Raw genomic sequence first — 57,470 nt, 5'->3', positions numbered from 1 at the left:
GCAGCACCAGGGCCTCGACGGCGGGAACCTCGGCCGACAGCGTGGCAACGACCGGCGGCCGGCCCGTCGTGCAGCCCCCCGCCAGCAGCAGGCAGCCCATGGCGAAGGCACCGTGACGCAAGCTTTTGGCGCTGGAATGTCCGAGCCGCGCAGCCGCGCGGCCTGCACTGTCGCCGGTCGTTTCCTGGGGCGGGCGGGACATGGCGGGCCTGTCAATCTCGCAAAACGAATCACGCATCCAAGCAATCTAGCGCCCCAGCGCCGCGGCAGAAACGGTCAAAGATCGAACAAGATGTTAGCAGATGTGAGCGCGCGCCCATGACTTGTGTTCCCGGGCGACTTGCGATCAGAGCACGTACCACGTAAGAGCCGCCGTAAGGGCGACTGCGGAGACCGGCCGGAAATTATGAATAGAAAATGGTTTACGGGTATCTGGGTAATATTGATCGCCCTAGTCGCATTTATAGTGACCTTGCCGGTTAACTTGCAGGCGCAGCTGGTTACCGGCTGTATAGTGATTCTGCTAATTGTATTTTTGAGAATGTTTGCGCCAGAAGGTGTGCCTCGCATGGTTGCACTCGCTCTGGGTGTCGCGATGGTATCAAGGTACGTGTATTGGCGGACAACGTCAACACTACCTCCGGTAGAAGAACTGGCAAATTTCATTCCCGCCGTACTGCTCTACATCGCTGAAATGTATAGCGTCGCGCTCATGGCGCTCAGTCTTTTCGTGGTGTCGGCGCCCCAGCCGTCGCGCGTCGCGCCGGCGATCGCGCCGGGCAGCGAGCCGACCGTCGATATCTTCGTTCCGAGCTATAATGAGGATGCGGGACTGCTGGCGACGACGCTGGCGGCCGCGATGTCGATGGACTACCCCCGCGGCCGCTTCACCGTGTGGCTGCTCGACGATGGCGGAACCGATCAGAAGTGCGAACAGCACGATCTGGCGGCCGCGCGCGAGGCGCAGGAGCGGCGGGCGACGCTGACACAGCTCTGCGAGGAACTCGGGGTGAACTACCTCACCCGTCCGCGCAACGAGTTCGCCAAGGCCGGCAATCTCAACCATGGCCTCGCCCATTCGAACGGGGAACTCGTCGTCGTCTTCGATGCGGATCATGCGCCGGCGCGCTCGTTCCTGCGCGAGACGGTGGGCTACTTCCAACAGGACCCGCGCCTGTTCCTGGTCCAGACGCCGCATTTCTTCATCAATCCCGATCCGGTGGAGCGCAGCCTCGGCACATGGCGCCGCATGCCGTCGGAAAACGAGATGTTCTATGGCGTCATCCAGCGCGGCCTCGACCGTTGGGGCGGCGCTTTCTTCTGCGGGTCGGCGGCGGTGCTCCGGCGCGAAGCGCTTCTGGAGACGGACGGCTTCGCCCATTCCTCCATCACCGAGGATTGCGAGACGGCGCTGTCGCTCCACGCGCGCGGCTGGCATAGCGTGTATGTCGACACGCCGCTCATCGCCGGGCTGCAGCCGGAGACGTTTGCCAATTTCATCGGCCAGCGTTCCCGCTGGGCGCAGGGAATGTACCAGATCCTTCGTTTCCACTTTCCGCTGTTCCGCTCGGGTCTGACGGTGGCGCAGCGTATCTGCTACATGTCCAGCATCCTGTTCTGGTTCTTCCCCATTTCGCGCGCGATCTTCCTGATCTCGCCTTTCTGCTACCTGTTCTTCTCGCTGGAGATCTTCAATGGTTCCGGCGCGGAGTTCATAGCCTATACGGCTCTGTATCTTCTCACCAATCTCTTCATCCAGAGTTATCTCTTCGGGAAATACCGCTGGCCGTGGTTTTCCGAGCTCTATGAATATATTCAGACGGTTTATCTTCTTCCGGCGCTTCTTTCCGTCATGATCGACCCGAAGAAGCCAACCTTCCGGGTGACCTCGAAGGGCGAAACCATTGACGAGAACCGCATCTCGGAAATCGGGACCCCGTTCTTCGTCATCTTCGTCGTCCAGATCGTCGCCGTGTTCGTGACGTTCTGGCGGATCGCGACCGAGCCTTACTCCGCCGACATCACCCTCGTCGTCGGCATGTGGAACCTCTTGAATCTCATCATCTCCGGCTGCGCCCTCGGCGTGGTGTCGGAGAAGGCGGTCAAGCGGCATAGCCAGCGCATGGCGATCAGCCGGCGATGCAACCTTCTGATCGCCGGTGTCGAGGTGCCGGCCGTCATCGACGACGTGTCCATGGGCGGCTTGCGTGTGCGCACGGAGCTTCCTGCCGACGCGCAGCCGCGGCTCGGCATGCACGCCGTGGTGCGGCTGACGCCCCCGGACGAATGCATCAGCGACACGCTTCCCGTGCTGGTGCGCAACATCGCCCATGATGATGGCGTGATCGTTCTGGGGACCCAGTTCAACGCCAAGTGCGCCGCTCACTATCAGCTCATCGCCGATCTGATCTTCGCCGATGCCGACGAATGGAAGAAGTTCCAGGAGGGGAGGCGGCGCAATCCCGGTGTGCTCAGAGGCACCGTGATGTTCGTGCTGATCGCGGGCTACCAGACCCTGCGTGGGCTCGCTTATGTCACATTGCTGGAAAGACTGACGCGCCGCCTTGCGCCCGGCCTGTTCGCGGGAGCGACGGGACGATGAAAGCGCTTCGTATCGGCCTGACCGGCGGTGTCCTCTTCACCGCCCTCTTTCTCGCGGTTGTCGGCGCGGCGGCAAAGCCACCGTCCGACACGCCGGCGAACGCGGCTGTTCCGAGCCTCGTTCCGTCTGCACCCGCCTATGACATGCCGGCCTTCGACATTCAGGACGGTGACGACACCGAGGCGGTGCCGCTCGTGCTTCCTACCCTCATGGGGCCGACCGGCGCTCCCTTCGGCATGAGGCCGCCCGCGGCCGACGCGGCGCCACAGGCCGCCCCTGCTCCGGGCGCGCCAGGCTATGTGGCCCCGTTCCAGATGGTGCCGGGTCAGCCCGTGGCCGCAACTCCGGCAAAGATCCAAGCGCCGGGTCCAAAGACCCCCGATCGCTTCATCGTCCCGGTGCCCCGTCTGAGGCTGGAGGGGGAGTCGGTTTCGCGCGGCTGGGTGACCTGGTTCACGCAGCAGGAGGTGGAGCGCCCGGCCACGCTGCTTATCGGCTATCTCAACGCCATCTACGTGATGCCGGAACGCTCGCGGCTGAGGGTCACCATCAACGGCCAGCTTGTGGCGGAGATTCCCATCGCCTCGCCACAGGGGCCGTCTCAGGTAACGGCCGCCATTCCCGCCGGTGTGCTCCGTGCGGGCGGCAATCTCATCCGTATCGACATGCTGGCGGTGCACCGCACCGACTGCTCCATCGACTCCACCTATGATCTCTGGGTGGAGCTCGACAATGCGCTGACCGGCGTGGCGTTCGCAGGCGGTCCCGTGACGCCGCCCGTCATGGTCGATGATCTGCCCGCCGTGGGGGTCGATGAGAGGGGATCGACCCATATTCGCTTCATCCATAATGGGCCGATCGAGCCCCACCAGAGCGCGCATTTCCTCGCGGCTGCCCAGGCCCTGACCCAGCGCGGGCGCTACGCCCACCCGCTCGTGTCGATCGTGGGACCGGATGTCGGCCCGGCGGGTCCGGGGACCTTGAACGTGATCGTGGGCATGGCCGAAGACCTGCGCGCCGCGATGGCCAGTCCGCCGGCGCTTATGGGCGGCCAGCCGCTGGTGCGCTTCTTCAACGATAGCCGTGCGGGCGGCAACGTTCTCGTGCTGGCCGGCGAGACCGCGCGGAGCATAGATGCCGCGATCGAGCGCCTTGCGTCGAGCAGCGCCCAGTCCGCACCAAACAGGCTGCCGATTTCCAGCCGCTACGCGCCGGACGCGCCCTATTTCACCGGCGCGGGCAGCGTCCGTTTCTCCGAATTGGGGGTGATGACGCAGGAGTTTTCCGGTCGCCGGCTGCAGCTTCGCTTTCCCATCGGCCTTCCCGCCGATTTCTACGGGTCCGCCAATGGGCAGGCGCGCATTCTGCTCGACGCGGCCTATGCGCCGAGCGTGCGGCCCGGAAGCCGGCTGTCCGTCTATGTGAATGGTTCGCTGGCGTCGTCCTACATGCTCACCGATCGGCATGGCGGGTTGATGGAGCGGAAGGTCATCAAGGTTCCGCTGACGCATTTCCGGGCCGGGATTAACCGGGTCTGGATCGAGGTGATGCTGGACGTCGATAGCGACCAGATCTGCGGCCCCGGCGCCACGCTGGCGCATGACAAGCGCTTTGTCGTGTTCGATTCCAGCGAGTTCGTCATGGACGATTTCGCCAGGATCGGCACGAGCCCCAATCTGGCGGCGTTTTTCGGCGGCGGCTTCCCCTATTTCAATTCCGCGCAGCCTGTTGCGGTGGTGATGCGCCAGGATACGCCGACGGTCGCAGCCGCCCCGACGATCATGGCGCGGCTGTCTTTCGCTCAGCAACACATCGCCCCTGTCGACACGGCGCCGCCGCCGGCATCGCTCGCCAGTCGGCCGGTCCTGTTCATTGGGGAGATCAATCAGATCGCACCCGAAGTGCTGCGTCAGGTGGGTGTGGTGGACGCCAGCAAGATCCGCTGGCGCAACGATCGGGAAGGCGAAAAGGGCGTATCAAGCCCGGCGCCGCTCTTCTGGGGTGTGGGCGATACAGCCCCGCCGGAGCCGATGTCGATGCTGGAGCAGGGCGTCCGTGTCCGCTCCGGCTCGGGCAACGACGCCATCTTTGACCGCTGGCGGGATCAGGTCGCGGCAGGGAGCAACATCAGCGCCGAGTTGCTCCACTTTCAGAAATGGCTCACCGGCACGTTCGGCTTTTCCCTGGGCCTGCCCGGTGGCGGCGATGTCGAGCCGTTCAATCCCCCGCACAACACCTCGGTCCTGGTGGCGCAGGGGTTCGCCCCGACCAGTGACGCGGTCTGGACGCTCATTGCCGGGCATACGGCGGAGAGCCTCGATGCCGGCATCAATGAGTTCACCCTGCCGGAGTACTGGGCGAAGAGCTATGGTCAGGCGTTGGCGTTCGACGCCGCGAATGGCCGGATGGACATTCGCATGCCGAGCAGCGTGCGGTTCATCGTGACCCAGCCGCTGGGCCCGTCCAACCTCCGGCTCATCGCGGCCAATTGGCTGTCGCTCAATATTGTCACTTACGCCCTGGTTCTCGTTCTATGCTGTATCGCCTTCGCCTTCGTCACCAGCCTGCTGCTGCGCCGCTCGGGGCGGCGCGCCTGAGGGCGCGCCCGATGGTGCGTCTGCGCCGGGGGGCCGGCGTCGTTGCCGTGATGCTGATGGCGGCGGCGTTTCTCGTCGCGCCGGGCGCCTTCGCAAAGGAGCCGCCCGGCATGATCTCCCGCGACGATTGGGCCGCCTATTCCGCACGCTTCGTCGATCCCAGCGGCCGGGTCATCGACGACGCGAACGGCCGGATCAGCCATTCCGAAGGGCAGGGCTATGGCATGCTGCTCGCCTATCTCGCCGGCGACAAGGCGGGGTTCGAGCGGATATGGACCTTTACCCGTACCGAACTGCTGATCCGCGACGACGGCCTCGCGGCCTGGCGCTGGGACCCGGATGCGGACCCGCACGTCACCGATATCAATGCCGCCAGCGACGGCGACATTCTCATCGCCTATGCGCTTGCCCTCGCGGGGGAGGCGTGGAGCGTTCCGGACTATGTGAGCAGCGCGACCCGCATCGCGCGGGCGCTCGGGCAGCAGGTGGTGCGGCGTGAGGCGGGCCGGCTCGTGCTGCTGCCGGGCGTCACCGGCTTTTCGGTCGGCGAGCGGCCGGACGGGCCGGTGCTGAACCTGTCCTATTGGATCTTCGAGGCCTTTCCGGTCTTTGCCCGGCTCGCGCCTGACGTCGACTGGGCGGGCCTTGCCGCCTCCGGCCGGGAACTGCTGTCCCTCGCCCGCCTCGGCCCGGCCAAGCTGCCGCCCGACTGGATTTCCGCGCCGGCCGGTCGCCCGCTGGCGCCGGCGGAGGGCTTCGAACCAGTCTTTGGTTACAATTCGTTAAGGATAGTTCTTTACCTTCTGCGCGCCGGTATCCCCGACTCCGACGTTCAAAAAGCCATTCTCAACAATTGGATGGTGCAGAACGGGGGAATGCCGGCGATCGTGAATATCCCGACCGGCAAGGCCCTGGCCCGGCTGTCGGAGCCCGGCTACCGGATGCTGGCGGCGACGCTGGCCTGTGCGATCGACGGCACGGCGATTCCGGCCGATCTCAGGCGCCTGCAACCGAGCCAGTACTACCCGTCGACCCTTTATCTTCTTAGCCTGTCGCTGGTGAGTGAGAAATATCCGACATGTCTTCGCTGAGGGTGCTTTTGCTGATCCTGGTCGGGGCGGCCGCCGTCCCGGCCATCGGCCAGCAACTCGCCTCGCCCTCTGACAGTGGCGCCGCTCCTGCCGGAGCCGCCGCGACGCCGAAAGTCGATGAATCGGCGCTGCGCTTTTTCGCCGCCCAAGGCGACAAGCAGCGATTGGACGCCGAAATCGCACGGCTGCGGGCGCTTTATCCGAACTGGCAGCCGCCCAAGGACCTGTTCTCCCCGACGCCGGACCAGGACCCCGACATTCCGCGCTTGTGGGCGCTGTTCGCCGAAGGGAAGTTCTCCGACATCCGGGCCGCCATCGCCCAGCGTCAGGCGTCGGAGCCGGGCTGGCAGCCGCCGGCCGATCTGATGGCGCGGCTCGCCGAGGGCGAGGCCGCCCGCCGGCTGGTCAATGCCTCGGAGGCCAAGCAATGGGCTTCCGTCCTGCGCATCGCCACCGACACGCCCGGCATGCTCGTCTGCGCCAATATGGACGTGCTCTGGCGCGTGGCGGAAGCCTTCGTGCGGACCGGGGCGCCCCAGCGCGCCAAGGATCTGTTCATCTACATCCTGACCTCCTGCCCCAATCCGCAGGAGCGCGTCGCCACGGCGCAAAAGGCGCTGCAACTGCTCGACGGTCCCGATCTCGACGCGGTGCTCGCCCGCGCCAATCCGGACAATACGCCCGAATTCGCCGGCCTGCGCGAAGACCTCCTGCGCATGCGTGTCGGCCGCGCCGCGCAGGATACGTCGGTTTCGGTCTCGTCTGACGACATCGCGGCGCTGGAGCAACTGGCCCGCAATGGAACGGTCGCCGACGATGCGCTGGTGCTCGGCTGGTACGCCTTCCGCCGCGGCGACGCGGCGCGGGCGGTCGACTGGTTCAAGCTGGCGCTGGACCGGCAGGGCGGGGCCTCGGCGGCCGAGGGCTATGTGCTGGCGCTCGCCGCCACCGGCCGCGCCCAGGAGGCGGAGCCGATCGCCTATCAGTGGCGCGATGCCGGGGCGAGCAACCGCAAGGCCTATATCGACCTCATGGCGGGCCTGCTGGCCACGGCACCGCCGCCGCGCCTCGACCAGTCGGTCGTCGCCCGGTTCGCCCCGGTCGTGCAGGAGGCGAAATCCGCCACCGGGGCGCAGGCGCTCGGCTGGTACGCCTACAATACCGGGCAGATCCGCACCGCCGCCTCCTGGTTCCGTACCGCCGTGCAATGGGCGCCGGCGGATGAAGTGTCCGCCTATGGGCTGGCGCTTGCCAGCCAGCGGCTGAAGGACACCGCGACCCTTGACGCGATCGCCGCTAACTGGGCGGGGAAGTCCGAGCGCATTCTGGCGCTGGTGTCGCCGGCCGCCCGCCGCCGGCTGGCGAGCCGTGCGCCGACGGTTGCCTCGCAGCCGGCCGCGGCCTCGCCGTCAACGCCCTTGCCCGTCAGCCGGCCAACGGCCGCAGTCGCCGCGCCCCTGCCGCTTAATGGAGCCCTGCCGGAAAGGCTGGCTGGATATGACGACGGCCCGGCCCCCGGTGCTTCCGCCCCGCGCAACGCTCCGTGTTCCAGCGCCGGCGATGCGGCGTTTCGTGCCGGCCGCGTGTCACCCGAAGAGGGCCTTGCGCGCGGCTGGTGCCTGCTTGAGCTTAACCGTCCCCGTGAGGCGATCAACGCCTTCGACGTCGCCGTCCGCGGCGGTGCCGGCCGGACGGCGGAAGATGCGGCCTATGGCAAGTCTCTGGCCTATATGCGGCTCGGCCTGACCAACGAGGCCCAGGTCGCCGCCCTCGAGACGCCCCAGCCCCCGGCACGGGCGGTGACGCTGAGCGCGGACCTGCTCGCCCAGCGGGCGATCGCCGCCTATCGCGATGCCCGCTATGTCGAGGCCATCCTGGCGCTCGACGAGCGCAGCCACCTCGCCCCGGAGCAGCAGGACCTGATGTCGATCCGAGCCTGGTCCTACTACCATCTCCGCGACTTCGTCTCCGCCCGGCGCCTTTTCACCGCGCTGCGCGACGCCGGCTATCCCGAAGCCGGTGCCGGCATCGATGCCATCCTGGCGGTGACCCGCCAGGTCCGCAGCTGACCCGCGCCGTCACAGCGCGGGATAGCGGGGGATATAGGCCAGTTCGTTGATGTGGGCCTCGATATCGGCGGGGCGCGGCACGCGGGCGAGGCCCTTGTCGAAGATGAGTTCGGCAATGCGCGCCGCCACATGCAGCGAGGCTTTGCGGATGTCGCGCTGCGGCGGATAGATCAGCCCGAGCGCGAGGTCTTCTGGCGTCACCTGTTCCGCCACCGCCTTGGCGGCGACGATGAACATGTCCTCGGTCACGCGGCTGGCCTGGGTGGCGAGCACCGCCATTCCCATGGCCGGGAAGATGTAGACATTGTTGCCCTGGCCCGGGACGAAACGCTTGCCGCCGAACTCCAGCGGCGGAAACGGGCTGCCGCTGGCGAAGATGGCCTGGCCGTTCGACCATTTATAGGCCTCTTCCGCCGTGCATTCCGAGCGTGAGGTCGGGTTGGAGTAGGGGAAGATGATCGGCCGGGCATTGATCCGCGCCATCGCCTCGATCACCGCCTGGTTGAACAGCTTCGGCACGGTGCTGACGCCGATGATCCCCGTCGGCCGGATCGCCTCGATGGCCTCGACGAAATTCGAGATCGGCGCGTGGTCATGGGCGAAGGGCTTCTGAAAGCCGGCGATGTCGCTGCGCGAATTCACCATCAGCCCGTTCACGTCGAACAGCCAGTTGCGGGCGCGGGCTTCCTCGATGGTCGCGCCTTCCAGCACCATGGCTTCGCTGATCAGCTCGGCGATGCCGGTGGCCGCCGAGCCGCCGCCGAGGAACAGGAAGGTCTGGTCGGTGAGCTTCTGGCCCGAGAGCTTGAGCGCGCCGTAAATGCCCGCCACGGCGACGGCGGCCGTGCCCTGGATGTCGTCATTATAGGTGCAGATCTGGTCGCGGTAGCGCTCAAGGATCGGCACGGCGTTGATGTTGGCGAAGTCTTCCCATTGCAGGCAGCACAGCGGGAACAGCTCGGTCACCGCCTCGACGAACTCGGCGATGAAGGCGTCGTACTCCGCGCCGCGCACCCGGTTCTGGCGCAGGCCGAGATAGAGCGGATCGTCGAGCAGCGTGCCGTTATTGGTGCCGACATCGAGGGTGATCGGCAGCGTCATTTCCGGCGGCACGCCGGCGCAGACGGAATAGAGCGCGAGCTTGCCGACCGGAATGCCCATGCCGTTCACGCCGAGATCGCCGAGCCCGAGAATCCGCTCGCCATCGGTGACGACGATGAAGCGCACATCCTTCTGCGGCCAGTGCGACAGAACCTCCTTCAGCCGACCCTTGAACGTGATCGGCAGATACAGGCCGCGCGTGGCACGCAGCACATGGTCGTATTTCTGGCAGGCTTCGCCCACGGTGGGCGTATAGACCAGCGGCATGAACACCGCCGGATCGGACATCAGCACCGCGTAGTACAGCGTCTCGTTGCGCGCCTGCAGGTCGCTCAGCAGCAGATATTTCTGCAGGTCATTGTCGAGCGCCGAGAGCTGCAGGTGAATGCGCGCCACCTGCGTCTCCAGCGTATCGGCCACCGGCGGCAGGAAGCCCTCAAGCCCGAGCCGCGCCCGATCCTCGGCCGAGAAGGCGCTGCCGCGGTTGAAGACAGGATCATGCAGCAGCGAAGGGCCGAAGAGGCTCGGCTGGGTGGCGGACGGCGACATGGCGTTTACTCCCGGTGAATGCGTCTTTGTCCCGATGTTAGCACCCGCCATGGCCTTGGCGAGAATCGGATCGGGGAGAGACATCATCCATAGGGATAGGTAGGCCCGTGGGGTGAAACGCCGATGTCGAAGGATTTGAGCGAGGCTCCGCTTTCGGATTCGATGGCGGCGGCCAGACGCCGTAAGGCGTCGCGCGCATTGCGAGGCGCGATGGTTTCCAGCCCCTTCGTGCTGGCGAGCAGCTGGCGCACCACGTCGGCATCGTTCATCCCATAGCGGGCGATGGCCGCCAGCGCGGGACAGGCGAATTCCTCGAACGTGTTGACCGGGACGAGCACCCGCGGCCGCCCCGCTTCGTCCGCCCGCACCGGAGACGGCATGTCGCGCTCGGCCAGCAGGCATAGGGCCTGTTCGAGCCTGTCGATGCAGTACAGCGCCGTGGTTGGGTCGTTGATGCCGGGGGAGAGGGCGCGCTGCGCGATCTCGACAAACCGGTGAAGAGAGAACTGCAGGTCCTGCATGGGCGTGCGATCCGCGCCAAGGACGAAAGCCTGGCGCAGGCGATCCTCCACCGCCTCCGACACACGCGCCCGGGGGGCGGCGCGGAGCAGCGGGATCCGCTCGGTGACGAACCGGCCCGGAGGCGAATCCACGCCGATGACCAGATCATGTTCGGTGGCGATGCGCATCAAGGCCGCCTCGTCGAGGCGCTGCACATAGCCGCTGCCGTCAACGAACACCGCGCGTGAATCCCCCTCCAGCATGTGGAGCAGGCTGGCAGGGGTGTGGCCGTCGCGCCGTTCCGGCTCCTGGCCCATCTGGGCCGGAAAGAGACGCTCGATGGTGCCTCGTGTCTCCTGAGAGAGATCGGCAAGCACCGTTTCGATGCGGATCGAATTGGCGACGTGATGGATGAAGTAGATCAGTACGGCGAGGCTCAGCGCGGCCAGCACGACGCCGAAGGTAACGGACAGATGCGGAACGAAGTTTGCGTCCTCGGTGCCGCGCACGGTGCGCAGCACCAGCAGGCAGTAGAGGAATGTGCTGGTGAAGGTTCCCAGCACCAGCTGGTTGCCGCGGTCGCTCATGAAGCTGCTCAGCAGTCGCGGGCCGAATTGCTGCGAGGCCAGTTGCAGCGTCAGCATGGTCATTGAAAAGGTGAGGCCGGCGACGGTGATCATCGAGCCGGCGACGGCGGACAACACCGCGCGTGCACCCTCCGGCCCGAAGCCGTAGAGCCAGCCCAGTCGCTCGATCGACTCCTGGCCCAGCCATGTGTCGAGCCAGACGAGGGCAAAGGAAAGTGCGGTGGCACCGGCGGCCATCGCCGAGGGCAAGAACCAGAAACTTGACCGCAGGCGGTCCCATACGCCAAGCAGCCATGCCGGCAATGACCAGTGCTCCATCCCCACCTCCGGCGATTAAGCGGCGGGGCGGCGGCTTGGTTCCCTCGGCTGGCGTGCGCGGGGCCGTGCGTCGCTCTTGGCGGAGAAGCGCCCGAAAAAATGTGGGGCCCCAGCCCCGTGCGGGAGTTTTCGCCAGTCTCGGCGCCCGCTAGAACGGCGCTTCTGCGAATGGAACATGCGATGCCCGATACGCCGACGATCCTCCTTCTCGGACATGAGACCACCCTTCACCAATCCTATTCGCCGATCCGGCTGCGCGCCGTCGTTGGCGAGGCGGCCTATCGCGGCGTGCGGGTGCTGCTGGCCCGCAGCGCCGACTGCGACATGGAAGCGGAGCGGATCAGGGCGCATGAGTATGTCGACGGGGCCTGGAGGGCGGTCGATGTCCCGGTGCCGCGGCTCGTGGTGGCGGCCGCGCCGCCGACCCGGCCCGCGCATCGCGTCGTTGATGCCTGGCTGCGGGCGCGCACCAAGGTTCTCGCCTTCGATGGCTATGACAAGCACCAGATGGCCGCGATGCTGGCCGCCTATCCGCATCTGAAGCCGCATATCATTCCTGAAGAGGTGCTCGTCGCCGAACGGGTCGAGGCGCAGATCGCCGAATGGCTGGCCGGCGGCCCCATCGTGGTCAAGCGCGCCGATGGCTCGCTGGGCACCGGAATCTTCTTCCTCATTCCCCAGGGCGACGAGGTTGCCGTTCACAAGGACGAGCACTCCTGGCGGGGCACGCGCGCGGACGCGATTGCGCGCGTCATGGGCGCCATCCGCGTGCGCATGGGCTACCGCACCTATCTGGTGCAGCGCTTCATCGACACCCACGACCTGGCCGGGCAGCCGGCGACGGTGCGTGCCGACATGGTGCGTCGGCCGGACGATGGCTGGGACTTCTTCCGCCTGACCGGCCGCGTCTCGCTTGGGTCCAAGCTGATATCGAACCGGGCCAAGGGCAGCGCGCTGATCGACGCGGAATCCTATTTCATCGCGCGTGGGGCGGCCGATCCCGAGGGCAAGGTCCGCGAGGCCCAGGCGCTGTGTCGGCAAATCGCCAGCACGCTGTGCCAGCAGCCGGGCCTTGGCGCCTGCTATGAGTTCGGCATCGACCTGGCCGTCGACCAGGATCTGCAGTTCTGGTTCCTCGAAGCCAACAAGCGCCCCCTCGCCAATGGGGCCGAGATCGAACGGATGATGCCCGCGATGACCTATTGGCTGTCGCAGCTCGACGGCTGATCGCCGCCCCTCCAGCCGCCGGGGCCGCAGGCGCGGACGAAATTGTCCAGCAGCGGTCCGAACGTATTATTGGCGACGGTGACCTGGATCGTCCCATGGTCGCTGACCCCCGGCAGGGGATGCTCGACGACCATGGGCAGTTCCGCGAGATAGCGCGCGGAGGCCACGTCCGCCTTATTCTCGGTGCCGTAGACGATCTCGATATGCGGCGCCCTCGGGGCCGCGGCAATCTGCTCGCGCAGCTGCGTGTCGGCATCGGTGAGCGGGCGTCCGATCCGGTTGCCGATGCGCTCGCGCACCTTGCCCCGCGTCACCGGCAGGAGGATGGGGCTGAAGGTCATGACGCCATCGGCGCCGAGCTTCGCGCCGTAATGGAGCGCGCCAAAGCCGCCGGCGGACTGGCCGAGGCAGAGCACACGGCGCGACTTCAGCTCCGCGCAGAGGCCGCGCAGGCGCTCGACCGTCGCGTCGACGCTGCCGCCCAGCCCCGACACGCCGCCGAAATAGAAGTTGTTCGACCAGTCGAAGAGATAGATCAGGTTGGCATTCAGCCGACCGAGCAGGCTGTGCATGAAATAGATGGACAGGCCCAGCAACTGCGCCTTGCCGGCAAAGGCGATCAGCGTCATGTCCGAATCGGCCGGCACCACCCAGTAACCGCGGTCCTTCGACCCCGCATCGGCGTTGCCCCCCACGGGAGCGAACACGTGCTCCTCGCTGCGCGCCCGGCGCAGCGCGCGCAGCTCCCCCATGATCTCCGTCACGCTGCCCCGCAGATCGCGCACATCCATGAGAGTGGCGAGCATGGCGACCGTCTCGCCGATCATGCCGCAGCGAACGAACTGCCGGCACACCTCGAGGCGCAGCGCCGGGTCGGAATTCCCGTGCGCGATGGACTTGGCATAGGCGAGATAGGACGCGTCGAGACGCGAGGCCGCGTGGATGCGCGGCGAGGGCCGCAGCGCCTCGGGATCAATCGGCGTGCGCGGCGGCATTGGCGATGATCAGCTCGGCAAGCCCCCGCACCGTCGCGTTCGCGGCGAGGAAGAACTCCGCTCCGATCTGACGATCGAACGTCGTCTCGAACTGGAGCGCCATTTCGACGGCGTCCACGGAATCGAGGTCGAAATGCGAAAGCGGCATGTCCGGGTCGATCGTATCGCTGTCCTCACCGGAAATGACAGCGAGATAAACGACGATCCAGCGGAGAACGCGGTCGCTGTCGAATGATGCCTGCATGGGTAACGCCAAGTTGATGACCTTTGGTTTCAAGGCGATACCATGTGCGTTGAAGCGAATCCAGACTCGCCCGGAAGCTGGAAAAATGGCGGCGTGTCGACGCGCCCTCGTGTTTCAGGCATGTTTCCCGCTGCCGGCAAAATGCGCCACAATTGTTGCCCAACGTTGCGCTTGGCGGCCCGGCAACGCTGGTTCGCAAAATTTTCCGGCGGAGGCCGCATCGGGCGCGTATAGCGGCGGCATGAACGACATGCGCGGTTCGGAAGCGGGCAGCGGCCCGCACATACTCGTGGTCGACGACGACCAGCAGATTCGCAAGCTGCTCGGGCGCTATCTCGCCGAGCAGAATTTCCGCGTGTCGCTGGCGGCCGATGGCAAGGAGGCCGAGCGCCGCCTCGCCGAGGGGCGCATCGATCTCATCGTGCTCGATCTCATGCTGCCGGATGTGTCCGGGCTCGACCTGTGCCGGACGATCCGCACTCGCTCCTCCGTTCCCATCATCCTCCTCACCGCACTGAAGGAGGATGTGGATCGCATCATCGGGTTGGAGATCGGCGCCGACGATTATCTCGGCAAGCCGTTCAATCCGCGCGAGCTGGTGGCGCGCATCCGCGCCGTTCTCCGCCGTCTCTCGCCGCGCGACACCACGCCGGCGCCGGCGCTGCGCCTGCGTTTCGGCGGCTTCCTCGCCGATTCCACCAGCCGCCAGCTGTGGGATTCGCAAGGGCGGGAAATCGTGCTCACCGGCGCCGAGTTCGACCTGCTCCTCGCCTTTCTCGAACGCCCGGGACGCATGCTGTCGCGCGAGCAGCTGCTGGACCTCACCCACGGGCGGGTCCCTTCCGGCTTCGACCGGTCCATCGATGTCCTCATCAGCCGGCTGCGTCGAAAGATGGGCGATGCCGGCAGTTTCCAGATCATCAAGACATTGCGCAACGGGGGGTATCAGCTCGCCGCGCGCGTGGAACCTGCGGCCGATGAGGGCGAGGTTTCGCGATGATGTCCATGCGCGCCAAGTTCACGGCGCTGCTGGTCGGTTCCGTTCTTGGCGTGCTTCTGCTGGCGACGGGCCTCTCGATGCTCTTCCTGAAGCAGCCCAATTTCGCGCGGGTTGACGAGGCGGCGGCGACACAGATCAGCATGCTGGCCGATCTGGCCGCGCGCAGCCAGGGCTCGCTGGAAGAGGGGCCTTATGGTCGCATCGCCGACGCGCCGGCTGGCGGGCCCCAGATCCGGCCGATGACCGACGCCATCAATAGCGTCCTGATGCGCCGCGGACATAAGCTGCATGTCGTCGTTTCCAACCCGGCGGATTTCGACTGGCCCGTGGTCTCAGCCTCGCTGGCGGATGGGCGCTGGATGATCATGCCCCTGGGGATTCCGATGCCGGGCCCGCAAAGAGGCTGGGCTCTGGTGGGCTGGATCCTGCTGGTGGCCGTGGGCGTAACGCTGGTCATGGTGCTCGCGGTCCGCCGCTTCACCGAACCGCTGGCGCTGCTGCAGCGCACGGCGGATGCCATCACGCCCTGCAGTGGCCTCCATCCTGTCGCGGAGAAAGGCCCCGCCGAAGTGCGGGCGGCGGCGCGCGCCATCAACCAGCTTGCGGCGCGGCTGCATCAGGTGATGGAAAGCCGCATGCGGCTGGTCGCCGCCGCCGGTCACGATCTTCGCACCCCGATGACGCGCATGCGCCTGCGGGCCGAGTTCCTGGCGGAGGAGGAGCGCGCGGCCTTCATCGACGACCTCGACGAACTCGACGGGATCGCCGACAGCGCCATTCGGCTGGTGCGCGAGGAGGTGGAGGATGGTCGGGGCGAGACACTGTCTCTGGACGCCATGGTGGCCGACACGGTCGCGGAACTGCGGGCGATCGGATATGCGGTGTCCCTGGAGCGCGCCTCTCCGGTGATCATCCAGGCCCGGCCGGAGGCGTTGCGGCGCGCGCTGCGCAACCTGTTCATCAATGCCGCCACCCACGGACGGCAGGCGCGTGTGCGGGTGGAGGCGGTCGAAGGCCTCGGCCGGGTGGTGATCGAGGATGTCGGCCCGGGGATTCCCGAGGAATTGCTGCCCCACGTCTTCGAGCCCTTCTTTCGCGTCGATCCGGCGCGCGGTGCGCCGGGGGCGGGGCTGGGCCTTGCCATCGCCGAGCAGATTGTCACCCGCAGCGGGGGCAGCCTGATCCTCGAAAACATGGCCGTTGGGTTGCGCCAGCGCGTCGACTTTCCCGCGGTCGGCAGCAGTGCCGACCTATCCGAGGTAGGATAAGCCGAAGGCGCTATTGCGCTGGCGCGACTTTCCGGGCTGAGATGGCGCATCCCCCTCTGCCGGAGCCAGTCATGGCCAACTACGTGAAGATCAGCGGCTTTCTGGGCGCCTGCATCACCGGCGTCGTCCATTTCCTCACGGATCTGCGCAAGGCACCCGCCCTTGCCGAGGAAGCCGGCTATGGCGACCTGCCCAAGCTGCCGAAGCCCAAGCCGACCCTCATCCCCATCATGAAGATCGCCCCGGCCGTCGGCTGGGGGCCCGGCCAGAAGCCCAAGCCCGCTCCGGGTTTCAAGGTGAGCTTCTTCGCCGAGGGCCTCGACCATCCGCGCTGGGTCTATGAACTGCCCAATGGCGACATTCTCGTCGCCGAGACCGCCGGCCCGCCCTGGCCGGCCGGCATCTTCAGCCTGCGCTGGTGGGCGATGGGCTTCGTGATGGTGCGCGCCGGCGCCGGCGTGAAGAGCGCCAACCGCATCACCCTGCTGCGCGACGCCGATGGCGACGGGGTCGCCGAGATCAAGCTGCCCTTCATCGAGAACCTCTACTCGCCCTTCGGCATGGCGCTGGTGGGTGACCAGCTCTATGTGGCGAACGCGGATTCGCTGGTGCGTTTCCCCTATGTGCCCGGCGCCACCCGCATCGACGCGCCCCCGGTGAAGATCTGCGACCTGCCGTCCGGCCGCAACCACCACTGGACCAAGAGCCTCGTCGCCAACAAGGAGGGCACCAAGCTCTATGTCGGCGTCGGCTCCAACTCCAACGTCGCCGAGTTCGGCATGGAGGAGGAGGTGGACCGCGCCGCCATTCTGGAAGTCGACATCGCGACGGGAAAATACCGCGTCTTCGCCGGCGGCCTGCGCAACCCGGTGGGCATGGACTGGAACCCGGTGACCGGCGAATTGTGGACCAGCGTCAACGAGCGCGACGAGATCGGCGACGATCTGGTGCCGGACTACATGACCTCGGTGAAGGACGGCGCCTTCTATGGCTGGCCCTATTGCTACTACGACAAGATCGTCGACGAGCGGGTGAAGCCGCAGCGGCCGGATCTGGTCGCGGCCTCGCTCAAGCCGGATTATGCGCTCGGCTCCCACACCGCCTCGCTCGGCCTCACCTTCGTCGATGACGACCGTTTCGGCGCGCGCTTCCGCAACGGTGTCTTCATCGGCCAGCACGGCTCCTGGAACCGCAACCCGCCCTCCGGCTACCGGGTGATCTTCGTGCCCTTCGAGCACGGCAAGCCGGCTGGCCCGCCGGAGGAAATCCTCGGCGGCTTCCGCGTCGACGGCAAGGCGCTGGGGCGCCCGGTGGGGGTGATCGTCGACAAGCGCGGCGGGCTTCTGTGCGTCGACGATGTCGGCGACTGCATCTGGCGCGTCTCGCCGGTCTGATCGCTGCACCGCAGCAGGGTGGAAGGCGCCGGCCCTTCCTCCGGAGCCGGGAATGGCTTAAACGCGCGGGAGCTTCTCTCTAGGACCTCCCGCGCGCATGATCCGGCTCGATTCCATCGGCAAGCAGAACGGCAAGCAACTCGTCTTCATCGAGGCGTCGGCGACGCTGCTGAAGGGCGAGAAGGTGGGGCTCGTCGGCCCCAACGGCGCCGGCAAGACCACGCTGTTCCGCCTCATCACCGGCGAAGAGGCCCCGGATGAGGGGCAGGTCTCGGTCGATCGCGGCATCACCATCGGCTATTTCAGCCAGGATGTCGGCGACATGGCCGGCAAGTCGGTGCTGGCGGAGGTGATGGACGGCGCCGGCCCGGTGAGCAGCATTGCCGCCGAACTGCGCGAGCTCGAAGCGGCCATGGTCGACCCCGACCGTGCCGACGAGATGGATGCCGTCATCGAGCGCTATGGAGAGGTGCAGGCGCGCTTCGAGGAGCTGGACGGCTATTCGCTGGAAGGCCGGGCGAGCGAGGTGCTGGCCGGCCTCGGTTTCTCGCAGGAAATGATGGAGGGCGATGTCGGCCGCCTCTCCGGCGGCTGGAAGATGCGCGTCGCGCTCGGCCGCATCCTGCTCATGCGCCCCGACGTGATGCTGCTCGACGAGCCTTCCAACCATCTCGACATTGAGAGCCTGATCTGGCTGGAGGCGTTCCTGAAGAATTTCGACGGCGCGCTGATGATGACCTCGCATGACCGCGCCTTCATGAACCGCATCGTCAACAAGATCGTCGAGATCGACGCCGGCGCGCTCACCTCCTATTCCGGCGACTATGAGTTTTATGCCCAGCAGCGGGCGCTCGCCGAAAAGCAGCAGCAGGCGCAGTTCGAGCGCCAGCAGGCGATGCTGGCCAAGGAAATCGCCTTCATCGAACGCTTCAAGGCCCGCGCATCCCACGCCGCGCAGGTGCAGAGCCGGGTGAAGAAGCTCGACAAGATCGAGCGTGTCGAGCCGCCGCGCCGGCGCCAGACGGTGGCGTTCGAGTTCCAGCCGCCGCCGCGCTCCGGCGAGGATGTGGTCAGCCTGAAGAATGTGCATAAGAGCTACGGCGCCCGGCGCATCTATGAGGGGCTGGATTTCCATGTGCGCCGGCGCGAGCGCTGGTGCGTGATGGGCGTCAACGGTGCCGGAAAGTCGACCCTGCTCAAGCTGGTGACGGGCGAGACCGCGCCAGACGATGGCAGCGTCGCGGTGGGCGGCAGCGTGAAGATGGCCTATTTCGCCCAGCACGCCATGGAGGTGCTGGAAGGCGAGCGCACCGTGTTCGAGACGCTGGAAGACGCCTTTCCGCAGGCGGGGCAGGGGTCGCTGCGTTCCCTGCTCGGCTGCTTCGGCTTCTCCGGCGACGATGTGGAGAAGAAGTGCCGGGTGCTCTCAGGCGGCGAGAAGGCGCGTCTCGCCATGGCCCGGATGCTCTACGACCCGCCGAACTTCCTGGTGCTCGACGAGCCGACCAACCATCTCGACATCGCCACCAAGGAAATGCTCATCGCCGCGCTGGCGGACTATGAGGGCACGATGTTGTTCGTCAGCCATGACCGGCACTTCCTCGCCGCGCTGTCGAACCGCGTGCTGGAACTGACGCCGGACGGCATCCACCAATATGGCGGCGGCTATGTCGAATATGTCGCGCGCACCGGGCAGGAAGCGCCGGGGCTGCGGAACTGAGCGGCGCCTTCAGAACGTTGCGGTGATCGCGCGCAAGCCCTCCTCTTCGAGGGTGAGGGTGTCGTCATGCGCTTCCGGCACGAAGCCGAGCCGCGCATAAAAGGCCTGGGCGCCGGCATTGGCCTTGTCGACATGCAGCTTGATGAAGCTGCAGCCCTTTGGCGCCTCGCGGGCGATGACGGCGGCCAGCAGGGCGCGCCCGAGGCCGCTGCCGCGCTCCGTCTCCGCGACATAGAGGTCCTCGATGAACACCCCGGGCCGGCCGCGCCAGCCGGAAAAGGCGTAGGTGTAGAGGCAGAGCCCCACTGCGGCGCTGTCCCGCCGGGCGATGACCGCCTCGAACAGGCCCAGCCCGGTCGGGCCATAGCGCTCCAGGCTCGCGGCATCGGCGCCCGGTCGAAAGCCGGGCCGGACGTGATGCGCCAGCCGTGCGATCATGTCGGCGGCGGCGGTGAGGTCGGCCCGCTCCATCGGCCGGATCGTCGGCGCCGGGCGCGTGCCTGCCGACGTCACCGGCCGGCCTCCGTCACCACGCGATGGCTGGAACGGAAACCGTCGAGGAAGGCGACGAGATTGTCGCCCAGGGCATCGCAGACATAGCCGCCTTCCTGCACCACCACGGTGGGCAGGCCGAGTTCGCCGATCTTGGCCCCGATGCGGCCGAAGCCGGGGGTGGAAACGCTGAGGCCGGCGAAGGGATCGCCCTCATAGGCGTCGAGCCCGAGGGCGATGACGAGCGCCCCCGGACAGAAGGCGGCGATGCGCGACAAGGCGTGATCCAGCGCGGTGAGGAAGCCCTCGTCGCCGGTCTTGCGCGGTAGCGGAAGGTTCAGATTGTAGCCGAGGCCCGCGCCGTCGCCGCGCTCCGCCGCATGGCCCCAGAAGAAGGGGTAGAAGCGGGCCGGGTCGGCGTGGAGGGAGACGGTGAGCACGTCGGCCCGGTCGTAGAACACACCCTGCGTGCCATTGCCGTGGTGCACGTCGATGTCGAGTATGGCGACGCGGGCGGTGCTTGCGCGAAGCCTCTGCGCGGCGATGGCGGAATTGTTGAGGTAGCAGAAGCCGCCGGCCATATCCGCGAAGGCGTGATGGCCGGGCGGGCGGCAGAGCGCATAGGCCGCCGCGGCACCCTTCTGCACAAGCTGCGCCGCATGGGCGGCGGCGTGGGCGCTACGCAGGGCGGCTTGATAGGTTTCCGCCCCGATGGGGCAGGAGGTGTCGGCCATGTGGTAGCCGGCCTGGCCGACGGCGGAGAGCGGGTAGGAGCCCCCGCGTCCATTGGGATGGATGTTCGGGATCACCTCCTCCGACGCCCCTTCGATGCGCTGCCAGCGCGCGAAGATGCCTTTGAGGAAGGCGAGATATTCCGGCGTGTGGATGGCGGCGGCCGGCGCAAGGCCGAGATCGGGCGGCTCCTCCGGCGTGAGGCCGGCGGCGCGGGCAGCGGCGAACAGAATGTCGGCGCGGGCGGGCACTTCCGGGTTCGGGGCGCGCGCCCCGCTGGTCAGAAAGAAGCCGGGATAGTGCTTCTTCTGCGCGGCATCGAAGATCACTTTCATGGGGCGGGGCTCCCGGTTGCGATGGAAGGGGCACCCTTGAGGCCAAGCCGGGCGCGCACCTCGTCCGGGGTGGCGAGGCGATGGCCGAGTTCCTCGATGATCCGCCGCATCTTGCGCACCTGCGCGGCGTTTGAGGTGGCGAGCTCGCCACGTGCGATGGCGAGGTTGTCCTCCAGCCCTACCCGCACATTGCCGCCGAGAATGACGCCCATGGTGCCGAGCGGCACTTGCTGGCGGCCGGCGGCGAGCACGGAGAACTGATAGTCGCTGCCGAGCAGCCGGTCGGCGCTGGCCTTCATGTGCATCAGCTGCTCGGGCGCCGCATCGATGCCGCCCAGCACCCCGAGCACGAATTGCAGGAACACCGGCGGCTTCAGCAGCCCCTGCTTGATGTAGAAGGCGACGGTCTGGAGATGGCCGACATCGTAGCATTCCAGCTCGAACCGCGCCCCGCGCCCCGCGCCGAGATCGGTGAGAATGGTCTCGATATCCTCGAAACTGTTGCGGAAGATGACCGAGCGGGTGGCTTCCAGAAAGCCACGCTCCCACTCGTGCTTCCAGTCATAGCGATCGGCGAGAGGGAACAGGCCGAAATTCATCGAGCCCATGTTGAGCGAGCACATTTCCGGCTCGATGAGGCGTGCCGCTGCGAGCCGGTCGTCCAGCGTCATGCGCGAGGAGCCGCCGGTGGAGAGATTCAGCACGGCGTCGCAGCGGGTGCGGATGCGCGCCACGATGTCCTGGAACAGCGCGGGATCGGCCGAGGGCGAGCCGGTCGCGGGATCGCGGGCGTGCAGATGCAGGATCGCCGCCCCCGCTTCCGCCGCCTCGATCGCCTGCTCGGCGATCTGTTCGGGCGTGATCGGCAGATAGGGGCTCATCGACGGCGTATGGATCGAGCCGGTGACGGCGCAGGTGAGAATGACGGGTGAGCTCATCACGCGCCTCCCACCGGCAGCCGGGCCTCGGCCGCGAAGACTTCCAGCGCGCCGCCGAGCTTCTCCATGATCTCGTCGATCTGCTCATCGGTGACGATCAGCGGCGGACACACCATGAAATGGTCGCCGATGCGCCCGCCGCGGGTGCGGCGGGAATAGATGATCAGCCCGGCCTCGTAAGCGATATCGACAAGGCGCAGATGCGCGTTCAGCTCCACCGGCAGGGGGGCCATGGTCGCGCGGTCCGCCACCAGTTCGAACGCCAACAGCAGTCCCTTGCCGCGCACGTCGCCAATGAAGGGGAAGCGCGCCATCAGCCCTTGCAGCCGCGCCTTCAGCACCGCGCCCTGTCGCGCGGCGGCGGCGATCAGGTCGAGCCGGTCGATTTCGTCGACCACGGCGAGGCCGGCGGCGCAGGCGAGCGGATTGCCGGCATAGGTGTGGCCATGGACGAAACCGCCATGGTCGATCACCGTCTCGGCGACGATGTTGTCCGCCACCATGGCCCCGAGCGGGGCGTAGCCGGCGCCGAAGCCTTTCGAGAGCGCCACGATGTCCGGCCGCAGGCTCCAATGCTCGCTGGCGAGATAGCGCCCGGTGCGTCCCGCCCCGCTCATCACCTCGTCGCAGATCAGCAGCAGGCCGAACTCATCGCAGATGGCACGAATGGCGGCGTAATAGCCATCGGGCGCCACCAGCGCGCCGGTGGAGGCGCCCCCGACCGGCTCCATGATGAAGGCGAGGCAGGTCTCCGGTCCCTGCCGCAGGATTTCCTCGCGCAGCATGTGGGCGTAACGCAGGCCGCGCTCTTCCAATGTGAGTCCGTCGCGGTCGAGATAGCAGGTGGGGGCGGGGATTTTCGGCATTTCCCGCAGCATCGGCGCAAAGGGCGCACTCATGAGTGACATGCCGGTGACCGCCAGCGCCCCCAACGTCGAGCCGTGATAGGAGGGAAAACGCGAAATCACCTTCCAGCGCTCGGCCTGCCCGCGCGCCACCGCATATTGCCGGGCGAGCTTCAGCGCGCTCTCCACCGCTTCCGAACCGCCGGAGACGAAGAACACCCGGTCCAGCCCTTCCGGCATGCGTTCCGCAATGCGGGTGGCGAGCCGCTCGGCGGGCTCGTTTTCGAAATGCAGCCGATAGCCGAAGGTGGAAAGCTCCATCTGCCGGCGCATGGCATCGAGCACGGCGGGGTTGGAATGGCCGATATTGGAGACCATCGCGCCGCTTGAGCCGTCGAGATAGCGTTTGCCCGCGCTGTCCCAGAGATAGACGCCCTCGCCATGGGCCAGCAGCGGCCGGCGCAGGCGGCTTTGGTAGAAAAGGTGGGAAGCGGGGCGGTCGGCGGTCATCGGGGGCTCTCGGGCGACGGAGGACAGAATGCCATCCCACGACCCGCCGGGCTGGCGACGCGGATAAAGGCAGCCTCGCCTCACAGGTCCGTTCGAATCGGACCCTCACGGCGAATGCGACGCAGACTAGCATCGGGCAGACCTAGGCATCACGCTACCGTAAGAACGCCTAGCCGAGGCATGCATCCTCGCGGGCGGTGTAGCCGGCCGGCCGCGGCGCGCTGTTCGCCGGCTGGCCCCGCCCGAGGGCGCCATCCGACCGGGCGCGGAGATAGACGAAAATGGCGTCGATGAAGCACATCACATTCGGATTGGTGCCGAAGGCCGGCATCACCAGATCCTGGCTCGCGCTCACATTCTGCTTGCCGTTGGTGACGGTGTCGATGAACTGGCTGTAGTTCAGGGACTGCAGCGCGTCGGTCAGCGAGGGGGCGAAGCTGGAGCCAAGGCCGTCCGGGCCATGGCACTGCAGGCAGTTGGCGGTGTAACGGAGGTAGCCGATCGACGTATACCAGTCGACCGTTCCATCCTTGCCGATCTGGTAGGTGGGGTTGCCCTGGGCGTCGCTGTACAGGCCATCGGTGGAACTGGCCGCGGAGGGATCACCCGAGGGGTCGGCCAAGGCTGTGCTGATCAGCAGAACAAGGCCGGCGGCGATAGCCGCGCTCGTGCGAGCAGGCATGCGATCCTCCCGCTCCGCCGTCTTGTTGTGTCGTGGCGCGGTCGGAGCAGGCCATGCTCCTTCGGACGAGGCGGCCGGTCAAGCCAAGCCGGCTGGGGCGAGATGCGGCGCTTGGCGATCTGTCCGAGCGGAGGTGATTTTCACCTCGGGGATAGAGGCGGCCATCCCAGCAACGAGCGCGCCGCGACTCATGCATGCGGGGAAATAGGTGGGCGCACTGAGATGCACCCAAGCCGCCGAGGTCAGCGTTTCAGGCTCAGGGGCTGACGGGAATGATGATGACGCTGCTGCCGCCGTTGTCGATGGTGGAGAGCGCCGCGGCGAGGCCACCGCCGGCCGCCAGCATGCCGCCAATAGCGAGGCCCGGGTTCCCGCCCGAATTGGTCACGCCGAAGCCGCAGCCGGGAGCGCGCAGTGTTTCGGTGGTGGAGCTGGGAATGGTGACCGTCCGGTTGTCGCCGAAATCGACGACGGCATTGCCCTGGCCGCGCACGGAGACCTTGTCGCCCGTCTTCAGCGACGTACCGATCACGCCCGGCGTAAAGCCGTTGCCCTTGTCGATCATGACCGAGCCGGCAGCCGAGGCCAACCGGCCAGCGGTCTGGCACGCATCCTGGGCGGCAGCGGCACCGGCCGCGCCGAACGAAAGAGCAGCCACAGCCGCCATCGACAACACAATTCGCATCAGAGCCCCTTGAGTTTCGAAGACACAGAGTGCCACCGCCAAACCCTAGCACCTCATAACACAGATCGCTCTGTAGAAAACTACCGTTGGGAAAGTGACGCGAATGAAGGCAGGGTCTTTCTCTCTGTCGCAGGTTGCAGGCCGCGTTTTCTCGCGTGCGGTGATCTAAAAAGTATTTTTTTACAATGCCTTCCATGTCTCTCTGCGCGTTGTGGCCCTAAGGCAACAGCGCTTCTGTTTTGACCCGCGCGGGTTTGCCCTTCGGCTATCGCGACGAATCGCGTCGCACCCTTCAGGAGTCCTGGCGCCCGCATGGAACCCGCAACCGTCTCGGATCGCTCCCCGCCGGGAAAGGAAGACGGGCCCTGGGCCCGCTCGAAATGAAGGGCTGGATTTCACCCGGCGCCCCAGCCTATAGCCAAGGCGAACAGGCTTTGAGGGGGCGCGCGAGATGGCTGGCGAGGAGTTGCGGGCGATTCTGTGTCGGCTGGAGACGGGCATGGTTCTCACCGTGCCGGACAGTTGGATCGACAAGACGATCCCCGGCTCGCATGTCAGCCGCGCCCGCCTCGTCGCCGAAATCGCCCGGCAGTATTACTGCACGCATTATCAGGATTTCGGCTCACAGCGCTTCGAGAAGCAGGAAGTCGCGTTCACAGGTTGATCCCAAGGGAGCGTGGCGACCCGTCACGGAGTCGGCTGCGCTTCCGACGTCATCGACGGCCGAGCCGGCCGCTCCTTGCGAAGCGTGCGCTCTAGCACGGCATTGAAAGCGGCCGGCGTCTCGATCATCGGGCAGTGCCCGGCGTCGGCGATGGCGTGCAGATGCAGGAAGGGATTGGTCAGCGCCAATTCCCGCCAGGGGTCGATGGGCGTCACCCGGTCGTGCAGACCCCAGATCAGGTGAGTATCCACCGCCACCCCGCCGATGAACTCGCGTACGTCGATCTTCTGCAGCGACCGCAGGATGGAGATGCCCATCATGAAGCACTGCCGATTCGCGATCGCGCGAAAAGTGGTCTCGACCATCTGCGGGTCGACGCGTGAAGGGTCGTGAAAGAGTTCACGGGATATTTTGTGAGCATAATCCAGCGACAGGATCCGGCTGACGCCGAGGCCAAGCGTCACGTTCTCTCCCGCTCCGGGGCAGCCGCTGACAAAGGCCTGTCTTACATTGAAGGCCGGGTCGCTGGCCAAAGCTAGCCCGATGTACCCGCCCATCGAGTTTCCGAATACCACTATTTCCTGCGATCGGTATTGGTGTAGGGCGTCCTTAACGAATCTTATGAGGCTAGGGACTGTATTGTTGTTCTTTCCGAATTTGACGAAGGGGTCGTCGAATACGATAGGCTCGTACCCTTTTTCTCTCATTATTTCGATCTGGGCGGACCAGATCCACGAGCCGGCAAACAGACCCGGCAGAAAAACCGCAACTGATGACATCCTTCGCCCCCCGGCGATGCATAAGGATCAACTACAAAGCATTTCCCGGGCCAAGTCCCGGGAGCGGCTGTTCTTACACCGGAACGATGGCAGCCGATCAGTGACTTTTTTTGGCTGAATCGCGATAGCGGAAGGATAAAGCTGCGGGTGCCGCTGGAAATCGGGTAGGGAAAATGATCGTATGATGAAGCTCCCTATCTCGGCGTGTTCGCACAAGATGTCGCGGCCGGATACTTTCCGGTCACCGCCGGCCGGGCGGGGGAGCGCCGGACTGACCGCGAGACGGGATCTCGTGAGCCTCGCCACTGGGGGTAGGATGACGCTGCCTTTCCGCCTACCCACCAATGTCGTCGTCCTCATTCTTACCCTCGTCCTGTTTTCACTCGCCGCCCTGTTCGTCGTCTCCCGGCCCGGCGGGTATCAGGGCTATGCGGAGGCCGATTTCATCTTTGTCGGGCCGGACGAGGCGGGCCGCATCGTTGAGCTGAGCGTGGATGAAGGCGACGTGGTCACCACGGGAATGCCGCTTTTCACCGTTGATGCCGACATTCAACAGGCGAATGTGAAGGCGGCGGAAGCGAGCCTGGGGCAGGCGCTTTCCCAGCTCGCCAACATCAAAGCGTCGACCCAGCGGCCCGAAGAAGTGGCCGTGCTTGAGGCCGGCGAGAGGCGGGCCGCCGCCGCGCTCGAACTTTCCCGCCTTGAACTGGAGCGCCAGAAAGATCTGCAGTCCAAGCAGGTTTCTTCCAAGGCGGCGCTGGACACCGCGCAGCAGACCTTCAACCAGAACGAGGCGTCGCTGGACGAAGTGCGCCGCCAGATCGAGGCCGCGAAGCTCGCCGGCCGCGACGAGGAAATCGCCGCCGCCGAAAAGGCGGTGGATGCGGCCCGCGCCTCCCTGGCGGTGGCGCAGGTGCGGCTGGACCGGCGACGCATGTCCGCACCCGTGAGCGGCACGTTGGAGACGGTGTATTTTCGCGTGGGCGAGCTGGTGCCGGCGGGCCGGCCCGTGGTGTCGATCCTGCCGCCCGATCTGATCAAGGTCCGGTTCTTCGTGCCGGAACCGGCCCTTGCGCAGTTTCACATGGGCCGCGCGGTGACGGTGAGTTGCGATGGTTGTGCCGAGCCGATCGACGCCACCGTCAGTTTCATCGCCAGCAGCGCGGAATACACGCCGCCGGTGATTTACAGTCTCGATGAGCGCTCCAAGCTGGTGTTCCTGCTGGAAGCCAAGCCGCGGGACCCTTCCAAGCTGCGCCCCGGGCAGCCGGTCACCGTCGAGATCGCGCCATGAGCGCGCGGGCGGAGGGGGAGCAGGCGGAAGTGCCCCTGGCCGCGGAGGGCGAGAACGACTACGCCATCGACGTGCACGGCCTCAGCAAGAGTTTTGGCGGCCACCGCGTCGTGCACGATCTTTCGATGCGGGTCCGGCGCGGCCAGATCTATGGCTTTCTCGGGCCCAACGGTTCCGGCAAGACCACCACCATTCGCATGCTCTGCGGGCTGCTGACGCCGGATGAGGGGCAGGGCACCTGCCTCGGCATGGACATCCTCACCGAAGGCCGCCGAATCCGTCGCCATGTCGGCTACATGACGCAGAGATTCAGTCTCTATGCGGATCTCTCCGTGCGGGAGAACCTTGAATTCGTTGCCCGAATCTATGGCGTGCCCGATGCCGAGACGGCGGCGGAAGAGGCCATCGCCGCGCTCGGACTGCAGGGGCGCGAGCGGCAACTGGCCGGGAGCCTCTCCGGCGGCTGGAAGCAGCGTCTCGCTCTTGGTGCGTGCATCCTGCCCCGGCCCCAGTTGCTCTTGCTGGATGAGCCGACCGCCGGCGTCGATCCCAAGGCCCGGCGCGAGTTCTGGGCGCAGATTCACGATTTGGCAGCGGAAGGTGTCACGGTGCTCGTCTCCACCCATTACATGGACGAGGCCGAGCGCTGCCACGAGATCGCCTATATCGCCTATGGAGAATTGCTGGCGCAGGGCAGCGTGGAGCAGGTGGTCGCCGACTCGGCCCTCCACATGTGGCGTGTCACCGGTCCCGATCCTGCGGCGCTGGCGCGCGAATTGATGGCGGTGCCGGCTTTCGAGCTGGTCGCTCCATTCGGCACGAGCGTGCATGTGGGCGGGCGCGACCGGGAGGCGCTGGAGCGCGCCATCGCCGGTCTCCGTGGCCGGGACGATCTCGTCTGGCGCGCTGACAGCCCAAGCCTTGAGGATGTGTTCATCGACCTGATCAACCGCTCGAAGGGCAAGGTCCGGTGAGAGGCGCGGCCGGTTCCCTGCGCCGCATGGGCGCGATGATGCGCAAGGAATTCATCCAGCTGCTGCGCGACCGCGTCTCCTTCGCCGCGATGGTGTCGATCCCTCTCCTGCAGCTGATCTTGTTCGGCTATGCCATCAATACCACGCCGCGCCATTTGCCGACCGCCGTGCTCGCCTATGACCAATCGGCGCTGACCCGCGCCATCCTCGCGGCGATCGAGAACACCCAGTATTTCGCCATCACCCACCATCCCTTGAACGAGGCGGAGGCCGAGCACTTGCTGCGCTCGGGGCAGGTCCTGTTCGTGGTGGAGATTCCCGCCGGCTTCGAGCGCGCGGTGCGGCGCGGAGAGAGCCCGGCGCTGCTCGTGTCGGCCGACGCGACCGATCCTGTCGCCTCGACAAGCGCGCTCGCGGCACTGGGGCGTCTGGTGGAAACCTCGGTCCGCCGCGAACGTTTCAACCTTGACGACGCGCCCGAGGGCAGCGGGCTGGAGACCGCCCCGCCTCCCTTCGAGTTCCGCACCCATCCCCGCTACAACCCCGCCGCCGTCACCCAGCTGAACATCGTTCCGGGCCTGCTCGGCACGATCCTCACCATGACCATGCTCATTTTCACCGCGCTCTCCGTGACGCGGGAGGTGGAGCGCGGGACCATGGAGACTCTGCTCGCCATGCCCATCCGGCCGGTGGAGATCATGGTGGGCAAGATCGCTCCCTATGTCATGGTCGGGGCGCTGCAGGCGGCGATGATCCTTGGCGCGGCGGTGGTGCAGTTCCAGGTGCCGGTCGTGGGCAATCTCGTCCTCCTCATCGTCCTGACCGGCCTGTTCATCCTCACCAACCTGGCGATTGGTTACACCTTCTCCACCCTGGCGCAGAACCAGCTGCAAGCGGTGCAGATGACCTTCATGTATTTCCTGCCCAACATCCTGCTGTCCGGCTTCATGTTTCCCTTCGCCGGCATGCCGACATGGGCGCAATGGATCGCCGAGGCGCTGCCGCTGACCCACTATCTGCGTGTCGTGCGGGGCATTCTGCTGAAGGGGGCAACCTCGGCCGACCTGGCGCAGAGCATTCTGGGGCTGAGCGCGATCATGATCGTGGCGATGGTCATTGCCGTCACGCGCTTCCGGCAGACGCTGGACTGACCGGTCGCGTGGCGGTCAGTGCGCGTGGCCGTCGCCGAACATGTCGCCGGCCCGCTCAGCTGGGGGAAAGGTGGCGACAAGGGTGAACTGGTCGGCATTCTCGGTGCCGATCACGTCAAGGGCGCCCGCGCGCACCCATAAATGCGCCGCCAGCCGGCCTTCCCTGTCTTTCGCGACGCCATAATGAAGTGTCGTCGCCACGCCGCGCCGCCGCAGCAGCACCCGCGCGGTGAGGCCCTGCTCAAGGCACATGGCCCGGAACGGCACACGGCGCGCCACGGCGCGGACGGCCCAGCGGGTGCGGCCGATGATGTGCGCGGGTGTATCGTCGGCACGCGGTGTCGTCGGTCGTGCGGCCGCAAGACGAACCACATGGCGGAAGGGCAGGGTGACAAGCGCCAGCCGGGCGAGGCTGATCACCACCAGCGCTTCCGCCAGTAGCGCCCGGTCACGCCAACGCAGTCGCCACCAGCGGGCGGCAAGCGCCGCTGGCCGGCGTGCGCTGCTCACGGGGCGATCTTCTGCCGGCAGGCGGATGCGGCGGTCCGTCTCGCCCTTGCGCCGTTCCACACGGTCGGATGCCTCTATGCTCTTGGCCGCCGGCCCGGCGCCGACAGCACATCCAATGTCGACGCCGTTGTTTTATCAAGCCCGCTGCGACGGTTCGGCCTCACTGCCGGTCGAGAAGCTTGCGCTCGACGGTCTGCAGATGCCCGCGCATGCAGGAGGCGGCGGCGGCGATGTCGCGCTGCTCGATGGCGTCGACGATCGCCTCATGCTCGGCGAAGCTGTGATGGTTGGGCAGGGGCTTCACCGGCTCGGTGCGCAGCCGGCCCCATGTCACCGCGCGGCGGACCGCGTTCAGCGTGTCGAACAGGCCGAGAAGCAGCGTGTTCTGCGACGCTTCGGCGATGGTGCGGTGCAGGCGCGTGTCCCAAGCCTCATACTGGCGCCAGGTTTCCGCCTGACGCGAGCGCGCCAGGCACATGCGCATTTCCGCGATGTCTTCCGGGGTCGCGGTAAAGGCGGCGGCACGGCAGATCTCCGGTTCCATCACGATGCGCGCCCGCATCACCTCGGCCGGATTGCTGCGCCGCGCCAGGGCCGCGATGTCGGCGAAGGTGTCCAGCGGCCGGCTGCCCATGAAGGTGCCCTTGCCGACATGGCGCCAGAGCTGGCCTTCCGCCTCCAGCACGTCGAGCGCCTTGCGCAGTTCGGTCCGCGAGACACCCAGCGCGGTTGACAACTCGCGCTCGGGCGGCAGGCGGCCATCATCCGGCAGCTCGATCTGGGCGAGATAGGCGCGCAGTTGCGTGACGATACCTTTTTCGAGGTGGGTGTCCGCGGCAGGATTAAGCATGGGAGTCGGATCAACCAAATTGCGAATTGGTTCATTCTATGGCGCCATCAAGTCGTGTGGTCAAGCCGATCCGGCCTTGACCGGTCACATCAGCCAATATAAACCAAAATGAAATTGGTATCCGACCTCGCGGGTCGGGCAAGCGGCGGATTGAACCGCTCGGCTCTCATGGGAGACTGAAAATGCTCAAGGAAATCACCAGAAAACTGCGCGATCTTTCCGGCGTGGCGGTCGCGGTCGGTATCGGCCTTGCCCTGTCCGCGCCCTCGCAGGCGGAGGCGAAGGTCCGCGTCGCCTATGGCGACATTGCCTCGGTCGAGAACCTGCACCTGCTCGCCGCCTTCGAGCTCGCCAAGGAGCGCGGCGTCGACATCGAGATGACCTATCTGAAGTCCGAGGACATCGCCGCCCAGGCGGTGGTGAGCGGGCAGGCGGATATCGGCGTCGGCGGTCCCTATGCGCTGATGCAGAAGGTGAAGGTGCCGGTGCGCATCTTCCTGCAGCTCTCCACCCTGCGCTTCTATCCGGCTGTGAACGCCGAGTTCTACAAGACCTGGAAGGACCTCAACGGCCAGGAAGTCGCCGTGCATTCGCGCGGTTCCGGCACCGAGGCCATCATGAAGCTGATGGAGGAGAAGCAGGGCATCAAGTTCTCCAAGATCAGCTACATCCCCGGCTCGGAAGTGCGCACCGGCGCACTGCTGCAGGGCAACGTCAAGGCGACGATCGTGGATTCGGCCGGCCGCCGGCTGCTGCAGGAAAAGGCGCCGGGCAAGTTCATCATCCTGCCGCTCGACGGCATCAACGCCACGGATGAGGCGCTGTTCGCCCGCCAGGACTTCCTCGACAAGAATCCCAAGGACGTGGACATCATCGTCGAGTCGGTGCTGACCACCTGGCGCGAAGTGACCAAGAACCCGGCGGTCGTCGCCGAGTGGCGCGCCAAGTACAAGCTGCTGCCGGATCTCCCGGCCGATCAGGTGGCGGAGATCACCCCCTACTTCACCGAGCTTGCCGAGGGTAAGGCGTTCCCGCTCAATGGCGGCGGCGAGGCGGCGGCCAAGGACGATTTTGCCTTCTACACGCTCTCGGGCCAGCTTCAGGGCGACCCCAAGACCCTGAAGGTCGAGGATTTCTGGGCGCTCGAGCCGCTGAACCGCGCGCTCGCCAAGGTCGGCACGAACTGAGGCCGGCGGGATGACCTATCCGGTCCAGGCGAACGGCTCCTCGCGAGCCGTTCCTCCCTCCGAGGCTTCCTTCTTCTGGAGGAAGCTCTCGGAGCACCGCACCGCTCTCTGGCGCCTGGCGTCGGTCGGGCTTTTCTTCCTCATCTGGGAAATCGCCGGGCGTATCCCGATCAGCTTCGCCTTCCCGACCTTTCTGGAGACGCTGAACGCCTTCGTGACGATGACGCTCGACGGCTCCTTCGCCGCGGCCTATGCCGAGACGTTGCAGCCGCTGGTGATCGGCATTGCCGTTTCCGCCGTCATCGGCATTGGCCTCGGCATCGTCATGGGCCTGTCGCGCTTTGCGGAATGGCTGGTGGCGCCGGTGTTCATCGTGCTTCAGGCCGCGCCGATGGCGGCGCTGATCCCGCTGATCACTTTCGTCTACGGCATCGGCCTGGTGTCGAAGACCCTGGCGGTGATCATGCTGGCTTTGCCGGTGATCGTGCTCAATGGCTACAAGGCGGTGCGCAACGCCAACCCCTCGCTGGTCGCCATGTGCTACTCGTTCCAGGGCAATCTGTGGCAGCGCATCACCAAGATCATCATCCCCGATGCCAGCCCGGTGATCTTCGCCGGCCTGCGCCTCGGCCTCGCCGCCGGCTTTATCGGCGTGATCCTGGCGGAGCTTCTCATCACCCCGACGGGGATCGGCGACCTCATCACCTATCACCGCTCGGTGGCCAATTATGCCGAGATGTATGCGGCCGTGGTCTCCATCATCCTTGTGTCCACCCTGACGCTCGCCGCGCTTGAGGCTTTCGAGCTTCGCGTGCTGCGTCCCGAGAAGAAGAGGTCCTGACCATGCGCAACATCACCGCCCAGGCGGCGAGCGCTGCCTCCCGTCCCGCCGGTTCGGATGTCGCGGTCGAAGTGCGCGGCGTCTGCAAGATGTACAATGAGGTGGAGGCCCTGCGGAGCATTGACCTCGACTTCCCCGCGGGCAAGCTGACCACGCTGCTCGGGCCGTCGGGCTGCGGCAAGACCACGCTGCTCAAGATCATCGCCGGCCTGATCCCCGCCACGTCGGGCGAAATCCGGGTGAACGGCAAGACCGTCACCGGCCCGGGCCCGGAACGCGCCTTCGTGTTCCAGGACTTCGCGCTGATGCCGTGGGCAACGGTGATGCGCAACGTCGCCTTCGGCCTTGAACTCAAGGGCATGGGCAAGGACGAGCGCCAGGCGATTGCCGCCAAGTACATCGCCGAAGTGGGGCTGGCGGGGTTCGAGAACAAATACCCGCACGAACTGTCCGGCGGCATGCGCCAGCGCGTCGGCCTTGCCCGCGCCTTCGCGGTGAACGCCGATGTTCTCCTCCTCGACGAACCGTTCTCGGCGGTGGACGAACAGAACCGCCGCAAGTTCCAGGAGGATTTGCTGGAACTGGTCGAGAAGGAGAAGAAGACCTTCATCTTCGTCACGCACTCGATCGAAGAGGCGGTCTATTGCTCGGACCGCATCGTCATTCTCTCGCGGCGCCCCGGCCGGATCGCGCAGATCATTGAGCCGGAGATCGACCGTTCCGCAACGCCGGACGCCATCCGCCGTGACCAGGGCTACCTCGATACGGTCGAGGAAATCTGGCAGGGCCTGAAGCGCTACGTCGACTAGGGGAGGGCGCGATGACCTTGTTTGGATTTCGCGTGCCGATGATGGCGTCGCTGCTGGTGTGGTGCGTCATCTGGGAGATCGTCGGGCGTTCCGGCGCGATGTTCCTCATTCCCCCGCTTTCCGACGTGCTGGTCGCCGCCGTGGCGCTGGTGCAGACGGGAACCTGGCAGGCGGCGGCGCTGACCACGCTGAACAGCTTCCTGCTCGGCATGTTCTTCGCCATCGTGGTCGGCATTGCCATCGGCGTGCTGATGGGGCGTTCGACCACGGCCGACAACCTTCTGGGAATCTGGGTCAATATCTTCGTCTCCGCCCCGCTCTCGGCGCTGGTGCCGGTGCTGATGATCCTGTTCGGTATGGGCGAGACCACGGTCGTGGTGACGGTGTTCCTCTTCGCGGTGTGGATCATCGTGCTCGACACGCGCGCCGGCATTCAGAGCGTGCCCAATTCGCTGCTGGAAATGGGCCGCAGCTACGGCGCCTCCCGCTTCGCGCTCTACAGCAAGATCATCCTGCTGGCGGCGCTGCCGGAAATCCTTGCCGGCATCCGTCTCGGCGTGGTGCGCGGCGTCAAGGGTGTGGTGATCGGCCAGTTGCTGGTGGCCATCATCGGCTATGGCGAATTGTTCGAGCTCTACTCGCGCAATTTCGACATGGAGAATTTCTGGGCCCTCACCATCATCCTCTTCGCGGCGGCGATGGGATTGTCGGCCCTGATCGAAAGCATTGAAAAACGCGTCGACTATTACGCAGGAGTACGCTGATGAACGCGCCTATCGACACTTCCACCTATGTGATTACGCCTCCTGGCATTCCGACGCTGCCCGTCGAAGGCTCGGACAAGCTGTTCCCGATCCACCGCATCTACTGCGTCGGCCGCAACTACGCCGAGCACGCGATCGAGATGGGGCATGATCCCAACAAGGAGCCGCCCTTCTTCTTCCAGAAGAACCCCGACAACGTCATTGTCGACGGCACCTTCCCCTATCCCGACAAGTCCAGCGATGTGCATTACGAGCTGGAAATGCTGGTTGCCATCGGCAAGGGCGGGGTGAACATCCCGGTCGAGTCTGCCCTTGATCACGTCTGGGGCTATGGCGTCGGCCTCGACATGACCCGTCGCGACCTTCAGGGCGAAGCCAAGAAGCTCGGCCGCCCGTGGGAAGTGGGCAAGGCTTTCGAGGCCTCCGCCCCGTGCTCGGCGCTGGTGCCGGCCTCCGCCATCGGCCATCCCGCCGCCGGCAAGGTGTGGCTCAACGTCAACGGCACCCAGCGCCAGGTGGGCGACCTTAACCAGATGATCTGGAAGGTGCCGGAGATGATCTCCTACCTGTCCGGCCTGTTCGAACTGCAGCCCGGCGACGTCATCATGTCCGGCACCCCGGCGGGTGTCGGCGCCATCGTGCGCGGCGATGTGATGGAGGGCGGCGTCGACGGCGTCGGCACGCTCACCGTCAAGGTGGTCTGAACCGTTTCTGGCCGGCACCCGGTCCCGAGCATCGGGTGCTGCCGACGCGTGGATGAACGGGACGCAGCGCGATCGCTGCGTCCCGATTTTCGTTTGTCTTTTTAATGTATTGGCCGAGGCCCGTGCCGGTCAGGGCCGGCGCGGCGGCTTGCTCTTGCCCGGCTTGGTATAGGGTTTCTTGCCCTCCGTGCCCTTGTCGAAGCGCGGCTTGCCTTCCGGCTTTTTGCCTTCGGGCTTCTTGCCCTCAAAGCGGCCCGGCTTTTTGCCTTCAAAGGTTTTCGGGCGCTCGGGGCGCACCGAACGCTCCCTGTCGGCATCCGCCAGCGGGTTCCATTCGCGCTTCTCTGCCCCGCTCTTGCGATGAGCGGTCTTGATGCGCTCGGGCCGGTCGCCCGGCATCGCCTCGCGCCGCGTCCGGCCCTCGACGGTTGCTTCGTGCGCCCGCTCATGGCGTGGCGCCGGCGCGCGCGGAGGCTTGGCGTCGACAGGCGCCTCATAGCGAGGCTTTTCGTGGGCGGACCTGTCATGGGCAGGCTTTTCCCGTTCCGGCCGCGCCCGCTCGGGACGTTCACGTTCGGGACGGTCGCGTTCGGGACGGTCCGTCCGCTCGCGCATCGGCCGCTCGCGGGGCGTGCGGACGAAGCGACCTTCCGGCGGGCCACCGGGCAGAGGTTCGATCACCACATCTCCGCCCTCGACCCGGCGCGCTGCCTTGGCGAAGCGGTCGGCGGCGGCAAGGCTGACCTCAAAAGCGGTTTCCTCGTCGAGAATGCGGATGACGCCGATGTCCTTGCGGGTGACATTGCCGCGCCGGCAGATCAGCGGCAGCAGCCATTTGGGATCGGCATTGCTGCGGCGCCCGACATTGAGCCGGAACCAGGCGCTGCCGCCGCCCGAGGGACCACCGAACTCGCGGTCGGCGGCGCGGTCGCGCACGGCACGCGGCTCGCCGGGGTCGGCCACTTCCTCGGGGGCCGGCAGGCCGGCGCGATAGAGCCGCACCAGCGCGGCGGCCAGGTGCTCGGGCGTATGGGCGGCGAGCAACGTGCGCCCGGCGGAGAGGTCTTCCTCGTTCGGCTCTTCCGTGAGCAGCGCGTCGCCCAGCATGCGCTCATGATCGAGGGCGCGGATTTCTTCTGCCGTCGGCGGGCCGGACCAGACCGGCGCGATGCCGAGCCCGCGCATCAGTTCCTCGGTCCGCCGGCGCCGGAAGGGCGGCACCAGCAAGACGCTCACGCCCTTGCGTCCGGCGCGCCCGGTGCGCCCGCTGCGATGCTGGAGGCTTTCGGCATCATTGGGCAGTTCGGCATGGACGACGAGCCCGAGATTGGGCAGGTCGATGCCGCGCGCGGCCACATCCGTGGCGACGCAGACCCTCGCCCGCCCGTCCCGCAGCGCCTGAAGTGCATGGTTGCGCTCGTTCTGGCTCAACTCGCCGGAGAGCGCGACGGCGGAGAACTGCCGCTCCTGCAGCATGGCGTGCAGCCGCCGCACCGCCTCGCGCGTGTTGCAGAACACGATGGCGGAAGGCGTATCGTAGAAGCGCAGCACATTGACCACGGCGTGGTCGATCTCGGTCGGCGCCACACGGATGGTGCGATATTCGATATCGGCGTGCCCGCCTTCGGCGCTTGCCACCTCGATGCGCAGCGCATCGTTCTGGTAGCGCTTGGCCAGCGTGGTGATGCCGCGCGGCATGGTGGCGGAGAACAGCAGGCTGCGCCGTTCCGGCGGGGTGGCGTCGAGGATGAATTCGAGGTCCTCGCGAAAGCCGAGATCGAGCATCTCATCGGCTTCGTCGAGCACCGCGACCTTCAGCGCGGAGAGATCAAGCCGGCCGCGTTCCAGATGGTCGCGCAGCCGCCCCGGCGTGCCGACGACGATGTGGGCGCCCTGGTTCAACATGCGTTGTTCCTGCCTGGGGTCCATGCCACCGACGCAGGAGACGATGCGGGCGCCGGTCGCGGCATAGAGCCAGCCGAATTCCCGCTGCACCTGAAGCGCCAATTCACGTGTCGGCGCCACCACCAGCGCCAGCGGCGCCGCGGCGGGGGCAAAATGCTCCTCGGGGCCGAGCAGTGTCTCGGCCATGGCGAGCCCATAGGCGACGGTCTTGCCCGATCCGGTCTGCGCCGACACCAGCAGGTCGCGGGTCGCCGCTTCCGGCGCAAGCACGGCGCGCTGAACCGGCGTTGCGCTGGTGTATTCCCGCTCGGCAAGCGCACGGGCGAGCGCCGGGTTGGTCGTCATGAATGTCACGGCAGGTCCGCCTATATCGCAGGTCGTCGGGCGCACAAGCGCCATCCGAGAAGAGCTCTGGGCTTCTCCTTAATCGTGCCGGCGTCACCGCGCTACTGTCACCCGCGCATTCCGGGGTCCAGCCGGGCGCGGAGCCCGCCCCAATAGTCTCGCTGGGGAGCATCAGCCCGGCTATCGGCGCCGTCACGCGACTTTCACGCAAGGTGATGACGTTGCATCTTACCATTGCTTGATGCCGCAGGGATACCGATGCCCCATAAGCCCTTACAGACCCGTCACGAACCTGACATCGGCAGGACCGTTCAACACTATATCGATGAGCGGCCGAGTTGGCCGGACGGAACATTGGTGCCGGTCACCCCAATGACGGCCATGCAGTGGCGCATCTGGGGTCTCGCCGCAGCCGGCAAATTCTTCGAGGGACTGGTCGTCTTCATGACCGGCGTCGCGATGCCGCTGATCGCCAGCGAATTCGGTCTCGACGCGGTCGAGCATGGGGCCGTGGGCGCTGCCTCGCTGGCCGGCATTCTGGTGGGGGCGCTGCTGCTCGGCGGTCTTGCCGATCAGTTCGGCCGTAAGCTCATGTTCATTGCCGAGATGATACTGTTCATCATCTTCCTGGTGTTGCTGTCGGTGGCGCCCAGCTATTCCTGGCTGGTCGTTTTCCTGTTCGGCATCGGTCTGGCGCTCGGCTGCGATTACCCCACGGCGCATCTCATCATTTCCGAAAGCATCCCGAGCAGCGCGCGGGGGCGCCTCGTGCTTGGCGCCTTCGCTTTCCAGGCGGTCGGGGCTCTGGTCGGCACGGGCGTCGGCTATGTGGTCCTTACACTGGATCCCGACGTCACCGCGTGGCGGTGGATGTACGCAGCCGCGATCTTGCCGGCGGCGATTGTGCTGGCCGGTCGCTTCTTCGTCACCGAGAGCGCGCCCTGGCTGTTCGCCCGGGGTCGCAAGCACGAGGCTGAGCGTGAGACCGCCCGCCTGCTGCATCGCAAGCCCGCCTATCCCAAGAAGGTTGTGCTTTCCGCCTCCATCAAGGCCGAGACGGAGAGCAGCGGCTGGATGGCGTTGTTCAACCGGCGCAATCGGCGTGCCACCATTCTCGCGTCGGTGCCATGGTTTCTGCAGGACCTGTCGACATATGGCATCGGCATCTTCACGCCCACCATCCTCGCCGCGGCGCTGGGGCATGACAGCGCCAATGCCCGCAACGTCGCTGAGATCATCCAGAACGACATCTCCGCCGCCCAGGGCGCGGCCATGATCGACGTGCTGCTCATCGTCGGCATCCTCTTCGCGGTAGCGCTCGCCGACAGGGTTGGCCGTGTTCCGCTGCAGATACTCGGCTTTATCGGCTGCGCGGCCGGTCTGCTGATCGCCTCCTTCTCCGCCTATTACGAGGGCACCCTCGCGACGGCCCTCATCTTCGTCGGCTTCATGATGTTCAACTTCATGACCAATCTCGGTCCGAACGCGCAGACCTACCTTCTCGCCGGCGAGGTGTTTCCGACCGCCATTCGCGGCAAGGGCGCTGGCTTCGCCGCCGCCTTCGCCAAGATCGGTGCCGTTCTCACCGCCTTCGGCTTTCCCATCCTCCTCGCCACCATCGGCCAGCAGGCGCTGCTCTATGGGCTGGTGGCGATGTCGCTGCTCGGCGCGGCGGTCACATGGTGGTTCCGCATCGAAACCACGGGCGTCAGTCTCGACGACGTGGGAGGGCGCAGGCACCCGGCCGAGAAAGCGCGGGTGCCGGACAGCATCATCGCTGAAATCTGATCCAAAGCTGCAACTCCCGAAGGGGGCGCTGCCGTCCTCAACGCCGAATTGTCGTAAAGGGCCGGAACTGATACGTCGACGTGACCTTCGATTGTTTGGCCCTGTTGCGGCCGATCACGTCTACGGCAAGGAAAACGAGGGTGGCGACCGATCCAGCGCATTCGGTGCCTGCCGCTTCGGGGGGCGAGAGCGGCTCACCCGTGGCCATCGGACCCGTCGCTCTGGTCGGCCATGGCAGCTTTCACCCCGCGAAGATGCGTCCCGTGCGCCTGCGGGCGTTGCTGGCGGAGGCTGCACTGCAGAGCGTGGATCTCTGCTTCCTGAACAGCTCCGATTGCGAGCCCGCCACCGGCATGGTGCGCGCCTGGAGATGGAGTGTGGAGGGATGGCGGCAAAGCCGTCATCCGCTTCCCCCAGTGGTTGCGATCCTCAACGATCCGGCGACGCGGGAAGAGGCCGAGGTGGAACAATGGCTGCGCGCCTCCTCGACGGCCCTCGGTACCCTGAGACGCGATAAGCTTGGCAATGCGGAGCTTCTGGTCGGCACGCCATGGGAACGGCAGATTATCCCATCCGAATTGCTCGATCCTGGCCGCCACCAATCGCAGTTGGCCGCGTGGCTGGCGGGCGGCGGAATCGTGGTCAAGCCGAATGACGGCATGCGCGGCATCGGCGTGCAGTTCATCATTCCCGCCGGGAGTGGACGATGGGAGATGATCAACGGCGACCGTCGGCACCTGGTGACCACCGACGAGGCCGTTGCGCGAGCAAGCGCGGCGGTCGCCGCGCGCATGGCCTATCGCACCTATGTCGTTCAACGTTACATCGACACGCGTGACGGTAGCGGCCGGCCAGGTACGCTGCGCTCGGAAGTGATGCGTATGCCGGGAGGCGCGTGGGGACTTGTGCGCATCACAGGCCGCATCTCACCGCCGGGCAAGGTGATATCGACCATTTCCCAAGGGGCCTCCTTGATGCCTGTCGAGAGCTATCTCGGCGAGCGAGGGGAGCCAGACATCGACGGGCGCATGCGCCAGATCGAGGCGCTTTCAACCGATCTCGCCGAACGATTGACGGCAAGCGATCCAGCCCATCATTTTGAGTGGGCCTTCGACCTCGCATTGGATCAGGACCGCCTGCTCTGGTTCCTGGAGGCCAATGCCCGGCCGCTGAACTTCGGCGGCGAGTTGGAGCGTGCCACCCATCTCATCGCCTATCTCAAATCGCTTGTCCCGGTAAGCTCGGCTGAACATCGGCCCTAGCAGGGTGATGGCACCGTCACGTTCGGTGCTATTGCCATTCTTCTGTGTGCGCTCATGCCATCGGGGGCTTGAAGAGGCAGCGCGGCGCCCTTAAGGTGCCGCCGGCCTGAGCGGGCGTAGTTCAATGGTAGAACGGCAGCTTCCCAAGCTGCATACGAGGGTTCGATTCCCTTCGCCCGCTCCAATCCCCCTCCCGCTGCGACAGCTGTTGGTGGGAGATCTCGTATTTCCAGCGATTTCGAAGGTGCTCACCGCTTGTCGGTGACAGCCCTTGTCTGCCCGTGGACCTACGGACGAGCCCGGCGCCGGGACTCGGGAGTTCCCCCAGGGGATACGCACCAAATGATGACTGTCACTCCAGGCAAGGTCTCGACGGATTGCGGGACGTGGCGTGTCCACGCGCATGATGGCCCGCTGTGGAGGCCGCGTGCGGGCGCCCATTCGGGCAGTATCGGCTGCTGCCGTCTATGTCCGCGCGGCTCCGAGCCGATAGGATGGAGCGGCCGGCGAGTCGGGCGGCTTTGAAAGCGGAGAATGCGCGTGAGCGGGGATGCCCTGGTCTTCTACAGCGCGGTGGATGATGGAGAGGCGTGGCGGGCGGCGCTCAACGCTGAGTTTCCCGAGCTTGATGTGCGGATCGACCCGGATGTCGGCGATCCCGCCGACATTCGCTACGCCCTGGTGTGGACGCCTCCCGCCGGCTTCTTTGCGCGCTTTCCCAATCTGCAACTGGTGGTCAATCTGGGAGCCGGTGTCGACTCGCTGATGCGGCGGGACGATCTGCTGCCGGTTAAATTCGCCCGTCTCAATGATCCCGGCATGGAGGCGATGATGGCGAGCTATGTCATCTTCGCGGTGACGCGCTATGCCCGCGACATCCCGGTGTTCGAACGCGCCAAGCGGCGCGGCGAATGGGACTATGTGCATCCCCGTCCGCTCTACGAGATCAAGGTCGGTGTGCTGGGGCTCGGCGAACTCGGCGCGGCGTCGGCCAAGGCGCTGGCGGGCATGGGCTACACGGTGTCCGGCTGGTCGCGCAGCCCGAAGGATATTCCGGGCGTCACCGCCTTCACCGGCCGTGAGGGGCTGGAGCGTGTGCTCGGCGAAAGCGAGATCGTGGTCTGCCTGGTGCCGCTGACGCCGGAGACGCATCACCTGCTCGGCGCCGCCGAACTCGCCCTCATGCCGCGGGGCGCAAAGCTGGTGAATGTGTCGCGCGGACCGCTGGTGGATGAGGTGGCGCTTGTCGAGGCGCTGCGCTCGGGTCATCTCGCCGAGGCGACGCTTGACGTGTTCGAGACCGAGCCGCTGCCGAGCGGCCACCCCCTGTGGAACCTCGACAACGTGCTGATCACACCCCATGTCGCCAGCATCACCGTGCCGGCTCTGGCGGCGCGTGATGTGGCCGAGAGTGTTCGTCGGGTGCGCCAGGGATTGCCGCCGTTGCACGAGGTAGACCCGCGCCGCGGCTATTGAGGGACTGAACCGTGGGCGCGCGGGTCGCGCGCGTGCTAGGCTGTGCTGAGGGTATGAGCACGATGGCGACACCGATGGCATACATCGCGGCTTCGCGGAGCAGGATCTTGGCCTGGGGGGCGGGGATTGCCGGGATCCTCGCCGTCGCTGCGGCGATCGGCCTGTGGGCGCGCCACGGTGCGGTCGTTTTCTTCGAGATGCTGACGGCCGGTCTCGCCTATTGTTTCTAGAGCTGTTCCGGTGAACTCACATTCACCGGAACAGCTCTAACTCTCTGATTGTACGCAATTCCTATCGCGAAACCGCTATGCACTTTTGCGGGAATTGCTCTGAGCCTTGAAGAGTGATCCGTGGCGCGCGCCGGTCGGGCGGCGCCGAGCCTTGCTGTGGTGCCATGTCGAACCGTCGTGTTGTTCTGCTCCTTGCCGCCTTCGTGGTCGGTGCCGTGGCCATCGTCGCGAGCGCCCTCGCCCTGCTGCCGTCCGGCCGGGGAACCGTATCGAACGAGGTGGCGATCGGCGGTCCGTTTCAGCTCGTCGACCAAAACGGCAATGCGGTGACGCAGGACAGCTATCTCGGCAGGCCGACATTGGTGTTTTTCGGCTTCACCCACTGCCCGGACATCTGTCCGACCGCGCTGTTCGAGATGTCGCAACTGTTCGAGGCTCTGGGGCCGGATGCGCGAAAGGCCACGGGGCTGTTCATCACCGTTGACCCCGAACGGGATACGCCTGAGGTGATGAAAGACTATCTCGGCAGCTTCCACCCGAGCATTCAGGGATTGAGCGGCACGCCGGAGAAGATCGCCGCCGTCACCCGTGCCTACCGCGCCTACGCCAAGAAGGTGCCGACCCAGGGGGGGGATTACACGATGGACCATACGGCCGTCGTCTATCTCATGGACAAGAACGGCCGGTTCGTGGCCCCATTCAACCTGAAGCGCCCGCCCGAAGACGCCGCTGCCGAATTGCGCCGCTATTTCTGAGCCGCAACGTCGGCCGCACTCCCTGCCGCCGGCGTGATGTGCGCGCCAGCCCGTGTTCGGTCTTCTCCCAGTGCGACGGGGCAATGACGAGCGCGATAAGGGCCCGCCAGGCCGCCGCCGACATCATCAGCCAATACACCGGCATGGTCAGCGCTACTCCCACCATGCCGGGAATGCGCCGCCGCCGCATGCCCAGCAGTGTCGAAAGCACGGTGCCCAGCAGTCCGGCTACCAGCACGCAGAACCAAACCCCTTCGAGCAGTGTCGACGTAAACGACAGCTCGGTGACCGGTTCCAGAAAGAGCCCCAGCACCAGCGAAGCGAAGAGCACGGGGTGAAGCAGCGCGGCTGCCGTGCCGCTGCCGAGAAGGAAGAGAAGGGTCAGCGTCTCCGCCCATCCGGCCTCGTGCGCCATGCGCAGGGGCTGGCGTATATGCACCAGCAGCGTCTGCATCCATCCCTTGTACCAGCGCGTGCGCTGACGCATCCACGCACCGAGCCGCTGGGGCGCTTCCTCATCCGTGGCGGAGGCGATGACGTCCGTACCCCAGCCGGCCCGCGCCAGGCGAACGCCCAGATCGGCATCTTCCGTGACATTGAAGGGGTCCCAACCGTTCACGTCGTCAAGCGCGGCCCGGCGGAAGTGATTGGACGTGCCTCCGAGCGGCAGCGGCAACCGGCAGAGGCCGAGCATCGGCAGAACGACATCGAAATAGCCGGCATATTCGGCGGCGAACTGCCGGGAAATCCACCCATCGGCGAGATTGTCGATGACGAGGCGCGCCTGAACGCAGCCAATACGTTCATTCCCGCGTGCATTGAGCCTGCCGCAAACGTGCCGAAGCTGCAGCGGATCGGGCACATCCTCGGCGTCGTAGACGCCGATCACGGTGCCGCGCGCGAAGGGCAGGGCGGCGTTGAGCGCCTTCGGCTTTGTTCGCGGTCCAACCGGCGCGGCGACCACGACCTCGAAACCGGGACGGCAGGCGTGGAGCGCGAGCGCGGTTGCCGTTGCCTCATCATCGGGTTCGATGACCAGCAGAATCTGGAGCTTTTCGCGCGGATAGTCGATCCCGTCCAAGGCATCGACCAGTTGGGGCACGACCCTCGCCTCGCGGTAGAGCGGCACGATCAGGCTGTAATTGGGCAAGGACTTGTCGTCGCGTGTCGGGCGGGGAGGCCTCTGAGGCGGTATCGTGCAGGCTGCCAGCTTCAGTGTCGCGCTGCCTATGAGCATGAGAGCGACGAGCCCAGGCAGTGTCCAGGCGCCGATGAAGGAGGTGGCGGTCGTGGTGAGGAAGAGGGCGGCGAGAAAGCCGGCGATCAGGCCGAACAGATAGCGGGACGCATGCAGCGTTCCTGCCGACTGATGGGGCTGCTGATCCCGCAGCCAATAGGCGGCGAGGCTGCCGAGTTGCCGCCCGAAGCGCGCATGAACGAAGCGCGACAGCCGCTCCGGTGTCGTAAGGCTCACCCGTTCACGGAGCTCCGGGCGCTCCGCCAGCGCCGCCGCAAGCCGTCGCAGCTGCACACCGCGGGCCGCGGCGACCAGCCTTCCATCCGTCGTTCGCAAGACGCCGCTGCGCAGCATGGAGCAGACATCGGTCGCGGCGAGCGTTGGCGCGGCCTTGAACACCGCCGGGTCGAGCGGCTCGAAGTCGATTCCGAGATCCCGCGCCGCCGCCTGAGCCAGCATGTCCGGCGAGGCATGACCCGTGGCAAGCAGCGTCTCGTCGAGTCCGGTTCCCAGCCGCTCAGCCCGGCGCCGCGCGTACTGCAGCACAGCCGGATCGAGCCCTTGAGCGATACCGCGTATCTCGACGGGGACGCCGGGTGTTTCCACCGGTTCCAGCGGCCCCCATGAGCGCCAGTGCGCCAACTGCGTCATCGCGCGGCCCCTCGCCTAGTGCACACCAAGGCGGTAGAACATCGCGGAGGCGCGGCAGCCGCCTGATCCAGCGCGAGGAAAGTGTGCGGTATTTTTATCCGGCAGTTAAGTCCTGTTTGATGACGGTGCTTACCGGGGTGGCTGTCCTTGCGCTGGGATTGCAGGGTGGTGTGGCGTGGGCGCAACAGGGGCCGGCCACATCCGCCGCCGCTGGGGCTTCCGAGGCGGTGATGGTTCCAGGCTTCTGGGACCCCAAGCGACGGCCGGAGCGGCCGGATGTCACCCGCCTGCCGGTCCAGATACGTTTTGTCACCACCGAGGACTATCCGCCCTTCAGCTTCCGCGGCGAGGACGGGCGCCCGACCGGCTTCAATGTCGACATCGCCCGCGCCATCTGCACCGAACTCGCCATTCGCTGCACGCTGGAGATTATGCCGTTCGAGCAACTCGTCGAGGCGCTGGACAGCGGCAAGGCGGATGCCGCCATCGCGGGTATCGCCATTTCCGCCGCCAGCCGCGAGCGCACGGACTTCTCCGATCGCTACTTCCGCTCGCCCGCCCGCTTCGTCGCCCGTCGCGGCGATCCCGCACAGCAGGTCACGCCGGACGCGCTCGCCTCGAAATCGGTCGGCGTGGTCGTCGACACCGCGCATGAGGCGTATCTGCGCGACTTCTTCAACGAGATCGCCATCCGCCGCTTTCCCGATGCGGACGCGGCGCGAGCTGCCTTGCAGAAGGGCGACATCGACCTGCTTTTTGGCGATGGCGTGCAACTCGCCCTGTGGCTCAACGGCACGGCCTCCGCTGGCTGCTGTGTCTTCGTCGGCGGCCCCTTCACCGAGAGCCTTTATTTCGGCGAGGGGATGGGAATTGCGGTCAAGCGTGGCAACGACGCTCTGCGCCAGTCGCTGAACTACGCGCTGGCCCAACTGTGGGAGGAGGGGGTGTACACCGACCTCTACCTGCGCTGGTTCCCGATCAGCGTTTATTGACGCGGACCGCCGCACTACCTAGAGCATGGGCCGAGGCGGCGCGGCCGCCTTTGACGTTTCAGTGAAGCCAAGCCCAGGAGGGCCTATCATGACGGCGACCGCTCCGGTCGAAGATTTTGCAGTCGAACTGCGCACGCTGGCGGAAACCGCCGGCGCCTGGCCGTTCGAGGAAGCCCGCAAGATCGTCGAGCGTCTGAAGCGGAAACCCAAAGACGAGGTTCTGTTCGAGACCGGCTACGGCCCGTCCGGCCTGCCGCATATCGGCACTTTTGGCGAAGTGGCGCGCACCACCATGGTGCGTCACGCCTTCCACGTGCTGACCGAGGGCAAGATTCCGACGCGTCTGCTGTGCTTCTCCGACGACATGGATGGCATGCGCAAGATTCCGGAAAACGTTCCGGACCCGGCGGCGCTGAAGCCTTATCTGCAAATGCCGCTGACCAAGGTGCCGAACCCGTTCGGCGGCGGCTATGAGAGCTTCGGCCACCACAATAACGCGATGCTCCGTCGGTTCCTCGACACGTTCGGCTTCGACTACGAGTTCGCCAGCGCCACGGACTACTATTTCTCCGGCAAGCTCGATGCCGTGCTACTGAAGGCAGCGGAGAAGTACGAGGCCATCATGGACGTGATGCTGCCGACGCTGGGCGAGGAGCGGCAGGCGACCTATTCTCCCTTCCTGCCGATCTCGCCGGTTTCCGGCCGCGTGCTCTATGTCCCGCTCAAGGCCGTCGACGCGAAGGCCGGCACCATCACCTTCACGGACGAGGACGGGGTGGACAAGACCCTTCCCGTGACCGGCGGCCATGTGAAGCTGCAGTGGAAGCCGGATTTCGGTGCCCGCTGGGCGGCGCTCGATGTCGATTTCGAGATGTTCGGCAAGGACCACCAGACCAACGCCCCGATCTATGACCGGATCAGCGAAATCCTCGGTGGCATCGCGCCGGAGCATTTCGTCTATGAGCTGTTCCTCGACGAGAACGGCCAGAAGATCTCGAAGTCGAAGGGCAACGGCCTGACCATCGACGAATGGCTGACCTATGCCAGCCCGGAGAGCCTGGCGCTGTATATGTTCCAGTCGCCGCGTTCGGCCAAGAAGCTGCATTTCGACGTGATCCCCAAGGCGGTGGACGAGTATTTCAGCTTCCTCGCCCGCTATCCGACCCAGGACTGGAAGAACCGGCTCGGCAATCCTGTCTGGCACATCCATTCCGGCAACCCGCCGGTGGAGGAGCTACCGCTGAGCTTCGGTCTGATGCTCAAGCTCGCTTCGGCTTCCAATGCCGAGGACAAGGGCGTGCTCTGGCGCTTCATCGAGCGTTATGCGCCCGGCACCTCGCCGGAAACCCACCCGACCGTCGACCAGCTGGCCGGCTATGCGGTGCGCTACTTCATCGACCGGGTGAAGCCGCACCGGAGCTATCGCCTGCCCGACGAGGTCGAGGCGCAGGCTCTGGCACGGCTCGACGCGGCGCTGGCGGAAGTGGATGGCGACGATCGCGACGCGATCCAGAACGCCGTGCTCGATGTCGGCCGGGCCGAACCGCGCTATCAGGACCACAAGCGCAAAAGCCCTTCCGGCGGCCCGGGCGTGACCTTTGCGTGGTTCAGCGCGCTCTACGAGCTTCTGCTCGGCGAGAAGGAAGGCCCGCGTTTCGGTGGCTTCGTCGCCGCCTATGGCATTCCCGAAACCCGCGCCCTGATCGCGCGGGCGCTTTCCGGTGAACTCGCCAACGGCGCGCACTGACGCGCTTTCCGCAGGTCCCATGGCGTCCTACTCTTCTGTGCTTGAGGAGGACGCCATGGACCATTCCGACCATCACGCTCGCGATCACTCGCCCGACGATTCCGGTGCTGCGCGCTGGAAGCATGATGGCGTGCGCGTCATCAAGGGCGACGCGCTCGACGCCAATACCGCGCAGACCCCTGGCATGTTCCGTCAGGCGGCGATCAATCACGCTCGGGTCGGAGCCCAGAAAATTTGGGCGGGTACGGTCACCATAGAACCCAACGCGAAGACCGGCGTGCACCATCACGGGGCGTTGGAGAGTGTCATCTTCGTCGTGCGCGGCCGCGCCCGCATGCGCTGGGGCGAGCGGTTGGAATATGTGGCGGAGGCCGAGGCGGGCGACTTCATCTTCGTGCCGCCCTATGTGCCGCATCAGGAAATAAACGCCGACCCCGACCAGCCGCTCGACTGCGTGCTGGTGCGTTCGGACAATGAGGCCGTTGTGGTGAACATCCCCCATGTCGAGCCCGTGGAGATGCCCGAGGAAGTCTATTGGGTCGATCCAGTCCACAAGGCTCCGGGCTGACCCTCAGGCGCGCGGGGAGGTCGCCAGCGCCTTATCCCGTAGCGCGCTGAGCGAGGTGGTCGGTGTGATCGCTTCCGGGTCGAGCTTCACGTGCACGATCGCCGGCAGGCCCGACGCAAAGGCCGCGTCGAGCGCGGGCACGAACGCCTCGTTCGACTCGACCGTCACGCCGAAGCCGCCAAAGGCGCGGGCATAGGCGGCGAAATCCGGATTCTTCAACGTCGTGCCGAAAACACGCGTCGGATATTCGCGCTCCTGATGCATGCGGATGGTGCCATACATGCCATTGTCCACCACGATGGCGACGATGGGCGCGCCATACTGCACCGCGGTGGCGAATTCCTGCCCAGTCATCAGGAAATCCCCGTCGCCGCACACGGCCACGACGGGCGTCTCCGGCTGGGAGATCTTCGCCGCGACCGCAGCCGGCAGGCCATAGCCCATGGAGCCCGACGTTGGCGCGAGCTGCGTGCCATAGGCGCGGAAGCGATGGAAGCGGTGCACCCAGATGGCGAAATTGCCCGCGCCATTGCAGACAATGGTGTCCTTGGGCAGGGCGCGCAGATAGTGCACGAGGCTCGCCATCTGCACCGCGCCGGGATTGGCGGGGGGCGCCTCGGTCCATTCGAGATAATCGGCCCGCGCCTGCGCCCGCCAGTCACCCCAGGTGATGGCGTTCGGCGGCTGCACCCCTTCCAGCGCGGAGGCGAAGGCGCCTGAGGAGGCGTTGATGGCGAGAGCGGGCTGATAGACCCGGCCCAGCTCTTCGGCATCGGCATGAACATGCACCAGCGGTACGCCGGGATCGGGAATGCCGAGCAGGCTGTAGCCCTGCGAGGGCACCTCGCCGAACCGCCCGCCGGCGAGAATGACGAGATCGGCGTCCTTCAGACGGGCCGTGAGCTTCGGATTGACGGAGAAACCGATGTCGCCGGCGAAACAGGCGTGATCCGCCGGAAACAGCATCTGCCGCCGGAAGCTGACCGCCACGGGGAGGTCGAAGCGCTCGGCGAAGCGGGTGACGGAGGCGACCGCGCGTTCGTTCCAGCGCGCCCCGCCAAGGATCATCAGCGGCCGCTTGGCCGCCCAGAGCAGGCGCTGCAGCCGCATCATGTCGGCAAGGCCCGGCCAGGTTTCGGCCGGCTCCACGGCAGGCGCGTCCGGCACCTCGGCGAGCGCGCTCAGCACGTCTTCCGGCAGGGCGACGACCACCGGCCCCGGCCGGCCCTGCATGGCGACGCGGAAGGCCCGGGAGACGATTTCCGGAATGCGCGCCGCGTCGTCGATTTCCACCGCCCATTTGGCGAGCGGGCCGAAGACGGCGCGGTAATCGACCTCCTGAAACGCTTCACGACCGCGCATCGCCCGCGAGATCTGGCCGACGAACAGGATCATCGGCGTCGAATCCTGCTGGGCGATATGGATGCCGGCGCTCGCATTGGTAGCGCCGGGCCCGCGCGTGACGAAGCAGATTCCCGGCCGCCCGGTCAGCTTGCCGCAGGCTTCCGCCATCATCGCCGCGCCGCTTTCCTGCCGGCAGATCACGAAGTCGATGGCGCTGTCGGACAGCGCATCCAGCACGTCGAGATAGCTTTCGCCGGGCACGCCGAAGGTGCGGGTCACGCCGTTGGCGAGGAGGGCGTCGACGAGGAGGCGGGCGCCAGTGCGCGGGGCAGGGGAGGGCAGGGACATCATGGGCAAGAACTCGACGCGAAGGACGGGGCACTCTAGTGCCAGCGGACGGCGAAGGCGAGTGAACTTGCGGCCAAGCCCGCCTCAGGCGAAGCCGATCCACCGGCCCGCCACGAGAAGGGCGATCCAGAGCACAATCGAGGCGGCGGCGCAGGCGCGCACAGCCGGCGTGACAGGCGCGCCCGTCATCGCCCGCCGGAAGTCTGCATTCGTGTGCTGAAGCCCGCTATTCGCAAGCGCCGCAGCCAGGAGGGCCAGCTTGATCTGGAAGGCGGGGTTGGCGGCATAGTCGATGGGGCGTATCGAGAACAGCCACGCCCCCGTGAGCACAGCGAGGCCAAGGCCAAAAGCCGCCACCCGCAGCTGAAGCGGCCCCATCACGGCAAGCGGCACGGCGCCGAACGCACCAAGCAGCCGCAGGTCGAGCACGAGAATGGCGCCGAGCAGCAGCGCGACGCCGAGAATGTGGGCCGCATTGACGAGGAGGTAGGCGATCCACGACGCCCGCAGGGCGCGGGCGCCGGGCCAATCTGCCAGCGCGGCGAGAGTGCCCCACAGCTCTTCCACCGGCAACCTCAGTTGCGGCCGATCCGCTCGGGGTACATGTCGTAATTCGTGCCTGCGAGGGTGATGCGCACCGCTTTCATATGGGCCTTGGCGCTGTCGCGATTTCGGTTGCCAAGCACGGTGATGGCGTCGCCGGGCTTGGCCGTATCCCCGGTGAAGCCGGAAGCGGAAGTCTGGCGGGGATTGCCGAGATCGACCTGCCAGAGCGTGCCGTCGCTGGCCGTCACCTCAAGCGAGGGGTGCGGCGGCGCCATCGAGATGGTCTTGATGGTGCCTTCCAGCGTCATCTGCTCGCTCTCCGCCCAGCTCCAGCCGTGATGGGCGAGAGCGGGGGCCGAGAGGGCAAGGAGGCCGGCAAGGCCGGCGCCGAGCATCGTGCGTGACGGGCGAAGGGATGTGAGCATGGTGCGGCTCCTGTCGTAAGGGAAGTCGCACAAGACTATGGGGCGGGCGGGCTTCGCGACGAGCCGTCCGCCCCTCACATCTGCGCCAGCACAGCGCTTTGCGGAAGGGGCCTCAGACGTCGACGCTGGCGCGCAGCGCATTGTCCTGGATGAACTCGCGGCGCGGTTCCACCACATCGCCCATCAGACGGTTGAACAGGTCGTCGGCGTCCGCGACTTCCTTCACCTTCACCTGCAGCAGCGAACGGGCATCGACATCGAGCGTCGTCTCCCACAGCTGCTCGGCATTCATCTCGCCAAGGCCCTTGTAGCGCTGCAGCGCGACGCCCTTGCGGCCGGCATCGGTCACGGCATCGAACAGGTCCATCGGGCCGAAGACGAGGGTTTCGGATCCCTTGCGGCGCAGGGTGGCGGGGTCGGCATGCACCTCCTGCAGGTCGGCCGCCAGGCTGTCGAGCCGGCGCGCCTCGGCGGAGCCGATGAAGGTGGCGTCGAGCACGGCCACTTCTTTCACCCCGCGCACGGTCCGTGTGAAACGGAAGCCGGCGCCATCAGCCTCGCCGGTCCAGCCGCGTTCCGTGTCCTCGGCGATCCGGTCAAGCCGGCCGGCGACGATAGTGGCGATCTCAGAGGCGCGTTCTTCCTCGACCAGCAGGCCGGGCGTCAACGCGCCGGCGATCGCCGCCTGCTCCACCACCGCGCGGTTGTAACGTGGATGCAGGCCGTTCATCACATGGCGGAAGGAGCGGGCGCTTTCCAGCACATGATGAAGATCGGCCCCGCCGCGCACTTCGCCGGTGGCAAGATGCAAGGACGCCTCGTCCAGGCCCTGGGTGATGAGGTAATCTTCCAGCGAACGCTCGTCCTTGAGATATTGCTCGGACTTGCCGCGCGTCACCTTATAGAGCGGCGGCTGGGCAATGTAGATGTGCCCGCGTTCAAGCAGTTCCGGCATCTGGCGGAAGAAGAAGGTCAGCAGAAGGGTGCGGATGTGGGAACCGTCCACGTCCGCGTCCGTCATGATGATGATCTTGTGGTAGCGCAGCTTGTCGACATTGAAGTCGTCGCGGCCGATTCCCGTGCCGAGCGCCGTGATCAGCGTGCCGATCTGGTCGGACGAGAGCATCTTGTCGAAGCGGGCGCGCTCGACATTCAGGATCTTGCCGCGCAGCGGCAGGATCGCCTGGAAGGCCCGGTTGCGGCCCATCTTGGCGGAACCGCCGGCCGAGTCACCCTCGACGATGAAAAGTTCGGATTTGGCCGGATCGCGTTCCTGACAGTCGGCGAGCTTGCCGGGCAGCGAAGCGACATCGAGAGGGTTCTTGCGGCGGGTGAGTTCGCGCGCCCGGCGCGCCGCTTCGCGTGCAGCAGCGGCTTCGACCACCTTGGTCACCAGCGCCTTGCTCTCGCCGGGGTGCTCCTCGAGCCAAGTGCCGAGCGCATCGTTCACCAGCGCCTCGACCACTGGGCGCACCTCGGACGAGACCAGCTTGTCCTTGGTCTGGGATGAGAATTTCGGGTCAGGCACCTTCACCGAAAGCACGGCGGTGAGGCCCTCGCGGCAATCCTCGCCGGTAGGGTCGACCTTCTCTTTCTTGGCGATGCCGGAGCGCTCTGAATAGCCGATGATCTGGCGAGTCAGGGCCGCCGCGAAGCCGGTGAAATGGGTGCCGCGGTCACGCTGAGGGATGTTGTTGGTGAAGCACAGCACGTTCTCATGGTAGCTGTCGTTCCATGAGAGCGCGCATTCCACCATGATGCCGTCGCGCTCGGCGCGGATCACGATCGGCTTGGGCAACAGAGCCTGCTTGGAACGGTCGAGATACTGCACGAAGGCTTCGACGCCGCCTTCATACATCATCTCTTCGCGCTTCACCTCGGCATGGCGCGCGTCGGTCAGGACAATCCGCACGCCCGAATTGAGGAAGGCGAGTTCGCGCAGCCGGTGTTCCAATGTGCCATAGTCGAATTCGGTCTTGGTGAAGGTTTCCGGGCTCGGCAGGAATGTCACGCGCGTGCCGCGCCGGCCTTCCGGCGCGGGCCCGGTTTGCTTCAGGTCCGCTTCGGCGTCGCCGTGGCGGAAGCGCATGAAGTATTCATATCCACCGCGCCAGATGGTGAGGTCGAGAGTTGTGGAAAGCGCGTTCACCACCGAGACGCCGACGCCGTGCAGGCCACCGGAGACCTTATAGGAGTTCTGGTTGAATTTACCGCCCGCGTGCAACTGGGTCATGATGACCTGCGCCGCGGAAACCCCTTCTTCTTCATGGATGTCGGTCGGGATGCCGCGGCCATTATCGGTCACGGTGACCGAACCTTCAGCGTTCAGCGTGACCGTCACCTCATTGGCATAGCCGGCCAGCGCTTCATCGATGGCGTTGTCCACCACCTCATACACCATATGGTGGAGACCGGAGCCGTCATCCGTATCGCCGATATACATTCCCGGGCGCTTGCGCACCGCGTCGAGGCCGCGAAGCACCTGAATCGACTGCGCGCCATAGTCTTCCCCGTTCGCGGTGTTCGCGGCGGGGGACGGAGCGTTGTCAGGGTCGGCCATGGAATGAAGCTCTACGAATCGAGGATGTGATTGGGATTTATACCGCACTCGCACGGTGAATTCGTGGCGGGGCGTTAGCACTTTGACAGGCCGGCGCCCGGGTGAATGGCCACGACGACGGAGCCCGCCGACAAGCCCATTGGGATGGTCCGATTTCTAGGGCATTTTCCCTTTTATTTCAAGGGTTCAGGCGTGCCTCTCGACATGGCCGGGCGTCACCGCGAAGGTTTCCGCCCTTCCGGCAAGCGCCGCGAAGGCCGAGGGGTCGGCGCCGGTCATCCACACCTGCGCGCCGAGCGCGTCGAGCGCGGCAAAAAGGGCGATGCGCCGTTCGGGGTCGAGATAGGCGACCACATCGTCGAGGAGCATGACGGGCGTTCCGCCCGTCATCTCCGTCACCAGGCGGGCATGTGCGAGGGCGAGCCCGATCAGCAGCGCCTTCTGCTCGCCGGTGGAACCCTGTCCGGCGGGAATGGCTTTCGGACCGTGGCCGACGAGCAGGTCGGTCAGATGCGGCCCCTCCAGGGTCCGCCCTGCCGCGCGGTCACGCGGGCGGGCGGCCCGCAAGGCCATCCGGTACTGATCCTCGACGACCGTTGCCGGCTCGGTTGCCAGCGCGCGCTCCACCTCCCCGTCAAGCGCAACCGTTGCCCAGGGGAAAAGGGACGCGCCGTCGTCATGCGCCTCGCGCCCCTGCGCGATGCCAGCGGCAAGCCGTTGCACGGTCTCCATCCGCGCTGCAGCCACCGCGATCGCGAGCGCCGCCAGTTCCTGTTCCACGGCGTCGAGATAGCGGGGATCGGTCGTGGGCTCCTCAAGCAGGCGGTTACGCGACCGTAGCGCCCGCTCCAGCGCGTTGACCCGCGCCCCGTGCTCGGCATCGACCGCCAGCACCAGACGGTCGAGGAAACGCCGACGTTCCGAAGGCGGGCCGAGAAACAGCCCGTCCATGTCGGGCGTCAGCCAGACAATGCGGACATGGGCGGCAAAGGCCGCAGCCGACCCCACGCTCTCGCCGTCGATGCGGCAGCGGCGGGTTCGCGTCTCGCTATCGGCTTCGACGCCGGTGCCGAGCACGACCTCGCCATACGCCCCTTCGACCACGGCGGACAACGCCCACCCCTGGGCGCCGGGCCGACGCGCCGCAAACTGGTCGAGCGTGGCACGCCGCAGGCCACGACCCGGCGCAAGCAGCGAGATGGCTTCCAGAAGATTGGTCTTCCCGGCCCCGTTCTGGCCCAGCAACACGATGGGCCCTTTGCCGACGCGAATATCCGCAGACGGGTAGCTGCGGAAATCGGTCAGCCGCAAGCGCGCGAGGCGGGCCGTAACCGTCGTGGCCGCGCTCACACCCGCATCGGCATCAGCACATAGAGCGCGCCGCGCTTGTCCGGGTCCTGCACCAGGGTGGGCGAACCGGGATCGGCGAGCTTCAGCTCGGCCGTGCTGCCTTCGATCTGCGAGGTGATGTCGAGGAGGTAGCGGCTGTTGAAGCCGATATCGATCGCCTCGGCCGCGTATTCGACCTCGATCTCCTCCGTGGCGCTGCCCGAATCCGGATTGGTGACGGAGAGGGTCAGTTTGCCATCGGCGATGGAGAGCTTAACCGCCCGGCCCCGCTCGCTGGCCACGGTGGAGACGCGATCGACGGCGGAAGCGAAATCGGCCTTGTCGACCACCAGTGTCTTGTCGTTGCCGACCGGAATGACGCGGCCATAATCCGGGAAGGTGCCGTCGATGAGTTTGGAGGTCAGCACCACGCGATCAAGCGACACGCGGATCTTGGCGGCGGAAAGCTCGACCGTCACCTCGGCATCCGCATTCTCGGCAAGGCGCTGGATTTCGGCGACGGCCTTGCGCGGCACGATGACGCCGGGCATGCCGCTGGCGCCGGCAGGCGCGGTTGTCTGCGCCTGCGCCAGGCGATGGCCGTCAGTGGCGACGGCGCGCAGCACCGGTCCGCCAGCGTCCGCTACGTGGAGATAAATGCCGTTGAGATAGTAGCGGGTCTCTTCGGTCGAGATCGCGAACTGGGTCTTGTCCACGAGGCGCTTCAGCTCGCCGGCCGGCAGGGTGAAGCTATGGGTCATCTCGCCGGCGGCCAGATCGGGGAACTCATTCTCCGGCAGTGTCTGCAGCGCGAAACGCGAACGGCCAGCGCGCACGGTGAGCGTGCTGCGGTCGCCCGATGTCTCGATCTGCACCTGGGCGCCTTCCGGCAGTTTGCGGACAATGTCGTAGATCGTATGCGCGGGAACGGTTGTCGCGCCTTCTTCCTGAACCTCGGCCGCGATCGTCTCGACAATCTCGATGTCGAGGTCGGTGGCCCGCAGCGCGAGCCCGCGCGGATCGCTCCGCATCAGCACGTTGGCGAGGATCGGAATGGTGTTGCGCCGCTCGACGACACGATGGACGTGGGCCAGAGACTTGAGCAACTCGGCCCGCTCGACAGTGACCTTCATGGCCGCGACACCCGTGGCTTTACGAAAAAGGAAAGGTGCACGAGGCACGGGCGGCCGAACGACCCCGGCCACGCGCCCCGGGCAGCGGCGCGACCGCGCCGCCGGGGGCGCCGACATTGCCGCCCCTCGCGTATCAAGGCAAGCGGCGCACCAAAGGGATGCGCCGAAATGATGGGGAAATCTGCGGGTATATCGGGCAAAACGCCGTCTTCGGCGCCCGCAGCTACTCGTCGTTGACCAGCCGCTTCAGCGTCTCAACCTCATCGGCGAGCACGCGGTCGGTGCCGACGAGGCCGTCGATCTTGCGTACGGCATGCAGCACCGTGGTGTGATCGCGCCCGCCAAAGCGCCGCCCGATCTCCGGCAGCGAGCGCAGGGTCAGCATCTTGGCGAGATACATCGCGATCTGGCGCGGTTTCACCACATTGGCGGTGCGGCGCTGGGAGAGGATGTCGGCGCGGCTGACATTGTAGTGCTTGGCGACGACGCGCAGAATATCGTCCACCCGCACGCGCTTGGGTTCGCTCGACCGCACCAGGTCGCGCACGGCGGTCTCGGCCATTTCGAGCGTGATGGCGCGGGAGGTGAGCTGGTTATGCGCCAGCAAGCGATTCAGCGCGCCGTCGAGGTCACGGCCGTTCTGGCCGCAATGGCGGGCGATGAAGTTGAGCACGTCGTGCGGAACGCTGAAGCCGGGATGCTGCTGCGCCAGCGTCGCGATGCGGGCGTTCAGGATTTCGAGCTTCAGTTCGTCGTCGAGCGGCGCGATCTCGACCACGAGCCCGCCGGCGAGGCGCGAGCGTACCCGTTCCTCCAGCGCGTCGAGCTCCGCGGGCGGACGGTCGGCGGCGATCACCACCTGGCGGCCGGAATCCATCAGGGCATTGAGCGTGTGGCAGAATTCCTGCTGCACGCTCTTGCCTTGCAGGAACTGCAGGTCGTCAATGACGAGCGTGTCGATGCCGCGAAGCTGCTCCTTGAAGGCAAGCGAGGACTGGCTCTTCAGCGCGGCGACGAAGCCATACATGAAGCGCTCGGCGGTGAGATAGACGACGCGGCGACCATGGCCGGCGCCGTCGGCGGCGATGGCCTGAAGCAGGTGCGTCTTGCCCAGTCCGACGGCCGCATGGAGATAGAGCGGGTTGAACACCGGGCCGCTGCCGGCGGGCGCATGTGCCACCTTCAGCGCCGCCGCATGGGCGAGGCGGTTGGAGTCGCCAAGATGATAGGTCGAGAACGTAAGGCGCGGGTCCAGCGGCGAGCCATTGGCCACCTCGGCCGGATTGGTCAGCGAGGCCGGAGTCGACGGCGTGGGTTCGGCTTCCACGGGTGGCGCGACACGCGTGATGGCGGCGCGCACCGGCATCGGAGCGGCGCCCGGCGTGCGCATCACGGCGGTGCGGACGATCAGTTCGACGCGGTCCGCCGAGGCTTCTTCCTGCCACAGCGCGACGAGGCGCTCGATATAATGCTGCTGAATCCAGGTCTTGAGGAAGCGCGTGGGCACGGACAGGCGCACGAAGCCGTCATTGATCCCATCGAGCTCGATGCGCGGGAACCAGCTCGAATAGACTTCCTCACCGACTTCGGCCCGCAGCCGACGGCGAACCCGATCCCAGGCATCGCGCGCGTCGCTGTCCGACCCGCCCCTCGCACTGGCGCTTGCCGCCACACCGGGAAACTGGGTCTTGCCTGAGGATTCGATGCCATCTTTGAACATATCGGCTCCGCGCTTCTTATGCGGTTGTTGGGACACACGAGAGCCGTGCCGCTCCGCCGGATCGCAGACGCGTTCCAGCAGGCGGCAGGCTCATCAGTGC

General features: G+C 66.2%; 49 protein-coding genes and 1 tRNA gene (1 of these 50 running past the window's edge). 27 read left to right on the top strand and 23 right to left on the bottom strand.

Going from position 1 to position 57,470, the window contains the following annotated elements:
- Positions 1-202: the start of a cellulose biosynthesis protein BcsN gene (bcsN, locus tag K9D25_RS00250; protein ID WP_244378137.1), read on the bottom strand. 722 nt of this gene lie to the left of the window's left edge; 202 of the gene's 924 nt are visible here — the first part of the coding sequence; it begins with the start codon at positions 200-202; its stop codon lies beyond the left edge, outside the window.
- A 204-nt stretch (positions 203-406) separates the two neighbouring features.
- Between bcsN and bcsA the strand changes: the two genes are divergently transcribed.
- The 4 genes from bcsA (at position 407) to K9D25_RS00230 (ending at position 8,359) form a co-directional block, all read left to right on the top strand.
- Positions 407-2,602 (top strand): UDP-forming cellulose synthase catalytic subunit, encoded by a 2,196-nt coding sequence (gene bcsA, locus K9D25_RS00245; protein ID WP_244450945.1) that lies wholly within the window; start codon positions 407-409, stop codon positions 2,600-2,602.
- 143 nt (positions 2,603-2,745) lie between these two features.
- Positions 2,746-5,199 carry a cellulose biosynthesis cyclic di-GMP-binding regulatory protein BcsB gene (locus tag K9D25_RS00240; RefSeq protein ID WP_244378135.1) on the top strand — a complete coding sequence of 818 codons (2,454 nt, stop codon included), beginning with the start codon at positions 2,746-2,748 and terminating at the stop codon, positions 5,197-5,199.
- 11 nt (positions 5,200-5,210) lie between these two features.
- The gene (locus K9D25_RS00235) at positions 5,211-6,290 is read left to right on the top strand and encodes a glycosyl hydrolase family 8 (protein WP_432207901.1); all 1,080 of its coding nucleotides are present in this window, start codon (positions 5,211-5,213) and stop codon (positions 6,288-6,290) included.
- Positions 6,278-8,359, top strand: coding sequence for a hypothetical protein (locus K9D25_RS00230; protein ID WP_244378126.1), 2,082 nt, complete (start codon positions 6,278-6,280; stop codon positions 8,357-8,359). The genes K9D25_RS00235 and K9D25_RS00230 overlap by 13 nt, the downstream gene beginning before the upstream one ends.
- 9 nt (positions 8,360-8,368) lie before the next feature.
- On the opposite strand, the gene K9D25_RS00225 is transcribed toward K9D25_RS00230, so the two are convergent.
- A complete protein-coding gene (locus K9D25_RS00225; RefSeq protein WP_244378124.1) occupies positions 8,369-10,009 on the bottom strand; it encodes an NAD-dependent malic enzyme in 1,641 nt (546 codons plus the stop codon).
- An 83-nt stretch (positions 10,010-10,092) separates the two neighbouring features.
- Positions 10,093-11,415, bottom strand: coding sequence for a DUF2254 domain-containing protein (locus K9D25_RS00220; RefSeq protein WP_244378122.1), 1,323 nt, complete (start codon positions 11,413-11,415; stop codon positions 10,093-10,095).
- A gap of 180 nt (positions 11,416-11,595) precedes the next feature.
- On the opposite strand from K9D25_RS00220, the gene K9D25_RS00215 reads away from it, so the two are divergent.
- Entirely contained in the window at positions 11,596-12,642 is a 1,047-nt protein-coding gene (locus tag K9D25_RS00215) for a YheC/YheD family protein (protein WP_244378120.1), read from the top strand.
- On the opposite strand, the gene K9D25_RS00210 is transcribed toward K9D25_RS00215, so the two are convergent.
- Together K9D25_RS00210 and K9D25_RS00205 are read right to left on the bottom strand one after the other, a co-directional pair.
- On the bottom strand, positions 12,615-13,637 hold the full coding sequence (locus tag K9D25_RS00210) for a hypothetical protein (RefSeq protein ID WP_244378118.1): 1,023 nt from the start codon (positions 13,635-13,637) through the stop codon (positions 12,615-12,617). The two genes, K9D25_RS00215 and K9D25_RS00210, sit on opposite strands and share 28 nt — an antisense overlap.
- Entirely contained in the window at positions 13,615-13,881 is a 267-nt protein-coding gene (locus tag K9D25_RS00205) for an acyl carrier protein (RefSeq protein ID WP_244378116.1), read from the bottom strand. Before K9D25_RS00205 ends, K9D25_RS00210 begins: the two co-directional genes overlap by 23 nt.
- Before the next feature lie 241 nt (positions 13,882-14,122).
- Here K9D25_RS00205 and K9D25_RS00200 point away from each other — a divergent pair, with 241 nt between their 5' ends.
- From K9D25_RS00200 to K9D25_RS00185, 4 genes are all read left to right on the top strand, one after another.
- The gene (locus K9D25_RS00200; protein ID WP_244378114.1) at positions 14,123-14,881 is read left to right on the top strand and encodes a response regulator transcription factor; all 759 of its coding nucleotides are present in this window, start codon (positions 14,123-14,125) and stop codon (positions 14,879-14,881) included.
- Positions 14,882-14,886: 5 nt separating this feature from the next.
- The gene (locus K9D25_RS00195) at positions 14,887-16,149 is read left to right on the top strand and encodes an ATP-binding protein (protein WP_244378113.1); all 1,263 of its coding nucleotides are present in this window, start codon (positions 14,887-14,889) and stop codon (positions 16,147-16,149) included.
- Positions 16,150-16,220: 71 nt separating this feature from the next.
- On the top strand, positions 16,221-17,543 hold the full coding sequence (locus tag K9D25_RS00190; RefSeq protein ID WP_244378112.1) for a PQQ-dependent sugar dehydrogenase: 1,323 nt from the start codon (positions 16,221-16,223) through the stop codon (positions 17,541-17,543).
- 97 nt (positions 17,544-17,640) lie between these two features.
- A complete protein-coding gene (locus K9D25_RS00185) occupies positions 17,641-19,263 on the top strand; it encodes an ABC-F family ATP-binding cassette domain-containing protein (protein WP_244378111.1) in 1,623 nt (540 codons plus the stop codon).
- A gap of 9 nt (positions 19,264-19,272) precedes the next feature.
- On the opposite strand, the gene K9D25_RS00180 is transcribed toward K9D25_RS00185, so the two are convergent.
- The 6 genes from K9D25_RS00180 to K9D25_RS00155 form a co-directional block, all read right to left on the bottom strand.
- Complete coding sequence (locus K9D25_RS00180; protein ID WP_244378108.1) at positions 19,273-19,776, bottom strand: GNAT family N-acetyltransferase; 504 nt, start codon at positions 19,774-19,776, stop codon at positions 19,273-19,275.
- A complete protein-coding gene (locus K9D25_RS00175; protein WP_244378106.1) occupies positions 19,773-20,822 on the bottom strand; it encodes a histone deacetylase family protein in 1,050 nt (349 codons plus the stop codon). Before K9D25_RS00175 ends, K9D25_RS00180 begins: the two co-directional genes overlap by 4 nt.
- The gene (locus K9D25_RS00170; RefSeq protein ID WP_244378104.1) at positions 20,819-21,760 is read right to left on the bottom strand and encodes a 3-keto-5-aminohexanoate cleavage protein; all 942 of its coding nucleotides are present in this window, start codon (positions 21,758-21,760) and stop codon (positions 20,819-20,821) included. The genes K9D25_RS00175 and K9D25_RS00170 overlap by 4 nt, the downstream gene beginning before the upstream one ends.
- Entirely contained in the window at positions 21,760-23,115 is a 1,356-nt protein-coding gene (locus tag K9D25_RS00165) for an aspartate aminotransferase family protein (protein WP_244378102.1), read from the bottom strand. Before K9D25_RS00165 ends, K9D25_RS00170 begins: the two co-directional genes overlap by 1 nt.
- Positions 23,116-23,284: 169 nt before the next feature.
- On the bottom strand, positions 23,285-23,797 hold the full coding sequence (locus tag K9D25_RS00160) for a c-type cytochrome, methanol metabolism-related (protein ID WP_244378101.1): 513 nt from the start codon (positions 23,795-23,797) through the stop codon (positions 23,285-23,287).
- 256 nt (positions 23,798-24,053) lie between these two features.
- Entirely contained in the window at positions 24,054-24,518 is a 465-nt protein-coding gene (locus K9D25_RS00155) for a hypothetical protein (RefSeq protein ID WP_244450943.1), read from the bottom strand.
- Between the two features lie 463 nt (positions 24,519-24,981).
- On the opposite strand from K9D25_RS00155, the gene K9D25_RS00150 reads away from it, so the two are divergent.
- The gene (locus K9D25_RS00150; protein WP_244378100.1) at positions 24,982-25,146 is read left to right on the top strand and encodes a hypothetical protein; all 165 of its coding nucleotides are present in this window, start codon (positions 24,982-24,984) and stop codon (positions 25,144-25,146) included.
- Positions 25,147-25,169: 23 nt separating this feature from the next.
- Here the strand turns inward: K9D25_RS00150 and K9D25_RS00145 are convergent, their stop codons facing one another.
- On the bottom strand, positions 25,170-25,925 hold the full coding sequence (locus K9D25_RS00145) for an alpha/beta fold hydrolase (protein ID WP_279613765.1): 756 nt from the start codon (positions 25,923-25,925) through the stop codon (positions 25,170-25,172).
- Positions 25,926-26,241: 316 nt separating this feature from the next.
- Between K9D25_RS00145 and K9D25_RS00140 the strand changes: the two genes are divergently transcribed.
- Genes K9D25_RS00140 through K9D25_RS00130 form a run of 3 tightly spaced genes read left to right on the top strand, consistent with a single transcriptional unit; the run spans position 26,242 to position 29,344 of the window.
- A complete protein-coding gene (locus K9D25_RS00140) occupies positions 26,242-27,219 on the top strand; it encodes an HlyD family secretion protein (protein ID WP_244378098.1) in 978 nt (325 codons plus the stop codon).
- A complete protein-coding gene (locus K9D25_RS00135; RefSeq protein WP_244378094.1) occupies positions 27,216-28,193 on the top strand; it encodes an ABC transporter ATP-binding protein in 978 nt (325 codons plus the stop codon). The genes K9D25_RS00140 and K9D25_RS00135 overlap by 4 nt, the downstream gene beginning before the upstream one ends.
- Positions 28,194-28,231: 38 nt before the next feature.
- A complete protein-coding gene (locus K9D25_RS00130) occupies positions 28,232-29,344 on the top strand; it encodes an ABC transporter permease (protein WP_244378092.1) in 1,113 nt (370 codons plus the stop codon).
- A gap of 15 nt (positions 29,345-29,359) precedes the next feature.
- On the opposite strand, the gene K9D25_RS00125 is transcribed toward K9D25_RS00130, so the two are convergent.
- Positions 29,360-29,854, bottom strand: a complete 495-nt coding sequence (locus tag K9D25_RS00125; protein ID WP_244378090.1) for a lasso peptide biosynthesis B2 protein — start codon at positions 29,852-29,854, stop codon at positions 29,360-29,362.
- A gap of 160 nt (positions 29,855-30,014) precedes the next feature.
- Complete coding sequence (locus K9D25_RS00120; RefSeq protein ID WP_244378088.1) at positions 30,015-30,704, bottom strand: FadR/GntR family transcriptional regulator; 690 nt, start codon at positions 30,702-30,704, stop codon at positions 30,015-30,017.
- Positions 30,705-30,886: 182 nt separating this feature from the next.
- Between K9D25_RS00120 and K9D25_RS00115 the strand changes: the two genes are divergently transcribed.
- From K9D25_RS00115 to K9D25_RS00095, 5 genes are read left to right on the top strand one after another with little or no spacing between them, the layout of a single operon-like run.
- Positions 30,887-31,891 carry an ABC transporter substrate-binding protein gene (locus K9D25_RS00115; protein ID WP_244378086.1) on the top strand — a complete coding sequence of 335 codons (1,005 nt, stop codon included), beginning with the start codon at positions 30,887-30,889 and terminating at the stop codon, positions 31,889-31,891.
- A 10-nt stretch (positions 31,892-31,901) separates the two neighbouring features.
- Positions 31,902-32,732 carry an ABC transporter permease gene (locus K9D25_RS00110; RefSeq protein ID WP_244378084.1) on the top strand — a complete coding sequence of 277 codons (831 nt, stop codon included), beginning with the start codon at positions 31,902-31,904 and terminating at the stop codon, positions 32,730-32,732.
- Between the two features lie 2 nt (positions 32,733-32,734).
- Positions 32,735-33,541, top strand: coding sequence for an ABC transporter ATP-binding protein (locus K9D25_RS00105; protein ID WP_244378082.1), 807 nt, complete (start codon positions 32,735-32,737; stop codon positions 33,539-33,541).
- Positions 33,542-33,552: 11 nt separating this feature from the next.
- Positions 33,553-34,305 (top strand): ABC transporter permease, encoded by a 753-nt coding sequence (locus K9D25_RS00100; protein WP_244378080.1) that lies wholly within the window; start codon positions 33,553-33,555, stop codon positions 34,303-34,305.
- Positions 34,305-35,009, top strand: coding sequence for a fumarylacetoacetate hydrolase family protein (locus K9D25_RS00095; protein WP_244378078.1), 705 nt, complete (start codon positions 34,305-34,307; stop codon positions 35,007-35,009). Before K9D25_RS00100 ends, K9D25_RS00095 begins: the two co-directional genes overlap by 1 nt.
- Before the next feature lie 129 nt (positions 35,010-35,138).
- Here K9D25_RS00095 and K9D25_RS00090 read toward each other — a convergent pair whose 3' ends face one another.
- Positions 35,139-37,268, bottom strand: a complete 2,130-nt coding sequence (locus K9D25_RS00090; protein ID WP_244378076.1) for a DEAD/DEAH box helicase — start codon at positions 37,266-37,268, stop codon at positions 35,139-35,141.
- A 363-nt stretch (positions 37,269-37,631) separates the two neighbouring features.
- On the opposite strand from K9D25_RS00090, the gene K9D25_RS00085 reads away from it, so the two are divergent.
- The 6 genes from K9D25_RS00085 (at position 37,632) to K9D25_RS00060 (ending at position 42,770) form a co-directional block, all read left to right on the top strand.
- The gene (locus K9D25_RS00085; RefSeq protein WP_244378074.1) at positions 37,632-39,047 is read left to right on the top strand and encodes an MFS transporter; all 1,416 of its coding nucleotides are present in this window, start codon (positions 37,632-37,634) and stop codon (positions 39,045-39,047) included.
- 140 nt (positions 39,048-39,187) lie between these two features.
- Positions 39,188-40,309: a YheC/YheD family protein gene (locus K9D25_RS00080; RefSeq protein WP_244378072.1), complete on the top strand. Its 1,122-nt coding sequence runs from the start codon at positions 39,188-39,190 to the stop codon at positions 40,307-40,309.
- Positions 40,310-40,419: 110 nt separating this feature from the next.
- A tRNA-Gly gene (locus tag K9D25_RS00075) sits at positions 40,420-40,493 on the top strand.
- Between the two features lie 356 nt (positions 40,494-40,849).
- Positions 40,850-41,785 (top strand): 2-hydroxyacid dehydrogenase, encoded by a 936-nt coding sequence (locus tag K9D25_RS00070; RefSeq protein WP_244378066.1) that lies wholly within the window; start codon positions 40,850-40,852, stop codon positions 41,783-41,785.
- Positions 41,786-41,859: 74 nt separating this feature from the next.
- Positions 41,860-42,015 carry a hypothetical protein gene (locus K9D25_RS00065; protein ID WP_244378065.1) on the top strand — a complete coding sequence of 52 codons (156 nt, stop codon included), beginning with the start codon at positions 41,860-41,862 and terminating at the stop codon, positions 42,013-42,015.
- Between the two features lie 164 nt (positions 42,016-42,179).
- Positions 42,180-42,770 carry an SCO family protein gene (locus K9D25_RS00060; RefSeq protein ID WP_244450941.1) on the top strand — a complete coding sequence of 197 codons (591 nt, stop codon included), beginning with the start codon at positions 42,180-42,182 and terminating at the stop codon, positions 42,768-42,770.
- Here the strand turns inward: K9D25_RS00060 and K9D25_RS00055 are convergent.
- Positions 42,715-44,658, bottom strand: a complete 1,944-nt coding sequence (locus K9D25_RS00055) for a glycosyltransferase (protein ID WP_244378064.1) — start codon at positions 44,656-44,658, stop codon at positions 42,715-42,717. The two genes, K9D25_RS00060 and K9D25_RS00055, sit on opposite strands and share 56 nt — an antisense overlap.
- 230 nt (positions 44,659-44,888) lie before the next feature.
- On the opposite strand from K9D25_RS00055, the gene K9D25_RS00050 reads away from it, so the two are divergent.
- From K9D25_RS00050 to K9D25_RS00040, 3 genes are all read left to right on the top strand, one after another.
- Positions 44,889-45,650, top strand: coding sequence for a transporter substrate-binding domain-containing protein (locus K9D25_RS00050; protein WP_244378062.1), 762 nt, complete (start codon positions 44,889-44,891; stop codon positions 45,648-45,650).
- A gap of 88 nt (positions 45,651-45,738) precedes the next feature.
- Complete coding sequence (locus tag K9D25_RS00045; RefSeq protein ID WP_244378060.1) at positions 45,739-47,397, top strand: lysine--tRNA ligase; 1,659 nt, start codon at positions 45,739-45,741, stop codon at positions 47,395-47,397.
- A gap of 55 nt (positions 47,398-47,452) precedes the next feature.
- A complete protein-coding gene (locus tag K9D25_RS00040) occupies positions 47,453-47,965 on the top strand; it encodes a cupin domain-containing protein (protein WP_244378059.1) in 513 nt (170 codons plus the stop codon).
- A gap of 3 nt (positions 47,966-47,968) precedes the next feature.
- Here K9D25_RS00040 and K9D25_RS00035 read toward each other — a convergent pair whose 3' ends face one another.
- The 7 genes from K9D25_RS00035 to dnaA all read right to left on the bottom strand — a co-directional run bounded on the left by K9D25_RS00035 (position 47,969) and on the right by dnaA (position 57,370).
- Entirely contained in the window at positions 47,969-49,660 is a 1,692-nt protein-coding gene (locus tag K9D25_RS00035) for a thiamine pyrophosphate-binding protein (RefSeq protein WP_244378057.1), read from the bottom strand.
- A gap of 81 nt (positions 49,661-49,741) precedes the next feature.
- Complete coding sequence (locus tag K9D25_RS00030; RefSeq protein WP_244378056.1) at positions 49,742-50,224, bottom strand: DUF2214 domain-containing protein; 483 nt, start codon at positions 50,222-50,224, stop codon at positions 49,742-49,744.
- 8 nt (positions 50,225-50,232) lie between these two features.
- Positions 50,233-50,628, bottom strand: a complete 396-nt coding sequence (locus K9D25_RS00025; protein ID WP_244378055.1) for a DUF6152 family protein — start codon at positions 50,626-50,628, stop codon at positions 50,233-50,235.
- 112 nt (positions 50,629-50,740) lie between these two features.
- Entirely contained in the window at positions 50,741-53,188 is a 2,448-nt protein-coding gene (gene gyrB / locus K9D25_RS00020; RefSeq protein WP_244378053.1) for a DNA topoisomerase (ATP-hydrolyzing) subunit B, read from the bottom strand.
- Positions 53,189-53,374: 186 nt separating this feature from the next.
- On the bottom strand, positions 53,375-54,538 hold the full coding sequence (recF, locus tag K9D25_RS00015; protein ID WP_244378051.1) for a DNA replication/repair protein RecF: 1,164 nt from the start codon (positions 54,536-54,538) through the stop codon (positions 53,375-53,377).
- Positions 54,535-55,650 (bottom strand): DNA polymerase III subunit beta, encoded by a 1,116-nt coding sequence (gene dnaN, locus K9D25_RS00010; protein ID WP_244378049.1) that lies wholly within the window; start codon positions 55,648-55,650, stop codon positions 54,535-54,537. Before dnaN ends, recF begins: the two co-directional genes overlap by 4 nt.
- 223 nt (positions 55,651-55,873) lie before the next feature.
- On the bottom strand, positions 55,874-57,370 hold the full coding sequence (dnaA, locus tag K9D25_RS00005) for a chromosomal replication initiator protein DnaA (RefSeq protein ID WP_244378047.1): 1,497 nt from the start codon (positions 57,368-57,370) through the stop codon (positions 55,874-55,876).
- Positions 57,371-57,470 lie beyond the last annotated feature (100 nt).

This window comes from Ancylobacter polymorphus (assembly GCF_022836935.1).
GTDB classification, from domain to species: Bacteria; Pseudomonadota; Alphaproteobacteria; order Rhizobiales; family Xanthobacteraceae; genus Ancylobacter; species Ancylobacter polymorphus_A.
Note: the sequence above shows the minus strand (reverse complement) of the source record. Positions and strands in the feature narration are given on the sequence as shown.

Coding starts and splice junctions, on each gene's coding strand:
- K9D25_RS00110 (WP_244378084.1), top strand. CDS start 31,902: ATGACCTATCCGGTCCAGGCGAACGGCTCCTCGCGAGCCGTTCCTCCC.
- K9D25_RS00115 (WP_244378086.1), top strand. CDS start 30,887: ATGCTCAAGGAAATCACCAGAAAACTGCGCGATCTTTCCGGCGTGGCG.
- K9D25_RS00055 (WP_244378064.1), bottom strand. CDS start 44,658: ATGACGCAGTTGGCGCACTGGCGCTCATGGGGGCCGCTGGAACCGGTG.
- K9D25_RS00130 (WP_244378092.1), top strand. CDS start 28,232: ATGCGCAAGGAATTCATCCAGCTGCTGCGCGACCGCGTCTCCTTCGCC.
- dnaN (WP_244378049.1), bottom strand. CDS start 55,650: ATGAAGGTCACTGTCGAGCGGGCCGAGTTGCTCAAGTCTCTGGCCCAC.
- K9D25_RS00185 (WP_244378111.1), top strand. CDS start 17,641: ATGATCCGGCTCGATTCCATCGGCAAGCAGAACGGCAAGCAACTCGTC.
- K9D25_RS00210 (WP_244378118.1), bottom strand. CDS start 13,637: ATGCCGCCGCGCACGCCGATTGATCCCGAGGCGCTGCGGCCCTCGCCG.
- K9D25_RS00235 (WP_432207901.1), top strand. CDS start 5,211: ATGGTGCGTCTGCGCCGGGGGGCCGGCGTCGTTGCCGTGATGCTGATG.
- K9D25_RS00150 (WP_244378100.1), top strand. CDS start 24,982: ATGGTTCTCACCGTGCCGGACAGTTGGATCGACAAGACGATCCCCGGC.
- K9D25_RS00135 (WP_244378094.1), top strand. CDS start 27,216: ATGAGCGCGCGGGCGGAGGGGGAGCAGGCGGAAGTGCCCCTGGCCGCG.
- K9D25_RS00240 (WP_244378135.1), top strand. CDS start 2,746: ATGCCGGCCTTCGACATTCAGGACGGTGACGACACCGAGGCGGTGCCG.
- K9D25_RS00220 (WP_244378122.1), bottom strand. CDS start 11,415: ATGGAGCACTGGTCATTGCCGGCATGGCTGCTTGGCGTATGGGACCGC.
- gyrB (WP_244378053.1), bottom strand. CDS start 53,188: ATGGCCGACCCTGACAACGCTCCGTCCCCCGCCGCGAACACCGCGAAC.
- K9D25_RS00225 (WP_244378124.1), bottom strand. CDS start 10,009: ATGTCGCCGTCCGCCACCCAGCCGAGCCTCTTCGGCCCTTCGCTGCTG.
- K9D25_RS00175 (WP_244378106.1), bottom strand. CDS start 20,822: ATGAAAGTGATCTTCGATGCCGCGCAGAAGAAGCACTATCCCGGCTTC.
- K9D25_RS00145 (WP_279613765.1), bottom strand. CDS start 25,925: ATGTCATCAGTTGCGGTTTTTCTGCCGGGTCTGTTTGCCGGCTCGTGG.
- K9D25_RS00025 (WP_244378055.1), bottom strand. CDS start 50,628: ATGCTCACATCCCTTCGCCCGTCACGCACGATGCTCGGCGCCGGCCTT.
- K9D25_RS00105 (WP_244378082.1), top strand. CDS start 32,735: ATGCGCAACATCACCGCCCAGGCGGCGAGCGCTGCCTCCCGTCCCGCC.
- K9D25_RS00120 (WP_244378088.1), bottom strand. CDS start 30,704: ATGCTTAATCCTGCCGCGGACACCCACCTCGAAAAAGGTATCGTCACG.
- K9D25_RS00065 (WP_244378065.1), top strand. CDS start 41,860: ATGGCATACATCGCGGCTTCGCGGAGCAGGATCTTGGCCTGGGGGGCG.
- K9D25_RS00095 (WP_244378078.1), top strand. CDS start 34,305: ATGAACGCGCCTATCGACACTTCCACCTATGTGATTACGCCTCCTGGC.
- bcsA (WP_244450945.1), top strand. CDS start 407: ATGAATAGAAAATGGTTTACGGGTATCTGGGTAATATTGATCGCCCTA.
- K9D25_RS00050 (WP_244378062.1), top strand. CDS start 44,889: ATGGTTCCAGGCTTCTGGGACCCCAAGCGACGGCCGGAGCGGCCGGAT.
- K9D25_RS00100 (WP_244378080.1), top strand. CDS start 33,553: ATGACCTTGTTTGGATTTCGCGTGCCGATGATGGCGTCGCTGCTGGTG.
- K9D25_RS00045 (WP_244378060.1), top strand. CDS start 45,739: ATGACGGCGACCGCTCCGGTCGAAGATTTTGCAGTCGAACTGCGCACG.
- K9D25_RS00215 (WP_244378120.1), top strand. CDS start 11,596: ATGCCCGATACGCCGACGATCCTCCTTCTCGGACATGAGACCACCCTT.
- K9D25_RS00165 (WP_244378102.1), bottom strand. CDS start 23,115: ATGACCGCCGACCGCCCCGCTTCCCACCTTTTCTACCAAAGCCGCCTG.
- K9D25_RS00205 (WP_244378116.1), bottom strand. CDS start 13,881: ATGCAGGCATCATTCGACAGCGACCGCGTTCTCCGCTGGATCGTCGTT.
- K9D25_RS00140 (WP_244378098.1), top strand. CDS start 26,242: ATGACGCTGCCTTTCCGCCTACCCACCAATGTCGTCGTCCTCATTCTT.
- K9D25_RS00170 (WP_244378104.1), bottom strand. CDS start 21,760: ATGAGCTCACCCGTCATTCTCACCTGCGCCGTCACCGGCTCGATCCAT.
- K9D25_RS00085 (WP_244378074.1), top strand. CDS start 37,632: ATGACGGCCATGCAGTGGCGCATCTGGGGTCTCGCCGCAGCCGGCAAA.
- K9D25_RS00060 (WP_244450941.1), top strand. CDS start 42,180: ATGTCGAACCGTCGTGTTGTTCTGCTCCTTGCCGCCTTCGTGGTCGGT.
- K9D25_RS00195 (WP_244378113.1), top strand. CDS start 14,887: ATGCGCGCCAAGTTCACGGCGCTGCTGGTCGGTTCCGTTCTTGGCGTG.
- K9D25_RS00230 (WP_244378126.1), top strand. CDS start 6,278: ATGTCTTCGCTGAGGGTGCTTTTGCTGATCCTGGTCGGGGCGGCCGCC.
- K9D25_RS00200 (WP_244378114.1), top strand. CDS start 14,123: ATGAACGACATGCGCGGTTCGGAAGCGGGCAGCGGCCCGCACATACTC.
- dnaA (WP_244378047.1), bottom strand. CDS start 57,370: ATGTTCAAAGATGGCATCGAATCCTCAGGCAAGACCCAGTTTCCCGGT.
- K9D25_RS00035 (WP_244378057.1), bottom strand. CDS start 49,660: ATGATGTCCCTGCCCTCCCCTGCCCCGCGCACTGGCGCCCGCCTCCTC.
- K9D25_RS00190 (WP_244378112.1), top strand. CDS start 16,221: ATGGCCAACTACGTGAAGATCAGCGGCTTTCTGGGCGCCTGCATCACC.
- K9D25_RS00160 (WP_244378101.1), bottom strand. CDS start 23,797: ATGCCTGCTCGCACGAGCGCGGCTATCGCCGCCGGCCTTGTTCTGCTG.
- K9D25_RS00040 (WP_244378059.1), top strand. CDS start 47,453: ATGGACCATTCCGACCATCACGCTCGCGATCACTCGCCCGACGATTCC.